This is a genomic window from Jeotgalicoccus huakuii, from assembly GCF_036665975.1.
GTDB lineage: Bacteria > Bacillota > Bacilli > Staphylococcales > Salinicoccaceae > Jeotgalicoccus > Jeotgalicoccus marinus.
Map to the genome: position 1 here is coordinate 57,672 of NZ_JAVIYN010000007.1, position 46,777 is coordinate 104,448.

Here is a 46,777-nt window from a genome sequence, read left to right on the forward strand (position 1 = left end):
GGCATTAACATCACCAACTGAACGTAGTAATATACTCTTGAAGATTGCAGATCGTGTTGAAGAAAACTTAGAAGAACTTGCTGTTTTAGAGACTTTTGAAAATGGTAAGGCAGTACGTGAAACTTTAAATGCAGACTTACCTTTAGTCGTAGATCACTTTAGATATTTTGCAGGTGTAATTCGTGCGCAGGAAGGTGGTATTTCACAAATAGATAATGATACTGTTGCTTACCACTACCACGAGCCTTTAGGTGTTGTTGGACAGATTATTCCTTGGAACTTCCCACTGTTGATGGCAACGTGGAAAATTGCTCCAGCCTTAGCTGCAGGGAACTCAATTGTTCTAAAACCAGCTGAACAAACACCAACGACAATTCTACATTTTGTTGAATTAGTCCAAGACATTCTACCAAAAGGTGTCTTAAACATTGTGAACGGCTTTGGTTCTGAAGCAGGTCAAGCGCTAGCAACACATAATGGTATTAATAAGATTGCTTTCACTGGTGAAACGACAACGGGTCGTATCATCATGCAAAATGCCAGTCAGAACTTAATTCCGGTTACTTTAGAGCTTGGTGGTAAGTCACCGAATATCTTTGCAAAAGATGTGATGGATGCAGATGATGAATATCTTGATAAAGCTATTGAAGGTTTAGTGATGTTCGCCTTAAACCAAGGTGAAGTTTGTACGTGTCCATCAAGAGCACTCGTGCATGAAGATATCTTTGATGCGTTTATGGAACGTGTCGTTAAAAGAGTAGAAGAGATTAAAGTTGGTAATCCCTTAGATCCAAATACAATGATGGGTGCTCAAACTTCTAATGAACAAAAAGAAAAAATTGCTTCATATCTGGATATCGGCCGTAAAGAAGGTGCAGAGATATTAACAGGTGGTAATCTTCAAGAATTTGATGGAGATATTGCAAATGGTTATTACTTTGAACCGACAATCTTTAAAGGCAACAATAAGATGAGAATCTTCCAAGAAGAAATTTTTGGACCGGTATTAGCAGTAGCAACTTATAAAGATGACGATGAAGCAATTGAAATTGCCAATGATACACTGTACGGCCTAGGTGCAGGTGTCTGGACACGTAGTCAAAATAGAGCGTATAGACTTGGAAGAGCGATACAAGCTGGTCGAGTATGGGTGAATACGTATCATGACTATCCAGCCCATGCAGCCTTCGGTGGATATAAGATGAGTGGTATTGGCCGAGAAAACCATAAGATGATGCTAGAACATTATCAACAAACTAAGAACTTGCTAGTGAGTTATAGTGAGTCTCCGAAAGGATTCTTCTAAGTGGCAGTATTAGAACAAGTACTGGCGACAGATGAAGCCAAAACACTCATCAATGAGTTGAAAGAAGAACACGGCGAGTTAATCTTCCACCAATCTGGTGGTTGCTGTGATGGCTCTAGTCCAATGTGTTTAAAAAAAGGCATGATGATTATTGGTGATGTAGACGTACACCTAGGAGATATTGAAGGTGTGCCGTTCTATATGAACGAGAAACAATATGAATATTGGAAATATACTCAGATTACAGTAGATGTTGTAAAAGGTATAGGTGGTATGTTTAGTGTCGAAGGGCCAAGAGGCGTCAGTTTTCACATTAGAAGTGAACCATTATAGTAGCGTAGCATTCTTATACAAAGAAACACAATAAAGGCATGCTCTCTAGAGAGCATGCCTTTATTATTGTAATCATGTCTTACTGTTCTTTTCTATTTCTTCTAAAGAAGGTAAAGAAACCACCTAAGCCTAATAGAATTGCAGCAAGTACACCTGTTTCTGGTGCAGTGATTCCAGTGTTTGGTAGGGTTTCTTGGCTGTCTTTCTTACTGCTTTGTTCTGTGCCTTGGCTAACTGCCGCAGTAGTAAGGTTTGGATCTGCAGTCATTCTAGCATTCGTTGATGTTTTTGTAACAGCCGTATTTTCACGTGAAACATCATTGCTAGCTGTCACTTCATCTGAATCTGATGCACTAACATCCTTTATAATATCTTCCTTGTCTAAATCTGGTTTTTTATCATTTGAATCTTCTCCATCAACCATGACATCTTCTGTACCGTTATCTTCTACATCTGTAGAACCATTTTCTACGTCGTTATTTAATAATGACGTGAGTTCAAAGAGTGAAATGGTACCTGATAATTCATGACCTACAGCTAGCATTGGTACACCTTCAGGGCTATCTTCTGCGGCTATAAAGTCCATTCCTTCAGGAGAGATGTCTGTAAGTGATGCATCATATACGTAGTCGACGAAATAGGTTGCATCCGGATTGCTCACGTTATATATGAAGAATCCACCAGTACGCTCCGATCCAATAAAGGCATATTGCTCTTCGCCGACTGTACCCACTACTACAGACTCTGTTTCAGGGCCCTTGTTATCACTACGGCCATCCATCGCTAGTTCATCTGGTGCTTCAATATCAACATTGAACCAGTCGGGAATGTAGTTAAGAGTTGTTTTCTCAAATTCATCACCGCTGTCATAGATCATCGCCATATCTGAAGCTCTCATAATAGAGAATGAACGTGCACCAAATGAGACAATTGCATTATGGATATCCCCTGTTTTGAATGGATGATCTAACGTTACTGTTAAACGACCGAGCTGATCGTCATCAAAGAGACCATTTGCTACCATGTCATCTAGTTCTTCTTGTGTAAAGCCGTTATAATACTGTGCATCCAATTGAATCAAGTCTTTAATATCAGAGACTCTAACTTCTTCACTATAACCATCATAGTCTTGAGAGTCACCTTCGTTAGCTGTAACTATATACGTTTCACCGTTAACCTCATATAAAGCAATACCATCAGGTTGATACATACCTAAAACTGGTACAGGTGTAATGTCAGCTCCGCCGTCCTCATCTGAAACATCCATACCCATGCCAGGTATAGAGTGATCTTTATAGCCCATAGATTGGATTCTTTCAAAAGATTTATTTGCGATATTGAACTTACCAATGGCACTTACTTCTTGGAAAGCGACATAAGCATATTCACTGTTATTATCAACAACGATATATTCAGGTTCGGCATTTAAATGATATTCATCAGGGTTTGGACCTAGTGGACGGAAATCTTCTGGAATATCTTCTTTTGTTACATTTACAGTCGTTACATCATCTTGTGTTAAGTGTTGTGGTGATTTTCTTGTATCAATGACTGAGATACCACCTGGTGGATTGATTGTATACTCATCATTTAATTCACCTTCATTCGCAACTAATAATGAGTCACCATCCGGAGTATATGTCAGCATATCTGGAAGTGCGCCAACAGTTAAACGATTTAAATATTTTCCTAGATAATCAAAGAACACAACTTGTCCATTATCTGTTTTTACTTCAGCCGGGGCAGCGACAGCAATATATTCACCGCTAGGGTTAACGGCAACACTTGTTAGGTCGCCCGCTTCAACTCCATAGTCTTCTAAGAATATTTGATTTATAAGCTTTAATTCTTCGGTAGAGCCATCAATGATATCTAATGACGTCTCATAACCGTTTACAGAGTAGATATAGTTATTTTTAGGATTATGCTGTACAATTTCCGTTCCCGCTCCATCAAAAGGTGCCCCAGTTTCGTATCGGCTCTTATGTGTAACTTCAAGTTCTTCATTTGCTGTTTCAGGGTATTCCTCTACCTCTTCAGCTGTATCTTCTTCAACAGGTGTTTCTTCCTCAACTACCTCCTCTTCGACAAGTGTTTTTTCGGTCTCTTCCTCAATAACGTTAGTGTCTTCCACTACAGGTGTGACTTCAGTTTGTGTTTCCTCTTCTAAGACATCTTCTGTAGCATCGTCTTCAACAGGCGCTTCTTCAATGCTTTCTTCAACTGGGGTCTCTTCTAAAAAATCCTCAGAAGGCACTTCTTCCGCTTGTTCTTCAACAGCTGCTTCATTCACTTCATCTGCTGGCGTTGGATCATTGATTTCTTCTTCAATGGGCATAGGCGCTTCAGTAGCTTGTTCAACAGGTTCTGTAGGCGTTACTTCCTCTTCAACAACAGGCAGCTCATTAGTTATTTTTTCGCCTTCTACTCCTTCACTCGTTTCTGCAACTACTTCAGCTGGATTTTCAGAATTGATTTCTTCCTCGATCGTTGCTGTTTCCTCAGCTGTTTCCACTTCATCTGCTGAAGCGGTTTGCCCGAGTCCGGTGAAAAGGAATGTGCCTAAAACTGCAACACCTACACCTGTAGTGAATTTTCTAATACCATATGTATGTTTCTGATTTGTGAAATCTGAATGTTTCATAAAGCCCTCCAAGTATGTTATAAGTTTCACTAATAAAATTAGCACAGTACTGTTAAGGGAATGTTTTCTTTTGTATAAAATATGTAAAAATAATATAGACAAATATCTATATAGATAGTAATCTATATTCGAGGTGAGTATATGAACTATAGCAACCTAGCAACACAATTAAGGATATTGGCAGATGAAAGTCGTTTAGAGATTATAGATTTACTTTCTTGTAATGAATTGTGTGGACACGATATCTTATCTTATTTTAATTTTAGTCAACCCACTTTAAGTCATCATATGAAAGTTCTGGTCGAAAATAGAGTGGTCACTAAAAGGAGAGAGGGTAATAAATTTATGTATCGATTAAATAACGATATTTTAAATGATCTTAAACAATCTCTAGATATGATTAGTCGACCTTCTAGTGAGTGTATTTGTCATTCCATAACGGAGGATTGTAACGCATGACGATACTAGCAATACTCATATTTTTAATTACTTTATTTTTTGTTATTACACAACCACGCGGCTTGGATATTGGTATTTCGGCAGCCGTTGGAGCGATTGTTGCGATCATTTTTGGCGTGGTTTCCTTTTCAGATATCGTTGAAGTAACGGGTATTGTTTGGAATGCCACCCTGACCTTTGTTGCTGTCATCATAATTTCTTTGATACTAGATGAAATAGGATTCTTTGAATGGGCGGCAAGTTTTATGGTGAAAGCCTCAAATGGTAGCAGTAAAAAAATGTTTGTTAATATGATGCTTTTAGGTGCAGTTGTAGCAGCATTCTTTGCGAATGATGGTGCTGCACTAATTTTAACCCCAATTGTACTTGCGATGGTCAGACAGCTGAGCTTTAAGGAACAAGCGATATTCCCATTTGTAATTGCTTCTGGATTTATTGCAGATACGACTTCCTTACCACTTGTGGTGAGTAACCTGGTTAATATTGTGTCAGCAGACTATTTTAATATCGGATTCTTAGAGTATTTCTTACATATGATTATTCCGAATATATTCTCGTTGATTGCAAGTATTATTGTACTGTGGTTATTTTTCAGAAAAGCAATTCCGAAACACTTTAGTTCAGAAGCTATTATTAAACCGAATAGTCTAATCAAAGATCGCTTTATGTTTAAGGTTTCTTGGTTGGTCTTGTCTGTCCTCTTAGTAGGATATATTGCAAGTGAGTTTCTACAGATTCCAGTCTCACTGATTGCCGGTTTAACAGCTATTGTATTTATTCTATTAGCGATAAAATCACCTGTGGTCAATGTTGGTCAAGTAGTTAAAGGGGCACCATGGAATATCGTCGTATTTTCTATAGGGATGTATGTTGTCGTATTTGGTTTAAGAAATGTTGGATTGACTGATGTTTTATCAGACTTACTTTTACAGATAACAGAATATGGATTACTGGCTACAGTAATGGGCATGGGAAGCATTGCAGCCGTTCTATCTTCGATGATGAACAACATGCCTACAGTGATGATTAATGCAATTGCTATCAAAGAATCTGGTGTGCAAGGTGTCATACAAGAGGCAATGATCTATGCGAATATTATAGGTTCAGACCTAGGTCCAAAGATTACACCAATTGGTTCATTAGCAACCTTGTTATGGCTTCATGTTTTAGCTTCAAAAAATATGAAAATTTCATGGGGCACATATTTTAAGATAGGCATCATGATTACCCCACCAGTCCTTATACTGACTCTGTTGGGGTTATACTTTACTTTACTATTCCTTTAGGAGGAAGAAGATGGCTAAAACAATTTATTTTATATGTACAGGAAACTCATGTAGAAGTCAGATGGCTGAGGCATGGGCGAAGGAAATCATGGGGGCTGAATGGAAGGTATATTCAGCGGGTATTGAGGCACATGGCATTAACGAAAATGCAGTTACTGTTATGGATGAAGTGGGAATAGATATTTCACAACAAACGTCCAACATCATTGATAAGCAAATTTTAGGAACAGCTGATTTAGTCGTTACTTTGTGTAGTGATGCTGATAATAACTGTCCAGTCCTACCTAAGAATACTAAGAAAGCTCACTGGGGTCTTGATGATCCAGCAGGTTTACCACTTTCAGAATTTCGGCGTGTTAGAGATGAAATTAAATTAAAAATAGAATCATTTAATTCTAGGATGTAATAGACAATGGCCGATTATTTTGACGATAGTCGGCCATTGTTATTCTAATATTTTATTTTCTCATTTGTTTTTCCATAAATTGCTTCAAGACATGTATAGTGGTCACACAGTCATTTAAAGATGTCCATTCTTTAGGATTATGACTAATACCATCTACACTTCGTGCGAAGATCATTGCTACAGGTATCTCTAAGCCGATATTCATAGAATCATGACCTGCGCCACTAGGCAGTTCAAGTGGTTCTATGTTCATTGCTTTTAAAATTGACTTCAATTCTTCTTTATAGACCGTATCGATTGGGATAGGTTTAACACTGGAAGTACGTTCAATAAAGACTTCAATTCCCCGCTCATCAGAAATTTGCTTCGCTTGTTTGCGGATTTTATCGATGAGTAATTCTCTGGTATCTTCATGAATATCTCTAATATCAACGATGAGTTTCACTGATTCCGGAATAACGTTGGCGCCGTTTGGAGATACTGACAGTTTACCCACTGTAGCAACAGCAGTATCACTAACTGTAGATGGGAGTGTTTCAATTTCAGAAACGAAACGCCCTGCAGCGACGAGTGCGTCCTGACGGTCGTTCATCGGTGTATTACCAGCATGCCCAGCTAGGCCTTTAAACTCGATTTCTAACCATGATTGTCCAGCGATACCACTGACAATTCCTACAGGTAGATTATGTTTTTCTAGAAGCTTACCCTGTTCGATATGTGTCTCAGCAAAAAATGTCCAATCTCTTTGTTTTATATTTTTAAAGTCGTTTAAATTTGAACCATATTGCTCTAAAACTTCTTCCAGATTTAAACCGTCACTATCTCTAACATTTGCCATAATTTCTTCAGTTAATAACCCCGTATATGCGCGACTACCAAAGACTCCACTGGAGAATCTGGCACCTTCTTCATCACTAAAAATGACGACTTCAAAAGATTTCTCAGGCGTAAAATCCTGTGTTCGCCAAGCTTCTACAAGTTCTAGGGCAGCTAAGACACCGAGTACACCGTCAAAATTTCCGCCTGCTGGGACAGTATCTAAATGCGAGCCAGATGCAACAGATTGACTGTTGTCTTTACCTACTAACCGACCAAAGATATTACCCGCACCATCAGTTTCAACTTTAAGGCCAGCCTTTGTCATCCAAGATGTAACAAGCGCTTTTGCTTCTTTTTCTTCTTTAGAAAAACCACGTCGATTCACACCGCCAGACGATAACGATCCGATTTGGGATAATTCGTATAATCTATGTGCTAAACGTTTGCCATCTATACCGTCATAATTTAGTTCTTGATTATAGTCGTTCAGTAATCTATCTAGCATAAGATACCTCCATTAAGATTCATTTGTTTTAGGTTTTCGAAACCAAGCGACGAGCGCTAGGATAATCAGTGCAAAACCAAGATAACCCATGAGTGAATACACACTACTTACTAGGTTTGTAAAGCCAACAAGGCTTGCAATGAAACCTATAATTCCTATGATTATAACAGCTGGATTAAATGCCTTACTCTCTGGAGCGAAGAAACGGACAGTGAATGAGTAGAACATACCGACTGCAGTATTATACATCATACCAAGTAAGGCAATCGCAGTTAATATACCAACGACTGGATTAATCTCTGTAGCGAGTTTTAGGGTTGGCATATCCGAACCAGCTACCACATCAATTCTTGCTAACATACCTGTGTGGATTAGGATGATTAAAAATCCTAAAATTGCCCCACCAATAATTCCGCCTAAACCAGCAACTTTTTTGTCTTTAATGTTCCCCGTCATAATTATAAGTAGGGCAGCACCAGCGGCTAAGTTATAAGAGACGTATAAAAAGGCGCTTAGTAGCCAATTTGATGCTGCAGGTGCTTGGGTTCTTGCGATTTCATCCGCTTCAGAAAAAGTGATGTTCATTGTTAAAATTGAATAGACAACAATAATTAAGATAACTGCAATTAAATAAGGTGTAATTGATGCAATGATACCTATTATTTTATTAGTATCTAACAGTAGGGTAAGAATTGTTAACACAACCATTATGATGCTCCCTACCATCGTATTAATTCCAAGGACTTGTTCAAAAGTCGAGCCAGAACCTGCGAACATTACGACTGCCACACCAAATAGGAAAAAAGTGATGATAATATCTAGAACTGGACCGATATACTTACCACCAATGTAATAAAGTACAGCTCTGTGGGATTTTGCTTGCAATTTAGTCCCTAACTGAGCGAATGTGTAACCTAAAAATATAAAGAGTAGGCCGGTGACTATAGCACCGACTGTTCCCCATAAACCAAAGCTTGTAAAATATTGCATCACCTCTTGTCCGGAAGCGAAACCAGCACCGACAATCAACCCGACGAAGGCACTACCTATTTGGAAGCTCTTTTTCATATTTGTCTCCCCTTTTATTTAAACTCTTTTTTATTTACTGTAAATTGATCCACCGCTTCTAGATTTACTTCATAACCTATACCAGGATTTGTAGGCACAACAATAACACCATCTTCAGACACGACTTCAGGTTCGATGATATCCTTATCCCAGTAACGGCTAGAGCTTGCAGTATCTCCTGGTAAAGTGAAGTTAGATAAGGTCGTTAACGCCACGTTATGTGCGCGGCCAACACCTGACTCTAGCATGCCACCACACCAGACTGGGATGTTATGTGACTGACAGTAGTCGTGAATTTTAACCGCTTCAGTTAAACCACCCACTCGACCAATTTTAATGTTAATAATTTTTGTGCTACCGAGCTCAACAGCCTTACGCGCATCTTCTAAGGAATGGATACTTTCATCTAAACAAATCGGTGTTTTTAATTGTTTTTGTAAAGTTGCATGGTCAATGATGTCATCCGATGCTAGAGGCTGTTCAATCATCATTAAATCAAAGGCATCCAGTTCTTGTAGTAAATGTGCATCTTCAAGACTGTATGCAGAGTTAGCATCTGCCATAATTGCCGTATTTGGAAATTCTTGACGTAGTGTACGCATGACGTCAACATCCCAGTCTGGCTTAATTTTTACCTTAATTCGTTTATAACCTTCATCAACGAAACCTCTCACAATTTCAACCAGTGATTCTATAGAATCTTGAATTCCGATACTTATTCCGACGTCAATTGTTTCTCTTGTTCCTCCAAGCGCTTCTGCTAATGATTGATTGTTTTGACGCGCATAGACATCCCAGATTGCGCCCTCTAGCGCTGCTTTTGCCATATTGTTCTTTCTAATTGGAGAGAATATTTCACTAACTTCATCTGGATGGTTAATTTCTTGATTTAAAATTAGTGGAATTAAATAATCTTCTAACATATGCCAGTTTGTTTTGACTGTTTCCTCACTATAAAGTGGTGCATAAAATGCAACAGTTTCTCCCCAACCTGTTGTACCATCATCAGCAGTTGCTTCGACCAAAATAAACGCTCTATTTTTAAATGTGCCAAAACTTGTTGTAAACGGCGCTTTCATTTCCATTTCCATCAATCTTAATGTAACTTTTTCTATTTTCATTATTTATATGCCTCCAAATTTAATGATGTTATAGGTACAAAAATATAAGTCGCAGTATCATCTTCTGGGTAAAGATGTACTGCGGCATAACCAGCTTTAAAAAGCGCTTGGAATATTTCCCTTGTCTTTAAACGCCAGTTTAAGGCGATTGTTGAATCGATCTTCTTTACATGTTGAAAATCCTTAGGTACTTTCACGCCATATACGGGTTCAGTTAATGTCTGCTGTGACACACGACTAAAGCTTGGTACACCATCTTTTATAGATACCTCATTTAAGACGAGCGCATCATCTAAGCTAGGAGCCTGGAAAGACCGTCTATGCTCACTCGATAAAAACCAGTGAACTTCAAAACGGTCTGAAGGGAGCCCCTTATTTATTCCATCTGTCATTTTGCCGTATGCGTTCTCCATGTACACATTAACGATGCCACCAAGTTTAGATAGGTTTAAATAAGCATTCCTTGTTTCTAAGGGATCAAAAGTCCAGTGCATTTCAGCATAGCCCTTTTTAAGAGCACTCTTTGCTTGAGCTTCCTTAAGTTGTTGACCAATACGTTTAGAACGATAGCTTTCATCAATCCCAAGCATATGTGAACATAAATAGGTAAATCCATCTTTAAAGCCTGCGAATCCATAACTAAAGCCAATTATCTTTTCATTATCAAAAGCCCCTATTACGATCCCGCCGTTTTTAACGGCCGTTAAAGTCTGGTGTATTGGTAAGGGAGTCATACCCCAGATGCTTTTTTCAAGCTCGCCTATTTTTTCTATTTCTTCTAATGTGGTTAACTCTTTGATCTCTATCATCATAGACCCTCTTTGAAACAATTTTTTACTAACAATAGCACAACACTTATCTTAATTCAATAAATATTCAGACTAATCAATACATTTTATTATTAGAAATCGAAATAAAGTCCTTGATTTTTCTATTTCTAACTAATACAATATAAAAAAATTAAATTTAATATATTCAAATTAGAAATATAAGGAGGTGCCGCTAGTGAATCAAAATGAAGCTCGGATTAAAGCATTTACTGTTCTCATCAAATCATCTCAATCTGTTCAAAAGCTAATCAAGCAAGATTTTTTAAAGAAAGAGATTAACTTAAATGAATACGCTGTTCTGGAATTGCTCTACCATAAAGGAGATCAAGCGATTCAATCGATTGGGAAAAGGATTCTCATGGGTAGCGGGAGCATCACTTACGTTATCGACAAATTAGAAGAAAGAGGCTTTTTGTATCGGCAACCTTGTCCAGAAGACAGAAGAAAAATGTTTGCTTGCATCACGGATGAAGGTAAAGCATATATGAGAGCAAGAGTTGTAGAACAAGAAGCGGTTATCAATAAAGTGTTTGAAGAATTAGACGATGAAGAAATCGATACTGCAATCGATTTGTTTAAGCGCATCGGCATACACGCAGAAAGCTTACTTAACTAATAATTGGAGGAATTATAATGACTAAAACAGATTTAAAAGGTATTCACCATGTCACTGCAATGACAAATAACGCGATGAGAAACTATGAGTTTATGACAGAAGTTCTCGGTATGAGATTGGTTAAGAAGACCGTTAACCAAGATGACATTCAAACTTATCATACATTCTTTGCGGATGATGTAGGTTCACCAGGAACAGACATGACATTCTTCGACTTCCCGAACAACCCAAGAGGTTCAAGAGGCACGAATGCAATTTCAAGAACAGGATTCAGAGTACCAAATGATGCTGCGCTTGAATACTATTTAGAACGTTTTGAAGAAAAAGGTGTAAAACACGACGGAATTCAAGAGTTATTCGGTAAAAAAGTCTTACCGTTTGAAGAAGAAGACGGTCAACGTTATCAACTCTTCTCTGATGAAAAAAATCAAGGTGTAGAACCAGGACAACCTTGGAAAAATGGACCTGTTCCAGAAGACAAAGCAATTTACGGCTTAGGTCCAATAGAAATTACAGTATCTTATTACGATGACTTCAAAAAAGTATTACAAGATATTTATGGTATGAAACCAGTACTTGAAGAAGAAAATGTGACTTTACTGGATGTTGGCGAGGGTGGAAACGGCGGCCAAGTTATTTTACGTAAAGACCAAGGTGTTGAAGGCAGACAAGGCTACGGTGAGGTCCACCACGTGTCATTTAGAGTAGAAGATCAAGCAGCTCTAGAAGAATGGGAGAAAAAATATCGTACGATGGGTATTGGAAACTCTGGTTTAGTGGATCGCTTCTACTTCGGTGCTCTTTATGCGCGTATCGGGCATATCTTAATTGAATTATCTACTGATGGCCCTGGATTCATGGATGATGAACCGTACGAAACACTTGGTGAAAGCTTAGCATTACCACCATTCTTAGAGCCAAAACGTGAGCAAATCGAAGCTCAAATAAGACCATTTGATACCACGAGATCAAAAAAATAAAGGAGGCGGACCATGGAAGCTATTAAGAGAATACACCATATCACTGCTATTGTTGGAGACCCAAATGAAAACATCAAATTTTACAGAGACGTACTCGGTTTAAGATTAGTAAAACAAACCGTTAACTTTGATGATCCAGGTGTTTATCATTTATATTTTGGAGATGAAGATGGGAATCCAGGAACAATCATTACTTTCTTTAACTGGATCGTTGACCGTCCAGGCTTAAAAGGTAGCGGACAGGTTGGACGTATTGCCTTTAGAATTCCTAAAGGTACTATGGGTGATTGGCAGAAGCATCTAAATGACTTAGATATCAAGACTCAAATTACACAGTTATTCGATAAGGATACCTTAGAATTCGATGATGTGCATGGTCTTGAATTAGCTTTAGTAGAAGGTAATGATGAATCTGACAACAAAGCTATTATCGGTTTCCATGGAGCAGTACTCTTATCCAGTCACCCTGAAGCAACGAATGAATTATTAACTAGTGGACTAGGTTTAACACCAATTCAAACACAGGGGCAAAGTTATCACTTTGAAACCGTCGGTAGTGAAAAACACCACGTTATAACGGCGTTACCACCAAGCCCGAGAGGGCGTTTCGGAATTGGTACAGTACATCATATCGCATGGTCTGTACCGAATTTAGAGACATTAAAAGAATGGCAAAGCTTTATTCAAAGTCAGGAGCTAGGTGTCACCGAAGTGAGAGATAGAAAATACTTTAAGTCTGTTTATACAAGTGAATTTGGTTATATTGTATTCGAATTTGCTACGGATGAGCCTGGTTTTGCTGTTGATGAAGATAAGAAAGACCTAGGAACATCATTACAATTACCGCCTCAATATGAACATCGTAGAGAAGAATATGAACGTACCTTGCCAAAACTAGATTTATAAGGAGTATCGTAATGTATAACTTCAAAGCTTCAGACCTCTCGATAAAAGAACAAAACAAAATACTGATTGGCGCTATTGGGCCGAGACCGATTGCACTCGTTGTAAGTCAATCTGCAGATGAGATAATCAACCTTGCCCCCTTTAGTTATTTTAATATCGTTTCTTATAAGCCTGCGATTTTATCAGTTTCTGTGCAACGGGTTAACGGAGAAATGAAAGATACAGCAAGAAACACCTTAAATAACGGTGAAGCTGTCGTGCATATTGTTGATGAAGACAATGTAGAACAGGTGAATTTAACATCAGGATCGTATGCTCCTGATGACAGTGAATTGAATCATGCAGATTTTACAACTGAAGATTCACAGACAATCAATGTACAAGGTATTAAAGAAGCTAAGGTGAAATTTGAGACAAAATTATATAACCATACTGTCATCTTTGATGGCGATGTACCAACAGCAGACTTATTGTTATTGAGTGTTCAACATTACTCACTGTCTGAACAAATTTTCGATAGAACCACGGGTTATATTGATTCATCAGCACTTCGTGCAGTCGGTCGACTTGCCGGGAGTGATTATGCAAAAATCGGTGAATTTTTCAGTATAAAAAGACCAGAATAGATAAGGAAGTGACTATATAATGGAATATATTTATAAAGAGAACCAAAAAGGTGCCCCAGTATTTGTATTGCTACACGGTACAGGTGGAACTGAGAATGACTTACTACCTTTAGCACAAGTAATGGAACCGAACTACAACGTCCTTAGTGTACGTGGTGAAGTAAAAGAAAATGGTATGAACCGTTACTTTAGACGTCTGGGCGAGGGTAATTATGACTGGGATGATTTAGAGAAACGTTCTGAAGACCTAGTGAACTTTATCGAAGGAAAAGCAGCAGAATATGAATTTTCTACAAATGATGTCATTTTTGTTGGCTTCTCTAACGGCTCAAATATTGCGATTCACATGATGTTAAATCATCCAGATAAGTTTAAAAAAGCAATGTTATTTGCACCGTTATATCCTAAAAATATTGAAACCAAAATTGACTTTAGTCAGGCAGAAGTATTCCTTTCATTAGGTAAGGGAGATCCTATTGTACCAGAGACTGAGAGTGAACATGTTATCGATATATTCAAGAATAATAACGCCGATGTAACGTCGATTTGGGTCAATGGACACAGTTTACCGGGTGAAGCGGTAGAAGCTGGTCAACAATGGATAAATAGATAAGCTTAAAGACAGCTCAAGATGAGCTGTCTTTATTTTCCTTATAAAAATTTAAAAACTCTGATAATATTTAACATAAGAAATCTAAGGGGGATATTTATGAGTTTACCTGTAATTGGTGTGACAACTTTTGTTAGCGAAGACCAGCTAAGATTACCTGAATCGTATAGTATTGCTATAGCAAATGAAGGCGGAGTGCCAATCATTTTACCTAAGGTGGAAAACGATGCGTTAATCAAAGCGCAAATTCAATCATTAGATGCATTAGTTTTATCCGGAGGGGATGATGTTGATCCTGAATTTTTTGGAGAAGCACCTCATCAAAAAATGGGAGCGATTGAACCTGGTAGAGACGCCTATGAAATGAAGCTAATAGATTTTGCACTAGATGCCAATATCCCGATTCTTGGCATTTGTAGAGGCGCTCAAGTACTAACAATTCATCAAGGTGGAACTATCTATCAAGATTTATATTCACAAGTCGGTGAAGGGACATATAAACATAACCAAGAGGTTCCCAAAAATTATTTGACCCATAAAGTTTCTATAAAGGAGAATACGAAGCTACATAGTATTTTAGGTCAGACAAAAGTGAAAACAAATAGTTTTCATCATCAGGCAGTGAAAACTATTCCAGACCATTTTGAAATTACTGCAAAGACAAGTGATGGAATTATAGAAGCAGTTGAAAGTAAGTCATATAATTTTCTAATAGGGGTGCAATGGCATCCTGAAGGGACCTATTTAGTAGATGAATACTCACAGAAAATATTTGCTGCCTTGGTAAAAGCTGCAGCTAAGAATTAACAGAATAATCATTCAATTTATTGAAATTTCGAATTCCGACAGGTATAATTTTATGAAAGCGCGTACATTAATAAGGGGGATGTTTATGCAAAAGAAGTTATGGTTTTTTATGTTGTTTACCATGATTTTACTATTGGTAGCTTGTACGGATGATAGTGATGTTGATGAGGCAGAGAGTGGTGAATCAAGTGGTGAGGGTGGAAACGACCTAGTGATTGGGATGATCAATGAAGCAGTTTCTCTAGACCCACATGTGTCGAACGACATACCATCCGCACAGCTTAGAACACAAATTTTTGATACCTTGGTTCAACAAAATGTTGATATGGAATTTGAAGAAGGTTTGGCGAGTTCATTTGAACAAGATGGAAACGAATGGACATTGGAGCTAAAAGATGGGGTCACATTCCACAATGGATCAGATTTTACAGCTGAAGACGTTGAAGCGACTCTAGACAGAGTGATGGATCCATCGGTTGGGTCCTCTGTAGCGTTCATGTTTGAAATGATTAACGACATTGAAATTGTTGATGATCATACTGTCATCTTTACGACAGATTATCCGTTCACTCCGCTACCGAGTCACTTAGCCCACAATACAGCAGGTATATTGAGTAAGGAAGTTATAGATGAAGATTACCAAAATGCCTTAGACCAAGCTGAATCGGATGTGACTTTAGAAGAATATTATGAGTTACGTGAAGCAGGTGGAGAAGAGTTTGAAGCTGTTTCTGAAGAAATCGGTGAACACGTAGGGGCCATAATTTCTGAAAAACCAGATGGTACTGGGCACTTAAAACTACAAAATCGAGATCCCGGTAATGAAATTGTTTTAGAGAAATTTGAGGATTTTCATGGTGGTGAAAGAGAATTTGATACGGTAACTTACCGTGTAATTCCTGAAAACTCAGCACGTCTAGCAGAATTAGAAACAGGTGGTATTGGTATTACGGATAACGTTGATACAGAATCTATGGACCGTGTAAGAGAGCATGAAGAAACAAATATTATCGATCAAGATAGTCTATCGATGACATATGTTGCATTTAACTACGATAAAGAACCGTTTGATGATGAGAATGTAAGAAAGGCAATTTCCCATGCGATTGACCGTGAACAGATTATAAACGGTGTTTTGAATGAGCGAGGGATCCATGCAAAAAATCATATTTCACCTTCAGTGTTTGCACACAATGAGGAAATGGAAGAAGTATCCTATGATTTAGACTTAGCGAAAGAGTATATGGCTGAGTCGAGTGTACCTGACGGTTTTGAAACGGTTATATGGACATCTGATTCTGAACAGAACAGAGACATTGCCTTAGTCATTCAAGAGTCTCTCGGAGAACTAGGGATTGAGGTTGCAATTGAACAGTACGAACACGGCGCATTCTTAGAGATGGCAAACCAAGGTACACATGATATGTTCATGTTACAGTGGATTACTGTAACTGGTGACCCTAACTACGGTCTATATCCGATGTTCCACACTGATTCTGTCGGCTCTGGTAACAGATGGAATTACTCGAATCCAGAACTGGATAGCTATCTAGAAGCAGGACAAGAATCAACAGAAGATGAAGACCGTATTGAAGCCTATCATACAGCGCAAGAAATTCTCATGGAGGATCTCCCAATTACACCGCTTTATTATGGAGAACTTGGGATTGGTGTAAATGAAACTCTTGTTGAAGGTGTAGAATTAGACCCAGTTGGTATTGTTAGAATTGAAAATGTTACTTTCCCAGAATAAAATGAGGTCCATCTAGATTAATTTCTAGATGGACTTTTATCTTCTATAGAATGTTGTGCTAAATAGTTAATTAACTTTGGACTATATTTGAAGTACAAACTAAGAGATAAGGTAATGATGAAGATACCGAATGTTAGACCTGCAAGGACGTCTGTTGGAAAATGGACACCAAGAAATATTCTTGAAGTCATAACAAATAAAATAACGCCTATCGTTATAACGCCGATCAAATACTTTTGCCAAGTATGTGTGACGAAATAAATGAGCAAGATACCTAAAAGACCAAAAAATACTGTAGAGGCAGTAGAATGACCGCTTGGAAAGCTCTCTGAAGACTCAAATGCAAGTCTGAGAAAATCAGGACGTTCTCTATCAACAAGACGCTTCATCAAACTGACAAGAAAACCAGGTCCGATAACTAGAGTGCTTGAAAACCAAAGTGCAGCAGTATACATCTTAAATAGGAATAAAAGACTAACGGTTAAAATTGAAAAAAGGATAATCGCAAAAGAACCACCAATATCAGTGAGTAAGACGATGATTTCAGCGCGTTCTGCTGTTACAAATCCTTGGATGAAATGGATTAAACTTAGGTCGAATGCTTCAGTCCAATTCAATTTTACTAGAACGCTGAAGCAAATGACTAAATATATAGTTAGAGAAATAATAGCAATAATATTTAAATGTTTATTCATGAGAGACCTCTTTAACGTAATTAACATATTATAGCAGAGTTTATTAAAAATGCTTATATTAAATCAAGTTGTTATTCAATCATGGTAAGTTTACACTTAGATTAAAATTACAGAATTGAGGAAGTGACATGATGAAGTATCGCTTTATAAGTCTATTGTTTTTATCTACCTTGATACTATCCGCATGTAGTAATCCATTTGATCAGTTAGCAGATGAGATTAACAGTTGGATTTCTGGAGATGAACCAACTGAAAAAACGACTAATGATGAACCTGATGACAATTCAACTCAGGACACTAGTTCATCAGAAACTGAAACATCTACAAATGAAGATATAGATTATATTGACTACAGCCATCTTATGAATGAAGGTGCTGCTGTCAGTTTAGACAAAGGAACGCATTCGGTTGGTTCTGATATTGAACCTGGCCGCTATAAAGTGATACCGCATGAAGAAACTAGTAGTATTTCTGTCGAAAATGCAGAAGGTAGAATAGTTGCTGGTGAGACCTTATCTGGTATTAATAACCATGAGGGACAGTATCCTGATAGTCTAGTTGTCTTTTTAGATGAAGGTTATACACTTGAGACACAGCATGACTCAGGAGTAGAACTCGAGCCTTATGAAACATCAGATATTGATGTACTCACTACTGGTTTATGGGTTGTTGGTGAAGATATTCCAGAGGGTGTTTATGATATCAATGTACCGAATACAGACAAGTATGGAAGCCTTAGTGTGTCGAATGTCGTTGACTATGAGAAGATGCAAATTATCATAGGTTCAGAGCAATATGGTGGGACTTCAGAATTTACAATATCATTTGATGATGGCGATGTGCTTAATCTGAGATACCTCCCTAATATTGAACTGGTAAAAAGATAAATGTTTCATGTGAAAAAAGCAACTGTGAATTCACAGTTGCTTTGTATTTCTTATATTAAATCTAAACGTTCTTTGTAGCATTTTCTACAAACTGGAACATATTCCTCATCACCAATTTGAATCGTTTCACCGATGTTTGTCGGAATCCCATTTTGCATTCGAAGGTTCAATGTGGCCTTCTTGTTGCAATACTGGCATACTGTCTTCAACTCATCAATTGCATCTGCTAATTCGAGCAAAGTTTTACTTCCTTCGAACAACTCATTCCTAAAGTCAGTTTTTAAACCGAAGGCAATAACAGGAATATCTAACAAGTCTGGGATATCACTGAGATTGTGTATATCTTTTTTCGATAAAAATTGTGCTTCATCAACTAAGACAGCAAAGACCTTTTCTTTTTCATGTTCTTTTTTAACTTTCTCAAAGATATCATCAGTGACGTATTCGGCATCAAGTTCGAGCCCAACACGCGATTTAATCTTATGATACCCACTTCTTGAATCAATTGGAGAAGTGAAAGCAAGACAACGTTTGCCTTGTGTAGTGTATTGATAATGTGTTGTGATAATTTGATTACTTTTATTACTCTGCATCGTACCGTAGCGATAGTAAAGTTTAGCCATAGAAATCCCCAATCTTTTCAGTATCATTATTTATAGTAACATGAATTGTATATCTTTTTGATAAGGACTTATGTATTTATGGTATCTTAAAATTAGTGATTAAATAATGGAGGAAGACCATGGAGAATACCTTACCAAATTGCCCAAATTGTAACTCGGAATACACTTATGAAGACGGTAGCCTATTTGTATGCCCAATGTGTAACCATGAATGGACTAAAGAGTCTGAAGCGGAAGCTACAGCAGCTTCAATGGTCAAAGATGCCAATGGTAACATATTAAATAATGGTGATAATGTTAGTGTGATTAAAGATTTAAAAGTTAAAGGTGCATCAAATGTAATCAAACAAGGAACAAAAGTAAAAGGTATAAAATTGGTTGATCCAGAAGATGGACATGACATTGATTGTAAAATTCCAGGATTCGGTCAACTTGGCTTGAAGTCAGAGTTTGTTAAAAAATAGATTAGAAGCTACAGAAGCCCCCTATATTAGGGGGCTTCTGTTTATTTATTTAATTCTTCTGCGTAGATTTCTAGAAGATATTCAAGAGTGGTTGGATCACTATAACTCGTTTTTGCAGTATCAATTTCAATGACTCTACCTTCCTTAACAGCTGGTATTGACTGCCATACTTCATCTTCAGTAAATGACATATCAGTGTCTTCACCACGACTTAAAACAATGTAATCACCGGCATATTCAGATAAAACTTCTTGAGAGATCTCATGGTAGCCTTCTTCAGATACAGCTTCTTCAACATTTTCAGGCATATTTAAATCCATCGCTTGGAAGAGAATTTCTGTTCCTCTACCCCATGCTTCACCAAAGATATAGAAGTTGGTACCATTTGTCTCGAACATTGTGACAGTCACATCTTCACCGTGTTTTTCTTTGATTTCTTTACCTATCTGAGATGCACGACTCTCAAAGTCCTCTGCCCATTCACGTGCTTCATCTTCTTTACCTAGAATTTTTCCAATTTCAATTTGTTGTTCTAAGTAGTCAAGTTCTCCCCAAGTAAAGACAACAGTTGGTGCAATTTTCTCTAACTCTTCAAGGTTTTGCATGTTTGTTCCAGCTATGATTAGATCTGGTTCAACTGCTAAGACACTTTCAGGATCTTCTTCAGTAATTTGTGTAACATCTGCAAGGTCTTCAGTGAATAAAGGATTTGCTTTTGACCATTGGTCAACGCCTACTAAGTCACCATCTAATGAAAGGACATTCGGTCCATAAGTTAAGGCAGCAATACGTTTAGGATTCTTAGGGATTTCTACTGGGCCGGATTCAGATTCATATGTAACTGTTTCTGAAGATGAGTCTTCACTATCAGCTGAGGAATTGTCTTCGGATTCTTCACCTTGACTGGAACAAGCGGCTAAAACAAGGACAAAAGTTAATGCAAAAAACATACTAAATAATCTCTTCATAACATACTCTCCTTCTAATTGATAATTATTATCAATTGATGTTTTTTATTTAATCCGGTAGCAGTGAAGCTACCGGATGGAATTACCGTTAATCATTGAGTTTTGCTAATAAGTACAAGAAGTAAGGGGCACCAATTATGGCAACCACTACACCTGTAGGTATTTCAGCTGGTTGTAAGATCACCCGGCCGATTGTATCAGCGGCAAGTACTAGAACTCCGCCAATCAGGGCGCTGATAGGTAAAACATAACGATATGCCTCACCAACTATACGGCGGGTCATATGTGGTGCAATGAGTCCTACGAAACCAATACCCCCACTAACAGAAACACTAGCGGCTGCTAAGCCAACTGCAGCAGCGAGCAAGGTACGACGTTCCTTTTCAAGGTTCATACCGAGACTGACAGCTGTAGAGTCACCTAAGTTCATTACATCTAATACTTTCGCTTTAAAGTAAACGTATGGCATTAAAACAATGAGCCAAGGTAAGAGTGCAAAAACAAAGTTCCAACTTGAACCCCAAATGCTACCCGCCAGCCAGGTGGCAACAAAGTCGTACGTTTTAGGATCGATTTTTAACGTGAGAACGATCATTAAAGCACTAATACCTGCTGCAACTGCTACCCCGACTAGAATCAATCGTATCGGTGATATCCCCTCATCTTTTTTGTAAGAGAAGGCGTAGATCGTCACTGCAGTTAACCCTGCTCCTATGAAGGCGACGATTGGCATTAAGAAGACAGATCCACCGACTTCAGTTGAGAAATACGTTACAAAAAGCGTTATAGCTAAACCAGCACCCGCATTAATCCCGATAATACCAGGGTCAGCTAGTGGGTTCTTAACAACACCTTGGAGCACTGCACCTGACATCGCTAGTCCCATGCCAATTAGAACAGCAATGACAATACGTGGTAATCTGAATTCAAAAAGCAATAGTTCATCTGTGGCTTCGCCTTGACCAAATACTGTCTTGATAACAGTGAGTGGGTCTATTTTCATTACACCAGTGTTTAGGCTGACTACAAACAAGACAATGAGTATCACAACTAAAGATATTCCGACAAATACAGCCTTTTTCTGTCTCTTGATTAATCCAGCTGTCTTTTGTGACATCATAATTCCTTACCTCCTTTACGTGCTAAGTAGAGGAAGAAAGGTACACCGATTAGTGAGATTAAGGCACCAATTGGAATTTCGAAAGGTGCATTTAATGTACGAGCTAATAGGTCTGCAACAACAACCAAGACCGCTCCAACCACTGCACTCACTGGGATAATCCAGCGGTAATCATAACCAACAATTTTACGTGTTAGATGTGGCACAATCAGTCCAACAAAGCTCACTGCACCAACTACCGATACCGCAAGTCCTGCAAGGACAACAATAACTAAGATACTGATCAGCTTAGTTCTAACTGTACGCTCCCCAAGACTCACTGCAACTTCTTCACCTAAACTTAGAATCGTTATTGACCGTGATATACGCATAGCAATGAATATCATAATGATAACGATAGGCGTTATAACTATAAGATGTTCCCATTTCGTGCTAGAAACACCGCCGGCATACCAAAAGGCCATGTCTTGACCAACATTAAAGTAGAGCGCGATTCCTTCACTTAGAGCAGTTAATAATGCCGTTACAGCTGCCCCAGCTAAGACGAGTCTGATTGGTGTTAAACCATTTTTACTTAGTGACCCGACACCATATACAATAGAGGCACCGAGAGCTGCACCGAAAAATGATAATAATACTGTATATACATATGGCATACCAGGGAAGAAACTGAAGCTGATTGCAAGCATCATTACAGCACCAGCATTCAAGCCGAGTAAACCAGAGTCTGCTAATGGGTTTCTTGTCATTCCTTGCATTAGAGCACCTGCAACACTAAATGCTGCACCGACTAAGGCAGCTCCAATAATTCTAGGGAAACGTAGCTCACGAATGATTTGATGCTGTGTAACACCAGTATCAAAATTAAAAAAAGCATTATATATCGTCGAAAGATTTATATCAGCAGCGCCTAAAGATATAGACAAGATAAAACTAAAGCATAAAAAAACGAGTCCCGAGATAATAATGATTGTGCCACGAATTGGTTTTGCAGTCTTCTTAACAGCCTTGACCTGAGCCTTACTTTCTATAGTTGCATTTTTAGCCATGGCTGTCTTCCTGTTTACTTATATGGTAAGAAGTGAAGACTGGGTGCCCACTGTAAGGGCATGATTGAAACTCTGCTTCTATATTAAAGAGTGTTCTTAAATGCCCCTTCGTCATTACTTCTTCCGGTGTGCCTTTAGTGATTAGGTCACCATCTTTCATTGCAATCATATAGTCGGAAAAACGTGATGCAAGGTTTAAATCGTGTAAGACCATAACAATTGTACGGTTTTCTTCTTCGTTCAATCGCTTTAATAGGAGTAGTATTTCTAGTTGATGTGCAAGATCTAAATATGTAGTTGGTTCATCAAGTACTAAAGTATCAGTACCTTGTGCAAGTGACATTGCAATCCATGCACGTTGCCTTTGACCACCCGACATATCACTAATTTGGCGGTCCTTAAATTCATTTAAGCCTGTAACATCTATTGCCCAATGAATATGTTCATAATCTTCTTTACTCAGCGAACCCATCGCTTTTCTATAAGGGAAACGACCATAAGAAACTAATTCAAATACCGACAAACCACCTGGTGATTCAGCTGTTTGCGGCAATATTGCCATTTTCTTGGCGATTTCTCTCGTATCCAAGGTGTTAATCGCTTTCCCATCTAAAAAAATCGCCCCACTTTCGGCCTTTAGAATTCTGGAGACAGTTTTAATTAAAGTAGATTTTCCACAACCATTTGGACCAATTATTGTCGTTATCTTATTTTTAGGTATAGTCACACTAAAATCTTCGATGACTGAACGGTTCTGGTACCCGACTTGTATATTTTGCACTTCTAATGCATCTGACATGGTTATGCCTCATTTCCATTTCTCATTGAGAATCATTATCACTTTGAAATCTTATGACATAATGAGCAATATGTCAATTAAAATTGTGTTTTCAAGGTCTATTGAGAATATACAATTTTGTGACAAAGATACACTAGACTATAAAAAAATATTATTATATCACCTATCATTACAAAATAATGCTCACCGTTACTCCATTTACTAAGTAAATAGTCCTTAATTTATGGCTGATGTGCTAAAATATTGAGAGTGAAAAATTATGAATGGAATTGATAATATGTTTAAGTGGTCGAACCTTCCAAAAGGATTCTTGATGGGTATAGTTGAACTTGTACCAGGTGTGAGTAGCGGTACAATGGCACTATTACTTGGTATTTATGATCAATTTTTAGGTGCACTCAGTCGGTTAGTTTCTAAATTTTATAAAAATTCGATTGGTTTTCTTTTACCGATAGTAATCGGTATGGCTCTTGCAATTTTATCAGTGTCATCTCTTTTGAATTATTTATTACAGAGCCATACCATACCGACACATTGGTTTTTCATGGGAATGGTGTTAGGAGTCATTCCGATGTTACTTAGAATATCTAATGCAAAAGTAGAATTTAAAATACCGCACTATATATTAATAATTATTGGAATAGCAGTACTTTTCTTTATGTCTTTAGCTAATACTTCTGCATCAGATCTGTCTTCAATACCAACGGATGCAGTGAATCTAATTAAATACTTCTTTTCAGGTGTTTTAGCTGCTGCAATTATGCTATTACCAGGTATCTCAGGATCCTTAGTATTATTAATCATCGGTGTATATCCGATTATTATATTTGCTATAGATGAATTTACTTCATTTAATTTCTATGTTCTTCCTGTCTTATTGTCTACAGGGGTTGGTATTATTGTAGGAATACTACTAGGTAGCCGGCTCATCGCATATTTACTTAGACGTTTTACTTATCTAACGTATGCTGGAATCGTGGGGCTGTTATTTGGCTCGCTTTTTGCAATTTACCCTGGGCTACCGACAAATATAATGATGTGGATAGTGTCTATAGTAGTATTTATATTAGGTTGCTATATCAGCTACGTGTTTGGTAAATACAATGAATAAAAAAGAAATAGTCTAAGCTTTAGTTTAGGGCGTTCTAAAAATAAATTTCAACTAATATAAAGTCCACCATAGCCATTGAACTTTTGATTGAATCAGTGCATAATGAGTTTCTATTAAAGATTAGGAGCGATTATATTGGGGGATTTAAATAATCTTAAAGTGGCTCAAAATGGTGCATATTTAAGCATCGGCGTTTATATCATTCTTGCTTTAGTGAAATTTTATTTCGGTACAATTTATGATTCTGCAGCAGTTCGTGCCGATGGTTTAAATAACTTAACAGATATATTAGCTTCTATTGCAGTACTGGTTGGCTTAAAGGTTTCGATAAAACCCCCAGATGATAACCATCCTTATGGTCACTTGAAATCAGAGAATATTGCGGCTTTAGTTGTTTCATTTATTATTATGTTTGTGGGCTTACAGGTATTAATCGAAAACATACCAGCAATCTTTCAACCGGCATCAGAGCCACCACATCCAGTAGTAATCATTGTAAGTATCATATCTGGTTTGATTATGATGGTTGTGTTCTTTATTAATAATCGCTTGGCTAAAAAAGCAAAAAGTGTTTCATTGAGGTCAGCAGCCATGGATAATCTGTCTGATGGCATGATCAGTATCGGTACTGCTATAGGACTTGTCTTAACCCAAGTGGGTCTACCTATCGCTGACGTCATTATTGCATCCATACTCGGACTAATGATTATGTATACAGGTTATACTATCTTTAGAGATTCTATTTTTGCTTTGAGTGATGGCTATAAAGAAACGGATTTAATGGAACATAAAGAAGATATTTTAGAAGTTACTGGGGTTAGAGAAGTGAAGTCTATCAAAGGCCGTTACCATGGTAGCAGTATCTTTTTAGATGTCACAATTATTGTAGACCCTGATATTACAGTGACTGAAGCACATCATATTTGTGACAAGGTTGAAAATCACATGCATGCTAAGGGCATCATGTCTTTATACGTGCATCCAGAACCAAATCTTGAGACAGAAAACTCAGCACCTTAATCGGTGCTGAGTTTTTTACTTGCTAATGACATCTTCATATTTGTCTGGATGTTGATTAAAGCGTTTTGCGACGAACGGACATTTACCAATGAGTTTCAGATTGTTGTCTCTGGCATAATCTGCAGCGTGGTCCAATAACACATCTCCTAAGCCTTGGCCACGGAGTGACTCATCGACGACTACGCTGTCTATCGTATACACATTACCATCTACGGTATAGGATAAGTAACCGTCAGGATTTGAAGCATCACCAAAATAGAACTGATTGTTCTCGTGTTTAATTTCCATTTTTATTCCCCCAACTTTAATTGTTACTTCTATATACCCTTAAATTTATTAACTATCCATTAATGTATATCATAGTTGTCGATAGCAGCATGAAGTTCTTCTAAGTAATGCTTTGCAATACGACTTAAAACTGCTTTGTTGTTGGTTACTGTACCAATAGTGATTTCATCATCAACATCAAGTGGCACTGGGATAATATCTGTACCGTTTAACTCTTCACTGAGTATGCCGCTTGAGATAGTATAACCATTTAGACCAATCATACAATTAAAAATTGTCGCTCTATCACTGACTAGAATATTTTTAGGGCTATCAAGTGTACTGAGTATTTCCTCGGAAAAGTAAAAGGAGTTATGGTCACCTTGATCAAATGATAGACGGGGATAAGCTTGTAAGTCCTCTAAGGTAACCTTATCCTTTGCTGCTAACGGGTTATTTCTACTTATAAAAACGTGAGGTTTTGTAGTGAATAAGACCTCAAAAGTTAAGTGATTTTCTTTTAAGAGTTGAGTAAGAATTTTTTCGTTAAATTTATTCATATACATGACACCAATCTCACTCTTTAAGTCTTTGACGTCATCGATGATTTCGTAAGTTCTCGTTTCTCTTAGAGAGAACTGGTACTTATCTCCCCCGTGATGCTCTATTGTTTTTACCATTGCATCAACAGAAAAAGAATAATGCTGAGTCGACACACTGAGTAGTTGTTCTTGGTGAGGCGTATTTAAATATTTGTTTTCTAAAAGATCGACCTGTTCAACCACTTGTCTGGCATAGCTGAGGAACTCAGCACCATCTGAGCTCAGTGTAATTCCTGTTGAAGTGCGTTTTAAAATTGTGAGACCCATTTCCTTCTCCAGCTCTTTTATAGATTTAGATAAGGTCGGCTGCGAAATGTACAGTTGCTTGGCGGCTTCGTTCAATGAACCTGCTTTTACGACAGCGATTAGATATTTGAGTTGTTGGATAGTCATAGTATCTCCTTTGAATATAGATAAAAGTTATAACGGGTCATGAAATTAATGAGTTAGTCTATATCATACAACCATGATAGTATTTAAACAATCATAAATAGAGATGGAGATGCATAAGAATGGCACAGTTTACATATAAGGCTGATCATGTGGGGAGTTTACTTCGACCACTTGAATTAAAAGAATCAAGAAGTCAATTTGCAAATGGAGAAATTACTTTAGAAGAATTAAGAGTAGTAGAAGATAAAGCAATTGCTGAGGTAGTACAAAAACAAAAGGATGTCGGCTTAAAAGCCGTTACAGATGGTGAATTTCGCCGTGCCTGGTGGCACTTTGATTTTCTAGAAGGTTTAGGTGGAGTAGAAGGGTCAGATACTGGTGATGGTATTGCCTTTCAGGGTGTCCAAACTAAATCACGTTCTATAAAAGTGGTAGAGAAATTATTCTACCAGCCACATAGGGAGATTGAATTCTTTAAATACCTTCAAGAACAAGCTGGAGATGCGACTGCAAAATATGCGATCCCAAGTCCAAGCATGTTGCACTTTAGAGGTGACGTTGACAAAGATGTTTACCCGGATGAGGAAGAATACTTTAAGGACATCGCTAAAGTCTATGGTGAAGTGATTAAAGATTTTTACGATGCGGGTTGCCGTTACTTACAATTGGATGACACGTCATGGGGTTACTTTAGTTCAAAAGAACAAGTCCAGAAGCTAATTGATAGTGGTAAGGACCCTGAATACTTACAAGATAAATATATTGAAGTATTAAATACAGCACTTAAAGATCGTCCAGAAGATCTATATGTCACGATGCATATCTGTCGAGGGAACTTCCGTTCAACGTGGATTTCATCTGGTGGTTATGAACCAGTTGCAGAAAGACTCTTTGGGGATTTAAATATCGATGCTTTCTTCTTAGAGTACGATAGTGACCGTGCCGGTAGTTTTGAACCGCTTAGACATGTGAAGAGAAAAGATCTTACGATTGTACTTGGATTAGTTACGTCTAAGACAGGCGAGTTAGAAAATCCAGATGAGGTGAAGGCACGTATTAAAGAAGCGAGTGAATATCTACCACTAGAGCAATTAGCCTTAAGTCCTCAATGTGGCTTTGCTTCAACTGAAGAAGGTAATGTGCTTGCAGAAGATGAGCAATGGAAGAAATTACAGTCTGTTGTTGATATTACTAAAGAGGTTTGGAACTAAGAAAGGACGATGTGAATGGCGAAAGTCTACCCAGAACAGGTAATTGGGAAAAGTAAATTTAACAGATTTCATTTAATGGTTTTCTTGTGGTGTTTTACTGCGATTGCCTTAGATGGTTTTGATATTGCAATTTATGGCATTGGTTTACCACAGATGATGAATGATTTTGACATTACGACGGCAACAGCTGGTGCCGTCGGCAGCTACGCCATGATCGGTATGATGGCAGGAACTTTTATCCTTGGTATGATGACGGATTTAGTTGGTAAGAAACGAATTTTAGCAGCTTGTCTGATTATCATAGGCGTCTTTAACTTCTTAGCTGGTTTTGCACCAAACGAGACCTACTTTGTCGTCTTTAGATTTATTGCTTCAATTGGTATGGGTGGCTTAATGCCTGCAGTGATTTCATTAATGACTGAGTATTCACCGGCTAAAAATAGAGCGATGATTGTTGCCTTGATGTATTGCGGCTATTCAACTGGGACAATCGGTGCCTCTTTGTTAGGTATCTATGTTTTAGAATTTATAAGTTGGAGAGTCTTGTTCTGGGTGAGTTTACTGACAGTCGTTGTGACGCCAATCTTATTAAAACAATTCCCTGAATCTCTGTCTTATCATGTGCGCCGAGGCAATAAGGCTCACATTGCTGACATATTAAATAGAGCAACGGCGAGTAACACTTATACAAGTAATGATGACTATTACATTGAAAATCATTCAGTAGAATCAAAAGGTATTCCTGTTAAGAAGCTTTTCAATAATGGTAGAGCACTTTCTACAATCCTATTCTGGGTCGCTGTCATCAGCTGTTTAATGATGATTGCTGGCTTAGGTACTTGGTTACCTAATATTATGCAGGAGTCGGGTTACGGTGTGTCTTCAGCGATGATCTTTACGATTACACTTGCTACTGGCCAGATGATGGGCTCATTACTAGGTGGTGCTTTAGTCGATAAAATTGGACATAAGAATGTACTGTTGACCTTACTTGGAACCGGCGCAATCGCCTTTGTGCTACTAAGTATTACGGAACAGACTTTGATCTTGTTTGTACTGATTGCAGCAGTCGGTGCTTGTACAGCTGGTTCACAGAACCTAATCAACCCTTATATCACAATGTTTTACCCTGCAGATATTAGAGGATCTGGACTTAGTATTGCTGTTGGTATGGGGAGAATTGGTTCTATTACAGGTCCATTATTAATTGGCATGGTACTGATGACAACCCTACCACCTCAACTAACATTCTTAGGATTCGCAGTTCCAAGTGTCATTGCTTTTATTGCGCTCTTGTGTGTGCAAGAACAGCATGCGACTGAGGTTCAAAAGGGGCAATTATTTAGTAAAAAAGAAGTGACAGTCACTTAATTATCTAAGACGTGAATAATACGCCTATTCACGTCTTTTTTCAATGTAAACAAATAATTGTCAATAAATTTCCATATTTATGTGAATAAATTAACAATAGTTGTTGAGGAGCGTTGAAATTATTGAAAAAGTAAAACATAATGGTAGTAAGTTAATCATACAAGGAGTGTCATTATGTTAAATCAAGAAGAAATTCAAACGATTCATAGCACAGTGCCATTATTACAAGATAAGGGTGTAGAAATTACAACTAAATTCTATAAAAGAATGTTTGAGAACCACCCTGAACTCAGAGATATGTTTAATCAACCTAACCATAAACAGGGTTTGCAGTCGACTGCACTAGCAGCATCTGTAGTTGCTGCAGCACAACATATTGAAGATTTAACACCGATTGTACCTGTTGTTATGCCAATCGCTCATAAGCATTGTGGACTTCAAGTTTTCCCGGAACACTATCCAATCGTTGGCGAAAACTTATTGGCAGCAATATCCGAAGTCACTGGCTTAGATATGGATGATCCAGTAATTCAAACATGGGGCAAAGCCTACGGTGAGATTGCAGATGCCTTTATCGGTATAGAAAAAGAAATATACGCTATTATGGCTTGGGAAGGCTTTAAACCATTTGAAGTATTAGCTGTTCGAGATGAAACTGACATTATTAAATCATTTACAGTAAAATCTGACGCAATCAATGATATTCCATATCAAGCAGGACAGTACATCACTGTTGATGTAAAAGTCCCAGAACTACCTTATAGAGCGAAACGTCATTATTCAATTGTAGATGTACAAGATGGTAGACTGACATTTGCAGTAAGAAAAGAAGAACTTGATGGTATTCGCGGGGAAGTATCGACTTTCTTACATGAACAAATTAAAGCAGGCGATACAATTAATATCTCTGCACCAGTTGGTGTATTTGGAGTTGAAAACGAAGATGCGCCGCAGTTGTTTATTGGTTCAGGTATCGGCGTAACACCGTTATTCCCTATGTTCCGTCAAGCAGCAGAAAAGACGAATGATGTTCAATTCTTACAAGTATCAGACAATAGTGACAACATTGCATTCGAAGTTGAATTAGCAAATATTGCTACTAAAAATAACGTAGAACTTCACAATCATCTACGCGATAAAGATGGTTACCTGTTTAAAGAAAACCTTGAGCAATATTTAAAAGAGAATCAAGAAGTGTATGTATGTGGTGGTGTAACATTCATTCAATCTATTGTTAAGGAATTAGAAAAAGCAGGTGTAGATTCAGAACATATTCACTATGAGCTATTTGTTCCTAGATTGAGTACACCAGTCTAAATTACAAATAAAAAGGTGAGCGTATCTTTGATATGCTCACCTTTTTTTGTGTCATTTAATATTTTAGTGGTGACTGTGTCCACCGGCACTATCATCATTTTGGTATTCCTGTAAAAATACTTCTTCAAACATATCGAGCTCACCAACCGTGAAAAATTTAATTGGTGATGCATCTAAGTGATCCGTTTTGACATTTAGGGTAAGAAGGTAAAGACCATCCCTTGGAATTTCAACATCAGCTGTATAATGATCGTCTACTTTTTTGACTTCATATTCTTCATTCCATACTTCTGCCTCTTTAGCTGGTCGACTGAAGAGGGTGATGTCAGCATCTTCAACTGGTTGACCATTCTCTAAGATGTGAATATTTACGCGTCCTTCTGTCTCTGATTCGGTAATTTCTGACGTATCGATAACGATAACGGAATTATCTAGATTGTTGTACTTATCGTGTGTACTCTGATCGACTATGGAACAACCACTTAAGAATAGGACAGAGAATATTAAAAAAATATATTTAGCCATAAGCCTCTCCTTAATAGTTCAACCAAGAACGAATTTTTTCATTTCGTCTAAGAATCAGACGATCGACAATAAAGATAACAATTAACGATAGACCAACTAAGGGGAAGATAATACCGAGTGCGATTAAGGTGAAGAAGATTCCCTTGTATTCAACGACACTTGCAGATTTAGGTGCCCCACTTTTATTTTTAGGTTTTCTCTTCCACCACATGTAAACGCCAGTAATAACCATGGCTATTAGACCCAAACAGATGACGAGACCAAGCACTTGGTTTACAATGCCAAATTCATGACCTTTGTGTACCGTAATCATCGTTGCCATTATCTTTCCTAACGGTCCGTAGTTATCGTAACGATAGTCAGCAATGACATCACCTGTGTATTGGTCGATATGAATTGTTGCTTCATCTCTTGCTTGGTCAGGAAAGACCGATAAGGTAAAGACCCCTTCTTCTGAAGCGGGGTAGAATATATCGTAGCTAGGATCTACACCTGTACTATCAGCGGTTTCAATGATTTGATCTAAAGAGAGTTGTCTAAAGCCAGATTCCTGGTCTGAATTTTGCACAGGCATTTTTTCAGCTGCCCAGGATACTTCAGCAATATCTTCTGTAACAGTATCAGATTCAGGCGCTGGACCTGTCCAAATGGATGGTGGATAGCCTGAGCCTGAAGCTGTGACGATTTGTTGGACACCATTCCCCCAAAAACCGGTCCACAAGAGTCCGGAGAATAAGAAAAATAGCAGTCCAATAGAAAGCCATGCAGCAGGAACTGCATGAAAATCACGTAAACGAATACGCCCCTGCTTATTAAAACGAATTGTGAATACGCCCTTGATTTTTTCCTTAGTTCTAGGGAACCATAAGAATAAACCAGAGATAATCATAATAATCGTCCAACAAGCAACGAGTTCTACGATTCTATCCCCAATTGTCCCTGCGCTCAGCTCACCATGTAAGGCCTCTAAGATATCCATTGGGCGATTCGCATCCTCAATCATTCCGAGGACCTGTCTATTATAAGGATTGACGAAGACAGTGACCGCGGTACCATCAGTTTGAGTGACACCGACCTCTACTGATCGGTTTTCATCTTCACCAGGTCGGTAACGCGTGACGTCCCCACCCCCTGCATAACCTTCAGCAGTAAAGGCAAGATCAGATGGAGGTAATCGTTCTCCATCTTCAGCAGCTTCTACATAGTAATAATCTTGGTATGTGTAGTTCTCAATATTATCTTTAAACAAATATAGCGCACCAGTTGCTGCAAGGAATATTAAAAATGGTGCTATAATGATGCCGGCAAATAAATGCCATCTCCAAATAAGAGGATATGATTTCTTATTCAAGGCTTTCCCTCCTGTCATCTCACTCATATATTATGGATGGAAAATCAAATTTTGTATATGTACCGAGAAGGAAAGATATGACAACTTAATGGTACAATAATATAAAAGTAGACGATTGGGGGTTCAGTATGAATAAAATCTTGGTCGTTGATGATGATCCTAACATTGTCAAATTTGTCACTTTAAACCTAGAGGAGGCTGGCTTTCTAACTGTCGGGGCGAGTGATGGTAGAAACGCTTTAGAAAAGTTAAAGAAAGAAGCCTGTGACCTTGCTGTAGTAGATATTATGATGCCGTATATGGATGGTTTAGCTTTAACGGAAATTCTAAAAAGAGACTTTGATATACCGATTATCATGCTGACTGCTAAGGGACATATCGATGACAAGGCAGAAGCATTTAAAATAGGGACAGATGACTATTTAGTTAAACCTTTCGAACCTCGGGAACTATTGTTTAGAATTGAAGCTTTATTAAGAAGATATAGTGATGAGACTTCTAATACTACCTTAAAATTGGGAAAAGTTTTGATTAATTCGAACAATTATTCAGTGGAAATTGAAGGTAAGGTGTACATGCTACCTCTAAAAGAATTTGAGTTATTGCAACTATTAGCTCAGTATCCAGGGCAGGTCTTTACTAGAGATGCTCTAATTGAACGTATATGGGGACCAGACTATGAGGGAGATGACCGTACAGTTGATGTACATATAAAGCGTCTGAGATCGCGTTTTAAATCAGCAGTTGATGAATTTGAAATTAAGACAATGCGTGGCAGAGGATATTTTCTGGAGCGAAAAATATGAAATCATTATACGTAAAATTTTTAATTACAACACTTGCTATAATGCTGTTCAGTTTCTTTTTCGCCTTTTTCATTTCAAATTTTATCTACCAGATAAACTTAAAAGAAGAGAATGACACCAAGCATAAGAACATTGCACTAGAAGTTGCTCAGTTTATCGAAAACAATCCTGACATTAAAGTAGAGGAATACTTGGATACTGTTGCAAAATCTGGACACCAAATTTACTTAGTGGATGCGAATGGCCGAGATCAGTTCTTTGGTACACAGTTTGGAGACATCAACCTTCAGGATGAGGCAATCAAAGAAGTACATTCTGGAGAAATATATCATGGTATGGCGAATTTTGATGCTGAATTATTCGTTACGGGATTCTTTGCAGATGAGCTTAAGAATACAGTAGGCGTACCAGTCACAATAGATGGTGAATCCTATGCTCTGTTCATGCGTACAGATATTGAATTATTATTCAATGAAATGCACGTCTTGTTCGGTGTCTTGTTCTTAATTACTATTATATTAAGTATTATTTTAGTGCTGATTAGTGCCCATTATCTCATTAAGCCTGTAACTAAATTGAGCAAGGCAACCAAACGACTTGCCTCAGGTGATTACTCTCTAGATAACCTTGATATATCAAGGAAAGATGAGATTGGAGATTTGGCTACGAACTTTAGAAACATGACCTTACAACTAGGCTATAATGATAAAATTCAAAGAGATTTCATCTCAAATATTTCTCATGATATCCAGTCGCCACTCTCGAATATAAAGGGCTATAATCAGTTATTGAAGAAACCATTGTCGAATGATGTACGTGAAGATTATGCAGAAACAATAGATTTTGAAATTGATCGTTTATCTACGATGACTAAACAACTTTTAGTCTTGTCTTCCATCGACCATGAAGATTACCTGATGAGAAGGGAAAATTATAATCTCAAGCAACAGCTTGAAAGAGCGATTAAAGTTTACGAATGGCAGATTAATGAACGAGAGCTAATGATATCTCATAAGTTAATCGATATAGATATAAGAGCTGACAAGTCATTGCTGAATACAGTGTGGGATAACCTCTTATCTAATGCTGTAAAATACAATGAGGATGCAGGCAGTATTGATATTGAAATGACTGACTATGGTTCACATGTAATCGTGTCGATAAGTGATACCGGTAAAGGTATAGATAATGTTCATATCGATAAAATATTCGACCGTTTTTATAGAGCGGATAATGCTAGAACAAATAAGGTCGGTGGCTCAGGATTGGGATTATCTATCGTCAAAAAAATTATCGAAATGCATGATGGCTCTATCAATGTAAGAAGTAAAAAAGAAGGTACAACCTTTACTGTCCGTTTACCTATAACAGAAAAATAAGAAAAACCTCCTTGTTCATATTGAGTTCACATAACTTAAGTAAAGTGGGAATTAACAAGAACACAGGAGGTCTTTTTCATGAAGATGGCATGGAAAGAAATGAAAAAGTTTAAATTACGTTATTTGATACTAGGGTTTATCGTATTTTTGATTAGCATATTAACAATGAGCATCTCCGGATTGGCAAATGGCTTATCCGATGATAATGCATCTCTAATTAAACATATGCCAGATGGTACGTTTTACATGAATGAAGATGCTGAAGATAATTATAGCTTTTCAGCAATTGAGAATGAACAGGAAGAAGCACTAGCAGCAACAGATGAAAATTACACACTCTTTTCCATTCAAATGGGAGAAATCAATAATGCAGATGACAAGAAATTTAGCACGGCTTTTGTAACATCAGATGGTGGGGATTATTTCCCTAATATGGATGAAGGTGAGATTATTTTAGATCGCTCACTAGAAGATGAAGGCTTTAGTGTCGGAGACAAAGTAACCAATGGTCTAATTGAAGATGATTTAACTATCTCAGGTTTTGTAGATGGACAGAAATTTAGTCACACAGAAGCTGGATTTATCAATGAAGCGGACTTCCAAGAAATGTATAGAACTGATGCATTTCAAGTCGGTTTTACTGAAGGTGAAGCGGATGTAGAAGGTCTGACTAATTATAGTAACAGTGACTTCTTAAACACAATTCCAAGTTACAGCGCAGAACAGATGTCACTCAACATGATTATCGTATTTCTATATGTGATCAGTGCCTTATTATTTGCGATATTTTTCTATATGATTAATGTCCAAAAAATGAGTACCTTTGGCATATTAAAAGCGATTGGAGTTAAGCAATCTTCACTATTTGTAATGATGTGGGCTCAAATGCTATTCATTACTGTAATCAGCTTAATTCCAGCTATTGCGATTAGCTTAATCATAAACGCTGTTGCACCAGAAGGTATGCCGTTCTTCTTACCGACTGAGACGATTATCTTTGCAGTTGTGGCCTTTATCGTAATTGGTTTTGTCGGCGCTACGATTTCAGGACTTCAGATTAGAAAAGCAGAACCAATGCAGGCAATTAATCAAGGAGGTATGTAAGATGGCATTATTTGAACTCACAAATATCGATAAGGCAGTTAAAAATGGGAATAGGGAAGAAAAAATATTAAACGATGTGGACTTAACTTTAAATGAAGGTGAATTAACGGCTCTTACAGGTCCTTCAGGTTCGGGGAAAAGTACACTTTTAACCATTGCAGCTTGTTTACAAAACAAAACGAACGGTAGTATTTCATTTAAAGGTAAAAAAATATCTGAAAAGAATGATGGGTCAATACGAAAACTTCGAGCAGAAAAATTTGGTTTTGTCTTTCAACATGCGCATCTCGTACCATTCCTAACTGTTGGGGAACAATTGGCGCTCATGCTTGATACGGCAAATGTCAAACTTTCTAAAGAAGACAAAAATAATAAAATTAATAAGATACTTCAAGCTGTGGATATGTACAAGCATAAGAATAGTTATCCTGAAAATTTATCAGGTGGTGAGAGACAACGAGCAGCAATTGCGAGAGCAATCATTCATGATCCAGAGTTATTGTTTGCAGATGAACCGACAGCAAGCATAGACTCTAAACGTTCTGAAGAAGTTATGGCACTGATTAAAAGATTATCACAAGATTTAGGTATCACAGTGTTAATGGTGACACATGACATGGATATGTTGGAATATGCAGATCGTAGAATTGAGATGAAAGATGGACAAATAACTAAAGGTTAATAGGGTAAGAGATATTTATGAAAACATAAATATCTCTTTTTTCTTATATTATTGCTTTAGTCGCTGTTGATATTATAAGGTAAACTGTAATAAACAGTTTGAAGGGAGAAATTTATGACGAATAACAATAAGGAAAGAAAATTTAAGATGCCTCATATTTACGTGATTTTATTCCTATTTGGTCTAGTTGCAGCTGCATCTACATATCTTATACCAGCTGGTGAATTTGACCGAGTTGAAATAGAGGAAGGGAGAACAGCAGTAGATCCTGAATCATTCCAATTCACAGAGTCTGAACCGACAGACCTAGTTCAGTTTATGACAGCTATACCACGAGGCCTAATCGATGCAGGTGAAGTTGTCTTCTTCACATTAATCATCGGTGGAATGTTCATGGTGCTTAGAGAAAGTGGGATTATTGAAATAGCGGTTGATAAGCTCGCGCGTAGGTTTTCAAATAAGAGTATTCTTGTGATTCCTGTTTTAATGACAGTATTTGCGACAATAGCGACACTTATTGGAACTGCAGAATTATCGTTAGTCTACATACCCGTTATTATTCCTTTAATTATTGCCTTAGGTTATGACTCCATGACTGCAGCAGCAATTGCCTTATGTGGAACGGTTGTTGGTTATTCGGTGGGGGTATTGAATCCAGTCAATACCGGTTTAGCACAAACCATTTCAGAATTACCAACCTTCTCTGGACTAAGCTTTAGGTTAATACTGTTTGTGATCGTACTGACTATAACAATTCTATTTGTTATGAGATATGCTAGAAAGGTTCAAAAAAACCCTACGGCAAGTATCGTCTATGAAGAAGATAGTGAGAAACGTGCATCATATAAATCAATTGCGGATCAGGAACCACTAAAGGCAAATAATAGACAAATTGCTGGAGCGTTCACTGTACTCATATTCTTTATTATTTTAGTATGGGGCGTAATTACTCAAGGTTGGTTTATGATAGAAATGGCCGGTTTATTCATACTGATGGGCGTGACAGTCGGGATGGTTTCAGGCATGTCATTAACACATATTAGTGAGTCCTTCACTAAAGGCTTTAGAGACGTATTAATGGGTGCTGTGATTATTGGTTTAGCACGCTCTATCGCAGTAATATTAGAAGATGGTCGAGTGATGGATACGATTGTAAATGGACTTGGAACAGTTGTAGGAGACTTACCGCCAGTTCTTGCAGCTGCAGGTATGTACTTCGTTCAGTTACTGATTAATTTCATCATTCCATCAGGATCTGGTCAAGCATTGGTAACAATGCCAATTATGGCTCCATTATCGGATATGCTCGGTGTGACAAGACAAACAGCTGTACTCGCTTTCCAACTAGGTGATGGCTTTGCACATATTTTATATCCAACAAGTGGATACTTCATGGCTGCACTTGTTATCGCAGGTGTTGAATGGCATAAATGGATAAAATTCTTCCTGCCGTTATTCTTAATTCTTATGGGGATATCATTAGGTGCATTGATCGTTGCCCAAGCAATTGGCTGGTCCTAAAGTTAAAAAAGCGGGGAGAAAATTCTAAGATTTTCTCCCCGTTTTTTCTTATTAAAATTTAGCCACTGCTGTTGAAATATCTTGGTCACCAGTAACAATTTGAAGTTCTTTACCACGATTGTCAGCATTGTCTACAAGCTCAAATATTACGCTTGCGATATCTTCTCGTGGAACCTCTTTAATCTCGTCAAAGTAGAGTCCTAGCTCGACCTTACCTGTACCTGGGTTATCAGTCAGAATACCTGGGTGAACGATTGAATGTGTCAATCCTGAACGTTTTAAGTGTTCGTCTGCATGGTGTTTAGCAATTGTATAAGGTTTAATTTTCTGAGCATCTGGTGTGTCGAATGCTTCTCTTCTTGAATCGAAAGTTGATACCATAACGAAGTGATCAACATTTGAATTTTTGCTTGCTTCTATTGTTTTAACTGCACCATCTAAGTCGACAGAGATTGTCTTATCTGCTCCAGTGCTACCCCCTGATCCTACAGAGAATACGACTTGTTCAAAGCCTGAAACCTTATCTGTTAATTCTTCAATGGTATCTTGGTCTACATCAATAAGTAAGGATTCCACACCACTATCTTTTAAGGCATCTCTTTGTTCTTCTTTTCTAACCCCTGCAGTGAATGTCTTGCCCTTACCTTGTAACTGCTTAACTAGGTGTTTACCTACACCGCCGTTGGCGCCGATAACTAATATACTCATAAAGTCATACACTCCTTATAGGTTGATATGTCTATTTTATCCTAATAAACGTTTGAATAGCTTGGATTTTGCTTGATCAAATGGTGCATATCGTACAGGGAAATCTACTGCTGTGGTATTTTTGACAACACTCTTAAAGTGTGAAAACGTATCAAATGACGCTTTGCCGTGATAGGCACCCATACCACTCGCACCGACGCCACCAAATGGTAAAGAATGACTGGCTAAATGCATCAGTGTATCATTTACACAACCGCCACCAAAAGATAATTTCTGTAACAGCAGGTTTGCTGTGTTGTTATCTTCAGTAAAGATATATGTTGCCAGTGGTTTAGGCAGTGCTTGTTGTTGAACGATTAAATCATCGATATTATCGTAGGTTAGGATTGGTAAAATAGGGCCGAAAATTTCTTCTGCCATTACATCATCATTTAAATAGCTATCAGGCAAGATAGCGGGTGCAATTTTTGTCTCTTTTACATTGACCCTACCCCCAATAAGTTTAGGGTCATCTAATAAGGCTGTTAATCTTTCAAAGTGCTTATTATTAATGATTTTTGGATAATCATCACGACTTTCTGCATCTTCATAGCGCTCATTTATTTCATCGATTAGACGCTCAATAAAGGCATCCTTAATGGACTCATGAATGATAAGGTGATCTGGTGCCACACAAGTTTGTCCTGCATTAATGAATTTACCCCAAGCAATGCGTCTAGCAGCGACATCAATGTTAGCAGTTTCGTCGATAATGGCCGGGCTCTTACCACCTAATTCAAGTGTAACTGGCGTCAATGTTTGACTCGCTATACTCATAATTTCCTTACCTATTCTTGTACTTCCAGTAAAGAAGATGTAATCATAATCTTGCTTGTTGACCTCATCATGTGGTGTGTCATACGGTAAGCAATGAACAAATTCCTCTACAAAGGTGTAATTTATGATTTTTTCTAAGATTGCAGACGTCTTAGGGCTAGTTTCAGACGGTTTTACTACAGCGCAGTTGCCTGCTGCAATGGCGCCGATTAATGGACCGATTGTTAGATTTACAGGGTAATTCCATGGTGACAATATCAAGGTCACACCATAAGGTTCAGCATAAATATGACTAGATGCTGGTAAGCTCATGACACTAGATTTTACTTTCTTTGGGCTCGCCCATTTCTTTACATGTTTAATTGCATAATTTATTTCCTGGTAAATAATGCCGAGTTCTGTCATATAAGCTTCAGTAGATGATTTGCCAAGATCTTCATACAGTGCGTCTAGGATTATTTTCTCGTTGGCTTTTAAAGCTGTTCTCAATTTTCTAAGTTGACGAACACGAAAGTCAACAGGGCGTGTGTAATCATTTAAGAAATATTTTCTTTGTTCCAAAACAAGTGCTTCAACTGACATAGTATAAACCTACTTTCAAAATATATTTATATTGTGAATAATCTTTTAAGATATTGATATTTAGGGTATGGACATTTACAACCAGTTTAACTTATCTATAACATATATGAAATTATAAAGGAGCTTTGTGTCATGATTGAATTTAAAAATGTGTCAAAGCGTTATGGTGATAAAATCGCTGTGAATAACGTCAGTTTTTATATAAATGAAGGAGAATTTTTTGTTTTAATTGGCCCATCAGGAAGTGGTAAGACGACAACACTTAAAATGATTAATCGGCTAATTCCTCTGAGTGAAGGATACATATATTTTAAAGACAACCCAATTAGCGATTACGAAGTTTATGAAATGCGTAGAGACATGGGATATGTACTACAACAAATTGCGCTTTTTCCGCATATGACAATCGCAGAAAATATTGCACAAGTCCCACAGATGGAAAAATGGTCTGACGAAAAAATTAAAAATAGAATCGATGAATTATTAGAGATGGTCGGCTTAGACCCTGAGGTTTATAGAGATAGGAAGCCGACTGAACTGTCGGGTGGTCAACAACAAAGAATCGGTGTGCTTCGAGCACTGGCTGCTGATCCTCCAGTGATTTTAATGGATGAGCCTTTCAGTGCACTAGACCCTATAACTAGAGAAAAATTTCAGAACGATCTAATTGAACTACAAGAGAAAATCAAAAAGACCATTATCTTTGTTACGCATGATATATCTGAAGCATTCAAGCTTGCAGACCGTTTATGTTTGTTCAATGAAGGGGCAGTTGAACAAATTGGTACGCCAAATGAGTTTATTCAGACGCCAAAAAGTGACTTTGTTAGAACCTTTATAGGTGGTCAAAGTGAACCTTTTGATGATATTAAAGCAGGCGATTTAGTATTAAATAAAGCAGTAATTAGTAATGAACATCAGGGCGTCTATATTTCACAAGATAAATCACTTCACGATGTTTTTACAGCACTCACTGAACAGGATGAAGTTATAGTTGAAGTTGAGGACGGTCCTAAACTATTAACGCGTTCTGATGTGTTTCAACATCTCGCCCGGAAAAGTGGTGAAGTTAAATGAATACATTTCTAGAGACTTTATCGTCGAGACGTGGTGAGCTTTTACAAACACTAATCGAGCACATACAGATTTCATTTATTGCCCTCTTAATTGCGGTACTTATTGGGGTACCACTTGGCATACTTTTAACCAAGACGGACCGAATTGCTGAGATCGTTATAAATATCGCTGCAGTAATGCAGACTATACCGTCATTAGCACTATTAGGCTTGATGATACCCTTATTTGGTATCGGTGAAGTACCGGCAATTATCGCACTTGTAATATACGCCTTACTGCCCGTATTAAGAAATACTTATACAGGTATTAATGAAGTAGATGAGTCTTTAGTGGAAGCGGCTGAAGGTATCGGTATGAAACCGGTAAGACGACTATTAAAAGTGGAAATACCGATTGCTATGCCAATTATTATGGCAGGTATTAGAACAGCAATGGTGTTAATTATTGGTACGGCAACCTTAGCAGCTTTAATTGGTGCAGGTGGTTTAGGTGATTTAATACTACTCGGTATTAATCGTAATAACACAGATCTTATTCTAATCGGTGCGATACCTGCAGCACTGTTAGCAATTATTTTTGATATCGGTTTAAGAATCATACAAAACTTATCCTATAAACGTGCCATGATTACAGTGGGTACAATATTTGTCATTATTTTAGCAGTTACCTTAGCACCACTATTAACGAATAGAGATGGCGAGATTACTATTGCAGGTAAATTAGGCTCAGAGCCTGCGATTATAACGAATATGTATAAGATATTAATTGAAGAAGAAACCGATTATACAGTGAATGTTGAAGATGGTTTAGGGCAAACTTCATTCTTGTTCAATGCCTTAAGATCTGACGATATAGATGGTTACCTAGAGTTTACAGGTACAGTCTTAGGAGAGCTTGTAAAAGAAGCTCCAGAATCGAATGATGTAGAAGTGGTATACAACCAGGCGAACACTGCATTAGATTCGGAATTTGATATGACCATGCTCGAACCTATGATGTTTAACAACACTTACACTCTAGCAGTAAAAAGAGATTTTGCTGAAGAAAATAATTTAACCACAATCGAAGATTTAAAAAGTATAGAAGATGAAATAAGACCTGGCTTTACTATGGAGTTTAATGACCGAGTTGAAGACGGTTACCCGGCAATTCAAGAAGCTTATGACCTAAACTTTAATGATGTCATTACTATGGAGCCACAATTGAGATACCAAGCAATTGAAAATGGTGAGATTAACTTAATGGATGCTTATGCAACTGATGCAGAATTACGTCAGTACGATATGGTTATATTGGAAGATAACAAACAAGTATTTCCCCCATATCAAGGTGCGCCACTCTTTAAGCAAGAATTTTTAGATGAACATTCTGAAATTATTGATCCATTAAATCAATTGTCTGGCATGATTACAGATGAGGAAATGCAAGATATGAACTATCGGGTAACAGTAGATGACGAAGCACCATATGACGTGGCAGAAGAATTCTTACAAGAAAATAATCTGATAGATTAAAAAAGCTGACTCCCTAGGGAGCCAGCTTTTTTTAGAATTCTTCATATTCATTTGGGTCTTGGTCGTTGATACGTCCATCAAGGCGGTCTAAACGATCGATCGCATGCATCTCGTCTTCAGAGAGTTCAAAATCAAAGATGTTTAAGTTACTTATCTGACGTTCTGGTTTGGATGAACGTGGTACTGGTAAGACACCATGTTGGTAATGCCAACGTAAAATAATTTGCCCGACGTCTTTTTCTTTTTCTTTTGCTAGTTTTTGCAAAAGCGGATCATTAATTACTGATTGTGCACGTGATAAAGGACTCCATGCTTCCGTTATAATGTCGTTATCCTTATTATATTTACGGACCTTTTCTTGAATAAAGCAGGGGTGAAGTTCTATTTGATTGATAACAGGTTTCACACCAGTTTCATTGACTAGACGGTCAATATGCTCTGGTTCAAAGTTAGACACACCGATTGATCTAACGTATCCATTTTTTTGAGCTTGAATTAATGCCTTCCAAGCTTCCACATACTTGTCTTGTTTAGGATTTGGCCAGTGCAATAAGAATAAGTCAATATAATTCAAACCTGTTCTAAACAAGGATTCTTCAATAGATTCTAATGCAGTGTCATAATCATATAAACCACCACGAAGCTTAGATGTCACGTATATTTCTTCTCTAGAAACATCAGTATTTCTGATAGCTTCTCCAACAGCCCCTTCGTTTCTATAACGGATTGCAGTGTCTAATAACCGGTAACCATTATTTATGGCAGCTTCTATATCTTTAGCACCTTGCTTCCCGTTAAGGTATACCGTTCCAAATCCAATGGCTGGAATTTTGTAACCATCATGTAAATTATATTCTGGGATGCTGTTCATATTATCACCTTCCATTTTTACGCTCTATTACATCATCTAACAAAAACTCCAGCTTGTCTTAAATTTTGTTTCTATCTTCTAGTTAAGATATCTCTGTTTCATTAATTCTTTCAGCATATTAATTTCGTAATTCAAGCGTTTACCAGTTTTCGTATCCCGAACTTTTTTACGCTCTACTTCTTCATCGACAATCCTTCTAACAGCAAGTACATCGGATTCATTATTTAGTACATTATCTTTAGAGTTAAACTCTTGGTGGGCAACAAGTTGCATACCATATGAATTATATAACAAGGTGTAGCCGGCAATGCCTGTTGTGGATTGATACGCTTTAGAGAAACCACCGTCGATAACTATAAACTTACCATCCGCTTTAATCGGGTTCTCACCTTCTTTTTCTTTCACAGGCGTATGTCCGTTGATGATATGACCTTCATCAGGATCTAAATCGAACTCTTCTAAGAAGATACGTGCAGACTCGGCTTTTTCTCTAAGGTAATAGTATGGGTTCTTCTCTTCTTTTTGAGCGGGTTTATCATTTACAAAATATCTCTCAAATGTAGTCATGGCACGTTTTCCAAATAGAGAAGATTTTTTACCATTCCATAAGTACCATACAAGGTCAGTGGCTAGATCATCAGTGTCATCTAAGTGCGTAAATGAGTAGCGTAAGTAGTACTCAAACTGATCTAGAAGTTCGCGGCCATAGTATGTTTTACCGTCGATTTCCATACCTTCCATATTGCTATCTTCGTCTACAGGAATACAGCCGTGAATTAATAGATTGCCGTTATAACGTAGGTATAAGTTTCCTTTCTTCATCATGAAACTCATATGACGTTTTAGTTTCTCGGATTGTTGCACACTGATGAGTAAAGTATTCATCACATCTTCTTCATCTTCAGTTAAAGCTGTAGGATTATTCGGATCAATCGTAGAGAAACAAGTATTTTCTAAAGGATATATATTACCATTAACTGTGTATTCAAGTGTGTCGTAATTGATGTTTTCCAGTACTAGACGGTCATCCATTTCAAAATTAGGACGGCGCTTGATAATGGGTGCCTCTAGTTTAAATTGGATCATCGCAATAGCTTGTTGAACCTTGGTCATCTGTAACTGTTCAGCTTCATCCAATGTTTTACCAGTTGTTTTCTTCGGTCTAAATGCCTTGTTATCTCCATAGTACTTATCAGCTAAAGTAAATAAAGGGCGTAAATTTATACCGTAAGCATCTTCAATAATATCTAAGTTATTGTATCTAGCGCAGATACGAATAATGTTGGCAAGACACACTTTGGAGCCGGCATAGGCACCAATCCATAAAACATCGTGGTTCCCCCATTGAATATCAACAGAGTGATAATCGATAAGCGTATCCATAATCTTGTCAGGTTCTGGCCCTCTATCATAAATATCGCCAACAACATGAAGGTGATCGACAACTAATCTTTGAACACTAAAAGCGAGTCCAGTGATTAATTTATCCGCTTGACCTAAACCGATTACTTCACTAAGAATACTATTATAGTATTGTTTCTTATTATCATTTTCATCTTTCTTATATAAAAGTTCCTCAATGATATAAGCGAACTGTGGTGGTAAGGCCTTTCTAAGTTTTGAACGTGTATATTTTGAAGAAGAGTAAGCAACCAACTCAATTAATTGCTCAACCTTAGTTTTATACCAATGATTTAATTCATCCTTATTGGTAAATTCATTCTTTACTAATTGAAGCTTTTCTTCAGGATAGTAGACGACAGCTGCAAGTTCATTTAACTCGTTCGTTGTCAGTTGGTCTTTAAATAAATCGTCAATTTTAACTTTGACATTACCCGAACCATTTCTTAATACGTGTTGGAAAGCTTGAAACTCACCATGTAAATCACTGACAAAGTGCTCAGTACCCTTTGGCAATTCCATTATAGATTCAAGATTTATAATCTCAGTTGCCACTTTTTCTTCAGAATTAAACTTCTCGGCTAAAAGTTGAAAATAGTGCGCCTTGTAATCCTGGTTGTCGTTATCGATATTTGTCAATCTAAACACCCCTAAGCCTTTTCAAATATTAATACCTCTATTATATCGATAAGCATGTAAATGATAAATGATTTCCCGTACATGTTTGTAGTGAATCATTATTGGTTAAAAGATTAATAGATAGAATAAGGAGGAACGAGGGTGAAAACGAAGATTTTTGGACTAGCATTAGCAACAACATTAGCTTTAGCTGCTTGTAATAGTGATGGAGGTTCTGAAGAAGATGCAGACGATGCAGGTACACCTGCAGAACCTGTGGAAGATACTCAAGGTGATAATCAAACAGATGATGATTCAAACGATGATAACTCCGGCTCAGAAGAGTCTTCCAGTGATTCATCAGGGAATAGCAGTGAAGCAATCGCCATTGACGATGTAAATTTAAGTCCTGAAGATGCTATTGAAATTGCACAGGGTGAATTCGATGGTAATCTGCACGAAGTTCAGCTCGATCAAGATAGAGGAGACTGGGTGTATAAAATAGACCTAAGAAGTGCAGATGAAGAAGCTGAAGTAACGATTAATCAAGAGACAGAGGAAGTCGTCGACGTTAGAACTGATTCAGAAGGTGATGACGATGAAGAAGAAATTCTAGATTACTCTAGCGTTAGTTCAATTGACGAAGCTTTTGAAGTCGCAAGTTCTGATGCAGGCGGCGGAGATATTTCAGAATGGACACTTTCAATGGATGATGGTAAGGCTGAATATGACATTGACTTACTGTATGAAAATGAAATTTACGAATATACAATTGATGCAGATTCACTTGAAATTCTAGATACAGAACGTGATGATGAAGATTAATTATAAGTAAATAAGAAGAACTAAT

Annotated in this window: 46 protein-coding genes (1 of these 46 running past the window's edge); 27 read left to right on the forward strand and 19 right to left on the reverse strand. The window is 37.6% G+C overall.

The genetic code is table 11. The features are described 5' to 3' along the window. Both exaC and V6E76_RS05190 read left to right on the forward strand, forming a co-directional pair. Positions 1-1,306, forward strand: the 3' portion of a protein-coding gene (exaC, locus tag V6E76_RS05185; RefSeq protein WP_026865918.1) for an acetaldehyde dehydrogenase ExaC. It extends 215 nt beyond the left edge of the window; the window shows 1,306 of its 1,521 coding nt (coding positions 216-1,521); its start codon lies beyond the left edge, outside the window; its stop codon occupies positions 1,304-1,306. Then, positions 1,307-1,639, forward strand: a complete 333-nt coding sequence (locus V6E76_RS05190) for a DUF779 domain-containing protein (protein ID WP_247350425.1) — start codon at positions 1,307-1,309, stop codon at positions 1,637-1,639. It abuts the gene before it with no gap. Positions 1,640-1,718: 79 nt separating this feature from the next. Here V6E76_RS05190 and V6E76_RS05195 read toward each other — a convergent pair whose 3' ends face one another. Continuing rightward, on the reverse strand, positions 1,719-4,283 hold the full coding sequence (locus V6E76_RS05195) for a choice-of-anchor I family protein (RefSeq protein WP_240921805.1): 2,565 nt from the start codon (positions 4,281-4,283) through the stop codon (positions 1,719-1,721). 141 nt (positions 4,284-4,424) lie between these two features. Between V6E76_RS05195 and V6E76_RS05200 the strand changes: the two genes are divergently transcribed. From V6E76_RS05200 to arsC, 3 genes are read left to right on the forward strand one after another with little or no spacing between them, the layout of a single operon-like run. After that, entirely contained in the window at positions 4,425-4,742 is a 318-nt protein-coding gene (locus V6E76_RS05200) for an ArsR/SmtB family transcription factor (protein ID WP_166626325.1), read from the forward strand. Further along, positions 4,739-6,028, forward strand: a complete 1,290-nt coding sequence (locus V6E76_RS05205) for an arsenic transporter (protein ID WP_166626324.1) — start codon at positions 4,739-4,741, stop codon at positions 6,026-6,028. Before V6E76_RS05200 ends, V6E76_RS05205 begins: the two co-directional genes overlap by 4 nt. A gap of 10 nt (positions 6,029-6,038) precedes the next feature. Beyond that, positions 6,039-6,434 (forward strand): arsenate reductase (thioredoxin), encoded by a 396-nt coding sequence (gene arsC, locus V6E76_RS05210; protein ID WP_026865914.1) that lies wholly within the window; start codon positions 6,039-6,041, stop codon positions 6,432-6,434. Between the two features lie 52 nt (positions 6,435-6,486). Here arsC and V6E76_RS05215 read toward each other — a convergent pair whose 3' ends face one another. Genes V6E76_RS05215 through V6E76_RS05230 form a run of 4 tightly spaced genes read right to left on the reverse strand, consistent with a single transcriptional unit; the run spans position 6,487 to position 10,756 of the window. Beyond that, positions 6,487-7,758, reverse strand: coding sequence for a M20 family metallo-hydrolase (locus V6E76_RS05215; RefSeq protein WP_026865913.1), 1,272 nt, complete (start codon positions 7,756-7,758; stop codon positions 6,487-6,489). A gap of 12 nt (positions 7,759-7,770) precedes the next feature. Then, positions 7,771-8,826 (reverse strand): YkvI family membrane protein, encoded by a 1,056-nt coding sequence (locus tag V6E76_RS05220; protein WP_026865912.1) that lies wholly within the window; start codon positions 8,824-8,826, stop codon positions 7,771-7,773. Between the two features lie 14 nt (positions 8,827-8,840). Then, positions 8,841-9,947, reverse strand: coding sequence for an o-succinylbenzoate synthase (gene menC / locus V6E76_RS05225; protein ID WP_026865911.1), 1,107 nt, complete (start codon positions 9,945-9,947; stop codon positions 8,841-8,843). Next, positions 9,947-10,756 (reverse strand): GNAT family N-acetyltransferase, encoded by an 810-nt coding sequence (locus V6E76_RS05230; protein ID WP_026865910.1) that lies wholly within the window; start codon positions 10,754-10,756, stop codon positions 9,947-9,949. The genes menC and V6E76_RS05230 overlap by 1 nt, the downstream gene beginning before the upstream one ends. Positions 10,757-10,952: 196 nt before the next feature. Between V6E76_RS05230 and V6E76_RS05235 the strand changes: the two genes are divergently transcribed. The 7 genes from V6E76_RS05235 to V6E76_RS05265 all read left to right on the forward strand — a co-directional run bounded on the left by V6E76_RS05235 (position 10,953) and on the right by V6E76_RS05265 (position 17,075). Next, positions 10,953-11,393, forward strand: coding sequence for a MarR family winged helix-turn-helix transcriptional regulator (locus V6E76_RS05235; protein WP_026865909.1), 441 nt, complete (start codon positions 10,953-10,955; stop codon positions 11,391-11,393). A 17-nt stretch (positions 11,394-11,410) separates the two neighbouring features. Next, entirely contained in the window at positions 11,411-12,373 is a 963-nt protein-coding gene (locus V6E76_RS05240; protein ID WP_247350427.1) for a ring-cleaving dioxygenase, read from the forward strand. A gap of 12 nt (positions 12,374-12,385) precedes the next feature. Further along, positions 12,386-13,279, forward strand: coding sequence for a VOC family protein (locus V6E76_RS05245; protein WP_026865907.1), 894 nt, complete (start codon positions 12,386-12,388; stop codon positions 13,277-13,279). An 11-nt stretch (positions 13,280-13,290) separates the two neighbouring features. Then, a complete protein-coding gene (locus V6E76_RS05250; protein ID WP_026865906.1) occupies positions 13,291-13,905 on the forward strand; it encodes a flavin reductase family protein in 615 nt (204 codons plus the stop codon). 19 nt (positions 13,906-13,924) lie between these two features. Then, positions 13,925-14,518: an alpha/beta hydrolase gene (locus V6E76_RS05255; RefSeq protein WP_026865905.1), complete on the forward strand. Its 594-nt coding sequence runs from the start codon at positions 13,925-13,927 to the stop codon at positions 14,516-14,518. Positions 14,519-14,614: 96 nt separating this feature from the next. Continuing rightward, on the forward strand, positions 14,615-15,322 hold the full coding sequence (locus V6E76_RS05260; RefSeq protein ID WP_026865904.1) for a gamma-glutamyl-gamma-aminobutyrate hydrolase family protein: 708 nt from the start codon (positions 14,615-14,617) through the stop codon (positions 15,320-15,322). A gap of 85 nt (positions 15,323-15,407) precedes the next feature. Continuing rightward, a complete protein-coding gene (locus V6E76_RS05265) occupies positions 15,408-17,075 on the forward strand; it encodes an ABC transporter substrate-binding protein (RefSeq protein WP_026865903.1) in 1,668 nt (555 codons plus the stop codon). Between the two features lie 17 nt (positions 17,076-17,092). Here V6E76_RS05265 and V6E76_RS05270 read toward each other — a convergent pair whose 3' ends face one another. Further along, the gene (locus V6E76_RS05270) at positions 17,093-17,770 is read right to left on the reverse strand and encodes a phosphatase PAP2 family protein (protein WP_026865902.1); all 678 of its coding nucleotides are present in this window, start codon (positions 17,768-17,770) and stop codon (positions 17,093-17,095) included. A gap of 128 nt (positions 17,771-17,898) precedes the next feature. Between V6E76_RS05270 and V6E76_RS05275 the strand changes: the two genes are divergently transcribed. Beyond that, positions 17,899-18,657: a hypothetical protein gene (locus V6E76_RS05275; RefSeq protein WP_035855298.1), complete on the forward strand. Its 759-nt coding sequence runs from the start codon at positions 17,899-17,901 to the stop codon at positions 18,655-18,657. A 50-nt stretch (positions 18,658-18,707) separates the two neighbouring features. Here the strand turns inward: V6E76_RS05275 and V6E76_RS05280 are convergent, their stop codons facing one another. Continuing rightward, on the reverse strand, positions 18,708-19,280 hold the full coding sequence (locus V6E76_RS05280; protein WP_026865900.1) for a thymidine kinase: 573 nt from the start codon (positions 19,278-19,280) through the stop codon (positions 18,708-18,710). Positions 19,281-19,399: 119 nt separating this feature from the next. Between V6E76_RS05280 and V6E76_RS05285 the strand changes: the two genes are divergently transcribed. After that, complete coding sequence (locus tag V6E76_RS05285) at positions 19,400-19,744, forward strand: zinc ribbon domain-containing protein YjdM (RefSeq protein WP_026865899.1); 345 nt, start codon at positions 19,400-19,402, stop codon at positions 19,742-19,744. Between the two features lie 41 nt (positions 19,745-19,785). Here the strand turns inward: V6E76_RS05285 and V6E76_RS05290 are convergent, their stop codons facing one another. The 4 genes from V6E76_RS05290 to V6E76_RS05305 form a co-directional block, all read right to left on the reverse strand. After that, positions 19,786-20,712, reverse strand: coding sequence for an iron-hydroxamate ABC transporter substrate-binding protein (locus V6E76_RS05290; protein ID WP_026865898.1), 927 nt, complete (start codon positions 20,710-20,712; stop codon positions 19,786-19,788). Between the two features lie 88 nt (positions 20,713-20,800). After that, a complete protein-coding gene (locus V6E76_RS05295) occupies positions 20,801-21,832 on the reverse strand; it encodes a FecCD family ABC transporter permease (protein WP_026865897.1) in 1,032 nt (343 codons plus the stop codon). Beyond that, positions 21,829-22,881: a FecCD family ABC transporter permease gene (locus V6E76_RS05300; protein WP_026865896.1), complete on the reverse strand. Its 1,053-nt coding sequence runs from the start codon at positions 22,879-22,881 to the stop codon at positions 21,829-21,831. The genes V6E76_RS05295 and V6E76_RS05300 overlap by 4 nt, the downstream gene beginning before the upstream one ends. Then, entirely contained in the window at positions 22,874-23,680 is an 807-nt protein-coding gene (locus V6E76_RS05305; protein WP_035855293.1) for an ABC transporter ATP-binding protein, read from the reverse strand. The genes V6E76_RS05300 and V6E76_RS05305 overlap by 8 nt, the downstream gene beginning before the upstream one ends. Before the next feature lie 259 nt (positions 23,681-23,939). Here V6E76_RS05305 and V6E76_RS05310 point away from each other — a divergent pair, with 259 nt between their 5' ends. Together V6E76_RS05310 and V6E76_RS05315 are read left to right on the forward strand one after the other, a co-directional pair. Further along, the gene (locus V6E76_RS05310) at positions 23,940-24,791 is read left to right on the forward strand and encodes a DUF368 domain-containing protein (RefSeq protein WP_235678841.1); all 852 of its coding nucleotides are present in this window, start codon (positions 23,940-23,942) and stop codon (positions 24,789-24,791) included. Between the two features lie 135 nt (positions 24,792-24,926). Beyond that, a complete protein-coding gene (locus V6E76_RS05315) occupies positions 24,927-25,811 on the forward strand; it encodes a cation diffusion facilitator family transporter (protein WP_035855289.1) in 885 nt (294 codons plus the stop codon). A gap of 15 nt (positions 25,812-25,826) precedes the next feature. Here V6E76_RS05315 and V6E76_RS05320 read toward each other — a convergent pair whose 3' ends face one another. Both V6E76_RS05320 and V6E76_RS05325 read right to left on the reverse strand, forming a co-directional pair. After that, the gene (locus V6E76_RS05320; protein ID WP_035855288.1) at positions 25,827-26,099 is read right to left on the reverse strand and encodes a GNAT family N-acetyltransferase; all 273 of its coding nucleotides are present in this window, start codon (positions 26,097-26,099) and stop codon (positions 25,827-25,829) included. Between the two features lie 59 nt (positions 26,100-26,158). Continuing rightward, positions 26,159-27,073: a LysR family transcriptional regulator gene (locus tag V6E76_RS05325; protein WP_026865891.1), complete on the reverse strand. Its 915-nt coding sequence runs from the start codon at positions 27,071-27,073 to the stop codon at positions 26,159-26,161. Positions 27,074-27,192: 119 nt separating this feature from the next. Here V6E76_RS05325 and V6E76_RS05330 point away from each other — a divergent pair, with 119 nt between their 5' ends. The 3 genes from V6E76_RS05330 to V6E76_RS05340 all read left to right on the forward strand — a co-directional run bounded on the left by V6E76_RS05330 (position 27,193) and on the right by V6E76_RS05340 (position 30,972). Next, on the forward strand, positions 27,193-28,284 hold the full coding sequence (locus tag V6E76_RS05330) for a 5-methyltetrahydropteroyltriglutamate--homocysteine S-methyltransferase (protein WP_026865890.1): 1,092 nt from the start codon (positions 27,193-27,195) through the stop codon (positions 28,282-28,284). A 15-nt stretch (positions 28,285-28,299) separates the two neighbouring features. Then, complete coding sequence (locus V6E76_RS05335; RefSeq protein WP_026865889.1) at positions 28,300-29,655, forward strand: MFS transporter; 1,356 nt, start codon at positions 28,300-28,302, stop codon at positions 29,653-29,655. Positions 29,656-29,829: 174 nt separating this feature from the next. Continuing rightward, the gene (locus V6E76_RS05340; RefSeq protein WP_026865888.1) at positions 29,830-30,972 is read left to right on the forward strand and encodes a globin domain-containing protein; all 1,143 of its coding nucleotides are present in this window, start codon (positions 29,830-29,832) and stop codon (positions 30,970-30,972) included. A 63-nt stretch (positions 30,973-31,035) separates the two neighbouring features. Here the strand turns inward: V6E76_RS05340 and V6E76_RS05345 are convergent, their stop codons facing one another. Beyond that, complete coding sequence (locus tag V6E76_RS05345; protein WP_026865887.1) at positions 31,036-31,497, reverse strand: hypothetical protein; 462 nt, start codon at positions 31,495-31,497, stop codon at positions 31,036-31,038. A gap of 10 nt (positions 31,498-31,507) precedes the next feature. Further along, positions 31,508-32,848: a PepSY-associated TM helix domain-containing protein gene (locus V6E76_RS05350; protein WP_026865886.1), complete on the reverse strand. Its 1,341-nt coding sequence runs from the start codon at positions 32,846-32,848 to the stop codon at positions 31,508-31,510. Between the two features lie 128 nt (positions 32,849-32,976). Here V6E76_RS05350 and V6E76_RS05355 point away from each other — a divergent pair, with 128 nt between their 5' ends. The 5 genes from V6E76_RS05355 to V6E76_RS05375 all read left to right on the forward strand — a co-directional run bounded on the left by V6E76_RS05355 (position 32,977) and on the right by V6E76_RS05375 (position 38,340). Continuing rightward, entirely contained in the window at positions 32,977-33,654 is a 678-nt protein-coding gene (locus V6E76_RS05355; protein ID WP_026865885.1) for a response regulator transcription factor, read from the forward strand. Then, positions 33,651-35,033: a sensor histidine kinase gene (locus V6E76_RS05360; RefSeq protein WP_247350429.1), complete on the forward strand. Its 1,383-nt coding sequence runs from the start codon at positions 33,651-33,653 to the stop codon at positions 35,031-35,033. Before V6E76_RS05355 ends, V6E76_RS05360 begins: the two co-directional genes overlap by 4 nt. A 78-nt stretch (positions 35,034-35,111) precedes the next feature. After that, positions 35,112-36,137, forward strand: a complete 1,026-nt coding sequence (locus tag V6E76_RS05365; protein ID WP_247350431.1) for an ABC transporter permease — start codon at positions 35,112-35,114, stop codon at positions 36,135-36,137. 1 nt (position 36,138) lies between these two features. Beyond that, positions 36,139-36,819: an ABC transporter ATP-binding protein gene (locus V6E76_RS05370; RefSeq protein ID WP_026865882.1), complete on the forward strand. Its 681-nt coding sequence runs from the start codon at positions 36,139-36,141 to the stop codon at positions 36,817-36,819. 114 nt (positions 36,820-36,933) lie between these two features. Then, positions 36,934-38,340 carry a YfcC family protein gene (locus V6E76_RS05375; RefSeq protein WP_026865881.1) on the forward strand — a complete coding sequence of 469 codons (1,407 nt, stop codon included), beginning with the start codon at positions 36,934-36,936 and terminating at the stop codon, positions 38,338-38,340. A 51-nt stretch (positions 38,341-38,391) separates the two neighbouring features. Here V6E76_RS05375 and V6E76_RS05380 read toward each other — a convergent pair whose 3' ends face one another. Together V6E76_RS05380 and V6E76_RS05385 are read right to left on the reverse strand one after the other, a co-directional pair. Continuing rightward, on the reverse strand, positions 38,392-39,048 hold the full coding sequence (locus V6E76_RS05380; RefSeq protein WP_026865880.1) for an SDR family oxidoreductase: 657 nt from the start codon (positions 39,046-39,048) through the stop codon (positions 38,392-38,394). Between the two features lie 36 nt (positions 39,049-39,084). Next, on the reverse strand, positions 39,085-40,446 hold the full coding sequence (locus tag V6E76_RS05385) for an aldehyde dehydrogenase (protein WP_026865879.1): 1,362 nt from the start codon (positions 40,444-40,446) through the stop codon (positions 39,085-39,087). Positions 40,447-40,578: 132 nt separating this feature from the next. Between V6E76_RS05385 and V6E76_RS05390 the strand changes: the two genes are divergently transcribed. Next, on the forward strand, positions 40,579-41,523 hold the full coding sequence (locus tag V6E76_RS05390) for an ABC transporter ATP-binding protein (RefSeq protein ID WP_026865878.1): 945 nt from the start codon (positions 40,579-40,581) through the stop codon (positions 41,521-41,523). After that, positions 41,520-43,037 (forward strand): ABC transporter permease/substrate-binding protein, encoded by a 1,518-nt coding sequence (locus V6E76_RS05395; protein WP_026865877.1) that lies wholly within the window; start codon positions 41,520-41,522, stop codon positions 43,035-43,037. The genes V6E76_RS05390 and V6E76_RS05395 overlap by 4 nt, the downstream gene beginning before the upstream one ends. A 31-nt stretch (positions 43,038-43,068) precedes the next feature. On the opposite strand, the gene V6E76_RS05400 is transcribed toward V6E76_RS05395, so the two are convergent. After that, complete coding sequence (locus V6E76_RS05400; protein ID WP_235678839.1) at positions 43,069-43,923, reverse strand: aldo/keto reductase; 855 nt, start codon at positions 43,921-43,923, stop codon at positions 43,069-43,071. Positions 43,924-43,986: 63 nt separating this feature from the next. Beyond that, positions 43,987-45,948 carry a fructose-1,6-bisphosphatase gene (locus tag V6E76_RS05405; RefSeq protein ID WP_281170719.1) on the reverse strand — a complete coding sequence of 654 codons (1,962 nt, stop codon included), beginning with the start codon at positions 45,946-45,948 and terminating at the stop codon, positions 43,987-43,989. Between the two features lie 141 nt (positions 45,949-46,089). Between V6E76_RS05405 and V6E76_RS05410 the strand changes: the two genes are divergently transcribed. Then, positions 46,090-46,752, forward strand: a complete 663-nt coding sequence (locus tag V6E76_RS05410; protein WP_026865874.1) for a PepSY domain-containing protein — start codon at positions 46,090-46,092, stop codon at positions 46,750-46,752. The last annotated feature ends 25 nt before the right edge of the window (positions 46,753-46,777 follow it).

Coding starts and splice junctions, on each gene's coding strand:
- arsC (WP_026865914.1), top strand. CDS start 6,039: ATGGCTAAAACAATTTATTTTATATGTACAGGAAACTCATGTAGAAGT.
- V6E76_RS05230 (WP_026865910.1), bottom strand. CDS start 10,756: ATGATAGAGATCAAAGAGTTAACCACATTAGAAGAAATAGAAAAAATA.
- V6E76_RS05390 (WP_026865878.1), top strand. CDS start 40,579: ATGATTGAATTTAAAAATGTGTCAAAGCGTTATGGTGATAAAATCGCT.
- V6E76_RS05360 (WP_247350429.1), top strand. CDS start 33,651: ATGAAATCATTATACGTAAAATTTTTAATTACAACACTTGCTATAATG.
- V6E76_RS05300 (WP_026865896.1), bottom strand. CDS start 22,881: ATGGCTAAAAATGCAACTATAGAAAGTAAGGCTCAGGTCAAGGCTGTT.
- V6E76_RS05340 (WP_026865888.1), top strand. CDS start 29,830: ATGTTAAATCAAGAAGAAATTCAAACGATTCATAGCACAGTGCCATTA.
- V6E76_RS05290 (WP_026865898.1), bottom strand. CDS start 20,712: ATGAAGAGATTATTTAGTATGTTTTTTGCATTAACTTTTGTCCTTGTT.
- V6E76_RS05345 (WP_026865887.1), bottom strand. CDS start 31,497: ATGGCTAAATATATTTTTTTAATATTCTCTGTCCTATTCTTAAGTGGT.
- V6E76_RS05215 (WP_026865913.1), bottom strand. CDS start 7,758: ATGCTAGATAGATTACTGAACGACTATAATCAAGAACTAAATTATGAC.
- V6E76_RS05400 (WP_235678839.1), bottom strand. CDS start 43,923: ATGGAAGGTGATAATATGAACAGCATCCCAGAATATAATTTACATGAT.
- V6E76_RS05275 (WP_035855298.1), top strand. CDS start 17,899: ATGATGAAGTATCGCTTTATAAGTCTATTGTTTTTATCTACCTTGATA.
- V6E76_RS05325 (WP_026865891.1), bottom strand. CDS start 27,073: ATGACTATCCAACAACTCAAATATCTAATCGCTGTCGTAAAAGCAGGT.
- V6E76_RS05205 (WP_166626324.1), top strand. CDS start 4,739: ATGACGATACTAGCAATACTCATATTTTTAATTACTTTATTTTTTGTT.
- V6E76_RS05250 (WP_026865906.1), top strand. CDS start 13,291: ATGTATAACTTCAAAGCTTCAGACCTCTCGATAAAAGAACAAAACAAA.
- V6E76_RS05330 (WP_026865890.1), top strand. CDS start 27,193: ATGGCACAGTTTACATATAAGGCTGATCATGTGGGGAGTTTACTTCGA.
- V6E76_RS05375 (WP_026865881.1), top strand. CDS start 36,934: ATGACGAATAACAATAAGGAAAGAAAATTTAAGATGCCTCATATTTAC.
- V6E76_RS05395 (WP_026865877.1), top strand. CDS start 41,520: ATGAATACATTTCTAGAGACTTTATCGTCGAGACGTGGTGAGCTTTTA.
- V6E76_RS05265 (WP_026865903.1), top strand. CDS start 15,408: ATGCAAAAGAAGTTATGGTTTTTTATGTTGTTTACCATGATTTTACTA.
- V6E76_RS05320 (WP_035855288.1), bottom strand. CDS start 26,099: ATGGAAATTAAACACGAGAACAATCAGTTCTATTTTGGTGATGCTTCA.
- V6E76_RS05240 (WP_247350427.1), top strand. CDS start 11,411: ATGACTAAAACAGATTTAAAAGGTATTCACCATGTCACTGCAATGACA.
- V6E76_RS05385 (WP_026865879.1), bottom strand. CDS start 40,446: ATGTCAGTTGAAGCACTTGTTTTGGAACAAAGAAAATATTTCTTAAAT.
- V6E76_RS05245 (WP_026865907.1), top strand. CDS start 12,386: ATGGAAGCTATTAAGAGAATACACCATATCACTGCTATTGTTGGAGAC.
- V6E76_RS05270 (WP_026865902.1), bottom strand. CDS start 17,770: ATGAATAAACATTTAAATATTATTGCTATTATTTCTCTAACTATATAT.
- V6E76_RS05305 (WP_035855293.1), bottom strand. CDS start 23,680: ATGTCAGATGCATTAGAAGTGCAAAATATACAAGTCGGGTACCAGAAC.
- V6E76_RS05255 (WP_026865905.1), top strand. CDS start 13,925: ATGGAATATATTTATAAAGAGAACCAAAAAGGTGCCCCAGTATTTGTA.
- V6E76_RS05380 (WP_026865880.1), bottom strand. CDS start 39,048: ATGAGTATATTAGTTATCGGCGCCAACGGCGGTGTAGGTAAACACCTA.
- V6E76_RS05195 (WP_240921805.1), bottom strand. CDS start 4,283: ATGAAACATTCAGATTTCACAAATCAGAAACATACATATGGTATTAGA.
- V6E76_RS05355 (WP_026865885.1), top strand. CDS start 32,977: ATGAATAAAATCTTGGTCGTTGATGATGATCCTAACATTGTCAAATTT.
- V6E76_RS05365 (WP_247350431.1), top strand. CDS start 35,112: ATGAAGATGGCATGGAAAGAAATGAAAAAGTTTAAATTACGTTATTTG.
- V6E76_RS05200 (WP_166626325.1), top strand. CDS start 4,425: ATGAACTATAGCAACCTAGCAACACAATTAAGGATATTGGCAGATGAA.
- V6E76_RS05280 (WP_026865900.1), bottom strand. CDS start 19,280: ATGGCTAAACTTTACTATCGCTACGGTACGATGCAGAGTAATAAAAGT.
- V6E76_RS05260 (WP_026865904.1), top strand. CDS start 14,615: ATGAGTTTACCTGTAATTGGTGTGACAACTTTTGTTAGCGAAGACCAG.
- V6E76_RS05220 (WP_026865912.1), bottom strand. CDS start 8,826: ATGAAAAAGAGCTTCCAAATAGGTAGTGCCTTCGTCGGGTTGATTGTC.
- V6E76_RS05370 (WP_026865882.1), top strand. CDS start 36,139: ATGGCATTATTTGAACTCACAAATATCGATAAGGCAGTTAAAAATGGG.
- menC (WP_026865911.1), bottom strand. CDS start 9,947: ATGAAAATAGAAAAAGTTACATTAAGATTGATGGAAATGGAAATGAAA.
- V6E76_RS05310 (WP_235678841.1), top strand. CDS start 23,940: ATGAATGGAATTGATAATATGTTTAAGTGGTCGAACCTTCCAAAAGGA.
- V6E76_RS05295 (WP_026865897.1), bottom strand. CDS start 21,832: ATGATGTCACAAAAGACAGCTGGATTAATCAAGAGACAGAAAAAGGCT.
- V6E76_RS05335 (WP_026865889.1), top strand. CDS start 28,300: ATGGCGAAAGTCTACCCAGAACAGGTAATTGGGAAAAGTAAATTTAAC.
- V6E76_RS05285 (WP_026865899.1), top strand. CDS start 19,400: ATGGAGAATACCTTACCAAATTGCCCAAATTGTAACTCGGAATACACT.